The 57,089-nt window shown below is 74.5% G+C and carries 47 protein-coding genes and 1 pseudogene (2 of these 48 only partly in view); 29 read left to right on the top strand and 19 right to left on the bottom strand.

The features are described 5' to 3' along the window. Positions 1 to 228 carry the 3' end of a glycerophosphodiester phosphodiesterase family protein gene (locus ABTZ91_RS03465; protein WP_352075436.1) on the top strand. 456 nt of this gene lie to the left of the window's left edge, so only the last 228 of its 684 coding nucleotides appear in the window; its start codon lies beyond the left edge, outside the window; the stop codon is at positions 226 to 228. Positions 229 to 267: 39 nt separating this feature from the next. Here the strand turns inward: ABTZ91_RS03465 and ABTZ91_RS03460 are convergent, their stop codons facing one another. Next, positions 268 to 819 (bottom strand): GNAT family N-acetyltransferase, encoded by a 552-nt coding sequence (locus ABTZ91_RS03460; RefSeq protein ID WP_352075435.1) that lies wholly within the window; start codon positions 817 to 819, stop codon positions 268 to 270. A 170-nt stretch (positions 820 to 989) separates the two neighbouring features. Here ABTZ91_RS03460 and ABTZ91_RS03455 point away from each other — a divergent pair, with 170 nt between their 5' ends. The 4 genes and pseudogenes from ABTZ91_RS03455 to ABTZ91_RS03440 form a co-directional block, all read left to right on the top strand. Continuing rightward, complete coding sequence (locus ABTZ91_RS03455) at positions 990 to 1,616, top strand: DUF5134 domain-containing protein (protein ID WP_352075434.1); 627 nt, start codon at positions 990 to 992, stop codon at positions 1,614 to 1,616. Positions 1,617 to 1,706: 90 nt separating this feature from the next. Continuing rightward, the gene (locus ABTZ91_RS03450; protein ID WP_352075433.1) at positions 1,707 to 2,645 is read left to right on the top strand and encodes a M56 family metallopeptidase; all 939 of its coding nucleotides are present in this window, start codon (positions 1,707 to 1,709) and stop codon (positions 2,643 to 2,645) included. A 134-nt stretch (positions 2,646 to 2,779) separates the two neighbouring features. Next, positions 2,780 to 3,454 carry a phosphatase PAP2 family protein gene (locus ABTZ91_RS03445; RefSeq protein WP_352075432.1) on the top strand — a complete coding sequence of 225 codons (675 nt, stop codon included), beginning with the start codon at positions 2,780 to 2,782 and terminating at the stop codon, positions 3,452 to 3,454. Between the two features lie 129 nt (positions 3,455 to 3,583). Next, positions 3,584 to 4,195: pseudogene (locus ABTZ91_RS03440) on the top strand (TetR/AcrR family transcriptional regulator); the annotation flags it as partial. A gap of 188 nt (positions 4,196 to 4,383) precedes the next feature. Here the strand turns inward: ABTZ91_RS03440 and ABTZ91_RS03435 are convergent. After that, positions 4,384 to 5,922, bottom strand: coding sequence for an LVIVD repeat-containing protein (locus ABTZ91_RS03435; protein ID WP_407077886.1), 1,539 nt, complete (start codon positions 5,920 to 5,922; stop codon positions 4,384 to 4,386). A gap of 232 nt (positions 5,923 to 6,154) precedes the next feature. On the opposite strand from ABTZ91_RS03435, the gene ABTZ91_RS03430 reads away from it, so the two are divergent. The 4 genes from ABTZ91_RS03430 (at position 6,155) to ABTZ91_RS03415 (ending at position 10,669) form a co-directional block, all read left to right on the top strand. Then, positions 6,155 to 6,811, top strand: coding sequence for a DUF305 domain-containing protein (locus ABTZ91_RS03430; RefSeq protein WP_352075430.1), 657 nt, complete (start codon positions 6,155 to 6,157; stop codon positions 6,809 to 6,811). 181 nt (positions 6,812 to 6,992) lie between these two features. Further along, the gene (locus ABTZ91_RS03425; protein ID WP_352075429.1) at positions 6,993 to 8,363 is read left to right on the top strand and encodes an FAD-dependent oxidoreductase; all 1,371 of its coding nucleotides are present in this window, start codon (positions 6,993 to 6,995) and stop codon (positions 8,361 to 8,363) included. A gap of 352 nt (positions 8,364 to 8,715) precedes the next feature. Further along, a complete protein-coding gene (locus tag ABTZ91_RS03420; protein WP_352075428.1) occupies positions 8,716 to 9,345 on the top strand; it encodes an ankyrin repeat domain-containing protein in 630 nt (209 codons plus the stop codon). Between the two features lie 238 nt (positions 9,346 to 9,583). Then, a complete protein-coding gene (locus ABTZ91_RS03415) occupies positions 9,584 to 10,669 on the top strand; it encodes an exo-alpha-sialidase (protein ID WP_352075427.1) in 1,086 nt (361 codons plus the stop codon). 4 nt (positions 10,670 to 10,673) lie between these two features. On the opposite strand, the gene ABTZ91_RS03410 is transcribed toward ABTZ91_RS03415, so the two are convergent. After that, on the bottom strand, positions 10,674 to 11,351 hold the full coding sequence (locus ABTZ91_RS03410; protein WP_352075426.1) for a uracil-DNA glycosylase: 678 nt from the start codon (positions 11,349 to 11,351) through the stop codon (positions 10,674 to 10,676). Between the two features lie 117 nt (positions 11,352 to 11,468). On the opposite strand from ABTZ91_RS03410, the gene ABTZ91_RS03405 reads away from it, so the two are divergent. Together ABTZ91_RS03405 and ABTZ91_RS03400 are read left to right on the top strand one after the other, a co-directional pair. After that, positions 11,469 to 12,548: an N-acetylglucosamine kinase gene (locus tag ABTZ91_RS03405; RefSeq protein WP_407077885.1), complete on the top strand. Its 1,080-nt coding sequence runs from the start codon at positions 11,469 to 11,471 to the stop codon at positions 12,546 to 12,548. 98 nt (positions 12,549 to 12,646) lie between these two features. After that, positions 12,647 to 13,564 (top strand): hypothetical protein, encoded by a 918-nt coding sequence (locus ABTZ91_RS03400; protein WP_352075424.1) that lies wholly within the window; start codon positions 12,647 to 12,649, stop codon positions 13,562 to 13,564. Between the two features lie 154 nt (positions 13,565 to 13,718). On the opposite strand, the gene ABTZ91_RS03395 is transcribed toward ABTZ91_RS03400, so the two are convergent. Then, a complete protein-coding gene (locus ABTZ91_RS03395) occupies positions 13,719 to 14,735 on the bottom strand; it encodes a lactonase family protein (RefSeq protein WP_352075423.1) in 1,017 nt (338 codons plus the stop codon). 1,211 nt (positions 14,736 to 15,946) lie between these two features. Next, entirely contained in the window at positions 15,947 to 17,710 is a 1,764-nt protein-coding gene (locus ABTZ91_RS03390; protein WP_352075422.1) for an FUSC family protein, read from the bottom strand. A 244-nt stretch (positions 17,711 to 17,954) separates the two neighbouring features. Between ABTZ91_RS03390 and ABTZ91_RS03385 the strand changes: the two genes are divergently transcribed. The 4 genes from ABTZ91_RS03385 to ABTZ91_RS03370 all read left to right on the top strand — a co-directional run bounded on the left by ABTZ91_RS03385 (position 17,955) and on the right by ABTZ91_RS03370 (position 20,542). Then, complete coding sequence (locus tag ABTZ91_RS03385) at positions 17,955 to 18,428, top strand: Lrp/AsnC family transcriptional regulator (protein ID WP_352075421.1); 474 nt, start codon at positions 17,955 to 17,957, stop codon at positions 18,426 to 18,428. Between the two features lie 30 nt (positions 18,429 to 18,458). Then, entirely contained in the window at positions 18,459 to 19,145 is a 687-nt protein-coding gene (locus ABTZ91_RS03380) for an HAD family phosphatase (protein WP_352075420.1), read from the top strand. 247 nt (positions 19,146 to 19,392) lie between these two features. Next, positions 19,393 to 20,019 (top strand): DinB family protein, encoded by a 627-nt coding sequence (locus tag ABTZ91_RS03375; RefSeq protein WP_352075419.1) that lies wholly within the window; start codon positions 19,393 to 19,395, stop codon positions 20,017 to 20,019. A gap of 70 nt (positions 20,020 to 20,089) precedes the next feature. Continuing rightward, positions 20,090 to 20,542 (top strand): SRPBCC family protein, encoded by a 453-nt coding sequence (locus ABTZ91_RS03370; RefSeq protein ID WP_352075418.1) that lies wholly within the window; start codon positions 20,090 to 20,092, stop codon positions 20,540 to 20,542. Positions 20,543 to 20,663: 121 nt separating this feature from the next. Here the strand turns inward: ABTZ91_RS03370 and ABTZ91_RS03365 are convergent, their stop codons facing one another. Then, on the bottom strand, positions 20,664 to 22,742 hold the full coding sequence (locus ABTZ91_RS03365; RefSeq protein WP_352075417.1) for a SpoIIE family protein phosphatase: 2,079 nt from the start codon (positions 22,740 to 22,742) through the stop codon (positions 20,664 to 20,666). A 325-nt stretch (positions 22,743 to 23,067) separates the two neighbouring features. Here ABTZ91_RS03365 and ABTZ91_RS03360 point away from each other — a divergent pair, with 325 nt between their 5' ends. Beyond that, positions 23,068 to 23,721 carry a class I SAM-dependent methyltransferase gene (locus ABTZ91_RS03360; RefSeq protein ID WP_352075416.1) on the top strand — a complete coding sequence of 218 codons (654 nt, stop codon included), beginning with the start codon at positions 23,068 to 23,070 and terminating at the stop codon, positions 23,719 to 23,721. Positions 23,722 to 24,148: 427 nt separating this feature from the next. Then, positions 24,149 to 25,783: a ribosomal protection-like ABC-F family protein gene (abc-f, locus tag ABTZ91_RS03355; protein WP_352075415.1), complete on the top strand. Its 1,635-nt coding sequence runs from the start codon at positions 24,149 to 24,151 to the stop codon at positions 25,781 to 25,783. A 221-nt stretch (positions 25,784 to 26,004) separates the two neighbouring features. Here the strand turns inward: abc-f and ABTZ91_RS03350 are convergent, their stop codons facing one another. Further along, on the bottom strand, positions 26,005 to 27,639 hold the full coding sequence (locus ABTZ91_RS03350; protein WP_352075414.1) for an amidohydrolase: 1,635 nt from the start codon (positions 27,637 to 27,639) through the stop codon (positions 26,005 to 26,007). Positions 27,640 to 27,760: 121 nt separating this feature from the next. Between ABTZ91_RS03350 and ABTZ91_RS03345 the strand changes: the two genes are divergently transcribed. Together ABTZ91_RS03345 and ABTZ91_RS03340 are read left to right on the top strand one after the other, a co-directional pair. Further along, positions 27,761 to 28,471: a TetR/AcrR family transcriptional regulator gene (locus tag ABTZ91_RS03345; RefSeq protein ID WP_352075413.1), complete on the top strand. Its 711-nt coding sequence runs from the start codon at positions 27,761 to 27,763 to the stop codon at positions 28,469 to 28,471. A 192-nt stretch (positions 28,472 to 28,663) separates the two neighbouring features. Next, positions 28,664 to 29,917, top strand: coding sequence for an exo-alpha-sialidase (locus ABTZ91_RS03340; protein WP_407077884.1), 1,254 nt, complete (start codon positions 28,664 to 28,666; stop codon positions 29,915 to 29,917). A 115-nt stretch (positions 29,918 to 30,032) separates the two neighbouring features. Here ABTZ91_RS03340 and ABTZ91_RS03335 read toward each other — a convergent pair whose 3' ends face one another. From ABTZ91_RS03335 to ABTZ91_RS03320, 4 genes are all read right to left on the bottom strand, one after another. Then, a complete protein-coding gene (locus tag ABTZ91_RS03335; protein ID WP_352075411.1) occupies positions 30,033 to 30,239 on the bottom strand; it encodes a cold shock domain-containing protein in 207 nt (68 codons plus the stop codon). A 79-nt stretch (positions 30,240 to 30,318) separates the two neighbouring features. Beyond that, positions 30,319 to 31,368, bottom strand: coding sequence for a M4 family metallopeptidase (locus ABTZ91_RS03330; RefSeq protein WP_352075410.1), 1,050 nt, complete (start codon positions 31,366 to 31,368; stop codon positions 30,319 to 30,321). Between the two features lie 127 nt (positions 31,369 to 31,495). Then, positions 31,496 to 32,821, bottom strand: a complete 1,326-nt coding sequence (locus ABTZ91_RS03325) for a glycoside hydrolase family 6 protein (protein WP_352075409.1) — start codon at positions 32,819 to 32,821, stop codon at positions 31,496 to 31,498. 469 nt (positions 32,822 to 33,290) lie between these two features. Further along, a complete protein-coding gene (locus tag ABTZ91_RS03320) occupies positions 33,291 to 34,178 on the bottom strand; it encodes a glycosyltransferase (RefSeq protein ID WP_352075408.1) in 888 nt (295 codons plus the stop codon). 351 nt (positions 34,179 to 34,529) lie between these two features. On the opposite strand from ABTZ91_RS03320, the gene ABTZ91_RS03315 reads away from it, so the two are divergent. The 8 genes from ABTZ91_RS03315 (at position 34,530) to ABTZ91_RS03280 (ending at position 46,424) form a co-directional block, all read left to right on the top strand. After that, positions 34,530 to 36,002: a sugar transferase gene (locus ABTZ91_RS03315; RefSeq protein WP_352075407.1), complete on the top strand. Its 1,473-nt coding sequence runs from the start codon at positions 34,530 to 34,532 to the stop codon at positions 36,000 to 36,002. 39 nt (positions 36,003 to 36,041) lie between these two features. Continuing rightward, the gene (locus ABTZ91_RS03310; RefSeq protein ID WP_352075406.1) at positions 36,042 to 37,178 is read left to right on the top strand and encodes a Gfo/Idh/MocA family oxidoreductase; all 1,137 of its coding nucleotides are present in this window, start codon (positions 36,042 to 36,044) and stop codon (positions 37,176 to 37,178) included. After that, a complete protein-coding gene (locus tag ABTZ91_RS03305; protein WP_352075405.1) occupies positions 37,175 to 39,532 on the top strand; it encodes an aminotransferase class I/II-fold pyridoxal phosphate-dependent enzyme in 2,358 nt (785 codons plus the stop codon). The genes ABTZ91_RS03310 and ABTZ91_RS03305 overlap by 4 nt, the downstream gene beginning before the upstream one ends. Next, entirely contained in the window at positions 39,529 to 40,233 is a 705-nt protein-coding gene (locus ABTZ91_RS03300; protein WP_352075404.1) for a NeuD/PglB/VioB family sugar acetyltransferase, read from the top strand. Before ABTZ91_RS03305 ends, ABTZ91_RS03300 begins: the two co-directional genes overlap by 4 nt. Further along, entirely contained in the window at positions 40,233 to 41,348 is a 1,116-nt protein-coding gene (locus tag ABTZ91_RS03295) for a DegT/DnrJ/EryC1/StrS family aminotransferase (protein ID WP_352075403.1), read from the top strand. Before ABTZ91_RS03300 ends, ABTZ91_RS03295 begins: the two co-directional genes overlap by 1 nt. 60 nt (positions 41,349 to 41,408) lie before the next feature. Further along, positions 41,409 to 44,666, top strand: a complete 3,258-nt coding sequence (locus ABTZ91_RS03290; RefSeq protein WP_352075402.1) for a DUF4082 domain-containing protein — start codon at positions 41,409 to 41,411, stop codon at positions 44,664 to 44,666. A 28-nt stretch (positions 44,667 to 44,694) separates the two neighbouring features. After that, on the top strand, positions 44,695 to 45,741 hold the full coding sequence (locus ABTZ91_RS03285; protein ID WP_352075401.1) for a glycosyltransferase: 1,047 nt from the start codon (positions 44,695 to 44,697) through the stop codon (positions 45,739 to 45,741). Between the two features lie 74 nt (positions 45,742 to 45,815). Continuing rightward, the gene (locus tag ABTZ91_RS03280) at positions 45,816 to 46,424 is read left to right on the top strand and encodes an acyltransferase (RefSeq protein ID WP_352075400.1); all 609 of its coding nucleotides are present in this window, start codon (positions 45,816 to 45,818) and stop codon (positions 46,422 to 46,424) included. On the opposite strand, the gene ABTZ91_RS03275 is transcribed toward ABTZ91_RS03280, so the two are convergent. Then, positions 46,399 to 47,121: a hypothetical protein gene (locus ABTZ91_RS03275; protein ID WP_352075399.1), complete on the bottom strand. Its 723-nt coding sequence runs from the start codon at positions 47,119 to 47,121 to the stop codon at positions 46,399 to 46,401. The two genes, ABTZ91_RS03280 and ABTZ91_RS03275, sit on opposite strands and share 26 nt — an antisense overlap. Before the next feature lie 44 nt (positions 47,122 to 47,165). Between ABTZ91_RS03275 and ABTZ91_RS03270 the strand changes: the two genes are divergently transcribed. Continuing rightward, complete coding sequence (locus ABTZ91_RS03270; protein WP_352075398.1) at positions 47,166 to 49,214, top strand: O-antigen ligase family protein; 2,049 nt, start codon at positions 47,166 to 47,168, stop codon at positions 49,212 to 49,214. Then, positions 49,214 to 50,158 carry a glycosyltransferase family 2 protein gene (locus tag ABTZ91_RS03265; RefSeq protein ID WP_352075397.1) on the top strand — a complete coding sequence of 315 codons (945 nt, stop codon included), beginning with the start codon at positions 49,214 to 49,216 and terminating at the stop codon, positions 50,156 to 50,158. The genes ABTZ91_RS03270 and ABTZ91_RS03265 overlap by 1 nt, the downstream gene beginning before the upstream one ends. Here the strand turns inward: ABTZ91_RS03265 and ABTZ91_RS03260 are convergent. The 7 genes from ABTZ91_RS03260 to ABTZ91_RS03230 all read right to left on the bottom strand — a co-directional run. Beyond that, the gene (locus tag ABTZ91_RS03260) at positions 50,137 to 50,940 is read right to left on the bottom strand and encodes a glycosyltransferase family 2 protein (RefSeq protein ID WP_352075396.1); all 804 of its coding nucleotides are present in this window, start codon (positions 50,938 to 50,940) and stop codon (positions 50,137 to 50,139) included. The two genes, ABTZ91_RS03265 and ABTZ91_RS03260, sit on opposite strands and share 22 nt — an antisense overlap. After that, positions 50,933 to 51,601 (bottom strand): class I SAM-dependent methyltransferase, encoded by a 669-nt coding sequence (locus ABTZ91_RS03255; RefSeq protein WP_352075395.1) that lies wholly within the window; start codon positions 51,599 to 51,601, stop codon positions 50,933 to 50,935. The genes ABTZ91_RS03260 and ABTZ91_RS03255 overlap by 8 nt, the downstream gene beginning before the upstream one ends. Before the next feature lie 92 nt (positions 51,602 to 51,693). Next, complete coding sequence (locus ABTZ91_RS03250; protein ID WP_352075394.1) at positions 51,694 to 52,737, bottom strand: hypothetical protein; 1,044 nt, start codon at positions 52,735 to 52,737, stop codon at positions 51,694 to 51,696. Between the two features lies 1 nt (position 52,738). Beyond that, positions 52,739 to 54,346, bottom strand: a complete 1,608-nt coding sequence (locus ABTZ91_RS03245) for a lipopolysaccharide biosynthesis protein (RefSeq protein ID WP_352075393.1) — start codon at positions 54,344 to 54,346, stop codon at positions 52,739 to 52,741. A gap of 14 nt (positions 54,347 to 54,360) precedes the next feature. Continuing rightward, entirely contained in the window at positions 54,361 to 55,299 is a 939-nt protein-coding gene (locus ABTZ91_RS03240) for a chain length determinant protein (protein ID WP_352075392.1), read from the bottom strand. Between the two features lie 113 nt (positions 55,300 to 55,412). Beyond that, positions 55,413 to 56,516 (bottom strand): non-hydrolyzing UDP-N-acetylglucosamine 2-epimerase, encoded by a 1,104-nt coding sequence (gene wecB, locus ABTZ91_RS03235; protein WP_352075391.1) that lies wholly within the window; start codon positions 56,514 to 56,516, stop codon positions 55,413 to 55,415. A 4-nt stretch (positions 56,517 to 56,520) separates the two neighbouring features. Next, on the bottom strand, positions 56,521 to 57,089 hold the 3' end of the coding sequence (locus ABTZ91_RS03230; protein WP_352075390.1) for a nucleotide sugar dehydrogenase. The gene runs 688 nt beyond the window's last position; the window shows 569 of its 1,257 coding nt (coding positions 689-1,257); the start codon falls outside the window, past its right edge — the gene reads right to left on this strand; the stop codon is at positions 56,521 to 56,523.

The following is a 57,089-nucleotide window of genomic DNA, read 5'->3' as shown; positions in this document are numbered from 1 at the left end:
CAGTCCGACGTGGTGGAGCGCGCCCTCGCCGTGGGCGCGGGCGCGCTCGTCCTGAACATCCGGCACCTCACCCTGGACACCGTCGAGCGGGCGCACGCGGCGGGCCTGCGGGTGATCGGCTGGGTCGTGAACACCCAGGACGACCTGCGGCTCGCCCGGGCCCTCGGGCTCGACGGCGCCACGACGGACCGGCCGGAGATCCGGCGCACGGGCCGCTTCACCGCCTGAGCGGCCGTCCGGGCCGGGCCGGATCCGGCGCGCCGGAGATCAGACCAGTTCCTTCACCAGGAGCTCGAACTCGAGGTCGTCGCGCTGCGGCACGCCGAAGCGCTCGTCGCCGTACGGGAACGGGCTCGTCCGGCCCGTACGGCGGTACCCCCGGCGCTCGTACCAGGCGATCAGCTCCTCGCGCACCGAGATGACCGTCATGTGCATCTCGCGCACGTCCCACAGCTCCCGCACCCGACGCTCGGCCTCGGCGATGATCCGCCGGCCGAGACCGGCGCCCTGGAGTTCCGGGCGGACCGCGAACATGCCGAAGTAGGCGGCCTCACCGCGGTGTTCCAGCTGGCAGCAGGCGACGATCCCGCCGTCCCGCTCGACCACCATCAGCCGGCTGCCGGGCGTGGTGATGACCGCCTCGACGCCTGCCGGGTCCGTCCGCTGCCCCTGGAGCAGATCCGCCTCGGTGGTCCAGCCGCCCCGGCTGGCGTCGCCGCGGTAGGCGGACTGGACGAGCTCGACGAGCACGGGGACGTCGTCCAGGACGGCGTCGCGATACGTGAGGCGGTCGGTGTGCCGGGGCGCGGCGGTGTCCATGGTGTGCGGGTCTCCCCTCGGGCGCTGACGATCGGCGGACGCGATCGGCCCCGAGCCTAACGCGCGCCCCGCGCTCCCCCTCGTACACCTGTGCGCGTCCGTGCGCCCGCGTGGGTGCGGCGGGGGCCGGGCATGCACTCGACGGGACCGTGAGGAGGGGGGTGTCCGGCGTGCACGGACCGGCTCTGTCCGGCTGGCTGCTGGTGGTGCTGTGCGCGGCGAGCGGCGCGTACTGCCTGTGGCGGACGCGCGGCAGCGCCGGCGAGGAGCGCGCGGCGGCCGTGAGCGAGGCCGTGATGGGCTTCGGCATGGCGGCGATGGCCCTGCCCGCGGCGGTGCTGACCCCTCCGGAGTGGGCCTGGGCGGTGTACGCGGCGGTGTTCGGCGTCGCGGCGCTGCACGGGCTGACCGGGGCGGTGCGGCGGGGGCGTCATCATCTGCACCATCTGGTCGGTTCGCTCGCGATGGTCTACATGGCGGTGGCGATGGCGGGGGCGCCGGGCGGCGGCCACGGGGCGCACGGCGCGGGGCACGGCGGCGCGGCCGCCGGCGCGGGCATACCCCTGCTGACGGGGGCGCTGATCGTCTACTACGGGGTGTACGTGCTGCGTTCGGGCGCGCGACTGGTCCCGGTGACCGCACCGGCCCCGGACGCGTCCGGGGCGGCGGGCGCGGCGGCCGCGCCGGGCGGCGTGGTGGGGTCGGGCGCGGCGGCCGGGCGGGGCGGGGCGGAGCTGACGCTGGTCTGCCGGCTGTCCATGGCGCTCGCGATGCTGGCGATGCTCCTCACGCTCTGAGGTACCGGTGCGGTGCAATCAAACCGTGGCGTACGTCACTTGATCGGCGAGGGCATACCCCTGCCTGGTACCGCCTCATAGGGTGGCGCCATGTTGGTCTCCCTCGCGCTCCTCGCGCTCGGCGTCCTGACCGCCGTCGTCGCCCCGCGGCTGCTGTCGCGGGCCGACTGGGTGGAACGGGAACCCGTGGTGGCGCTGTGGGTGTGGCAGTGCGTCGTGGCGGCGATCCTGCTGAGTTTCGCGCTGTCGATGACCTTCAGTGCGGCCGCCGCCTGGCAGGCGGTGCGGGGCCAGGTCTTCGGGTCCGCGCCGCGCGCGGTGATCGAGGCGTACGAGCTCGGCACCCACGCCCCGTGGTCGGCGACGCTGGCCGTGCTGCTCGCGGCCGGCGGCCTGTGGTCCGGGGCGATGCTGGGCCGGGAGATCGGCCGGGCCCGGGCCCGCCGCAGGCAGCGGCGCTGCGAACTGCTGGTGCGGGCGCCGCTGTTGCCCGGCGAGGAGCCCGCCGACAGCGGGCGCCTGGTCGTCCTGGAGGAGGAACGCCCCGGTGCCTGGTGGCTGCCCGGCGGGACGCCGCGCCTGGTCGTCACCACCGCCGCGCTGCGCCGTCTCAAGGGCCGTCAGCTCGACGCCCTCGTCGCGCACGAGCAGGGACACGCGCGGGCGCGGCACGACTGGCTGCTGCACTGCGCGACCGCCCTCGCGACCGGTTTCCCGGGCGTCCCCGTCTTCGCCGCCTTCCAGGGCCAGATGCACCGGCTGGTGGAGCTGGCGGCGGATGACGTGGCCTCGCGCCGCTTCGGACGGCTGACCATCGCCCTGGCCCTGGTCGAGCTCAACGAGGACCGGGGAGTGTTCGGCCCGGGACCGGCCCCGGACGCCGACCTCCCGCAGCGCGTCAACCGCCTGCTGACGGCCACGCCCCGCCTCACCACGGCCCGCCGGCTGCGCCTGACGGCGGCGGCGACCCTCGTCCCGGCCGTCCCGGTCCTGGTGGCGTTCGTCCCGGCGCTGACGGCGCTCGGGTAGAGAGCCCAGACGGACACCCCGGCCGCCCGCCGGCGGTCCCAGCCGATCCTGGCGAGGGCGAAAACCGGCCGGACGGCGCCGACAGGCCCGCCGCGCGGACACGTGGAAACGCGGCCGTGGGGCAGGATCGGCCCATGCGCATCTCCGCCGTCGTGACCGGGGCCCTGGCCGTACTGCTGCTCGTCCTGGTGGCCGTGGGGTGGTCCCCGCTGCTGTCGTTCGACCGGGACGTGTCCGACGCGCTGCACCGCAGCGCGGTCGCCGAGCCCGGCTTCACCCGGCTCAACCGGGTGCTGTCGGACTGGGTGTGGGACCCGTGGACCATGCGGACGCTCGCCGGCGTGACCGCCCTCGTCCTGTGGTGGCGCCGGGAGCGCCGCCTCGCGCTGTGGGTGGCGGTCACCAGTGTGCTCGCCTGGGCCCTCCAGCACGGCCTGAAGCTCGCGGTGGGGCGGACGAGGCCGAGCTGGCCCGATCCGGTGGACTCGGCGCACTTCCCGGCGTTCCCGTCCGGGCACGCCATGGCGGCGACGGTCAGCTGCGGGCTGCTGCTGTGGGTGCTCGCACTGCGCTGGCGCGAGGGCTGGTGGGGCTGGGGCGCGCTCACCGGCCTCGCGGTGGTGTCGGTGGCCGGGGTCGGCTGGACCCGGGTCTACCTGGGCGTCCACTGGCCGTCGGACGTGCTGGGCGGCTGGCTGCTCGGCTGGTGCTGCGTGGCCGCGGCCATCGTCACCTACCGGCGCCTCGAAGCCCGCAGACCACCGGCGACCGGCCCGGACAAGGGGAGCAGAATGGGAGAAACACGATGAAGCCGCCTGTTCTGGACGATCCCCCGCGTCGCCCAGAACAGACGGCATGCCCCACCGTCGGCCACGAGGGCACGACGGCAGGTCGCGCTGAGTATATTGGCTGCGAGCCAGTCAACGCAGGAGTCCAGCATGTCCCCGCGTAGCGCATCGGTCAATGAAGAGCTCCGGCGGCGCTCGCGCGAGCGGATCCTGGCGGCCACCGTGGAGCTGGTCTCGGAGCGGGGTTACGAGGCCACGACGCTCGGCGACATCGCCGGCCGGGCCGGTTCGGCACGGGGCCTGATCTCGTACTACTTCCCGGGCAAGCGGCAGCTGCTGCAGTCCGCGGTGCACCGGCTGATGCACCTGACCCTGGAGGAGGCGCTGGAGCGCGAGCCGCGCACCGAGGACGGCCGGGAGCTGCTGGCCCGGGCCATCGACGCGATCCTGGGGCTCGCCGAGGACCGGCCCGTGCTCATGCGGACGCACATGGCCGGCATCCTCCAGGCCGAGGGCTTCGTGCAGTGTCCGGAGCAGCAGCGGCTGGCCGCGCTGCTGCGCGACACCGTGGCGCGCTACGGCACCGACGACGTGGACCGGGACTATCCGCTGCTGCGGGCCCTGCTCATGGGCGCCGTGTTCGCGGTGCTGCTGCCGGGCGCGCCGATGCCGAGGGCCCGGCTGCGGGCGGAGCTGTTCCAGCGGTACGGGCTCGACTGGGAGCAGGGCGTGCCGCCGGGCGGAGGCCCGCCCGACGGCACGCCGGTGGCGCACACGGTCTTACGCGGCCGGCCGGCCCGGGTGCCGCTCCAGCTGGGCTCCCGGGGGATCCGGGTGCCGGACCTGCCGGCCGGACCTGTCCGGCCGTCCGGGCCGGAGTGGCCGGCGGAACAGGCCCGGCCGTGCGAGCCGGAATGGCCGGCGGAACAGGCCCGGCCGTCCGGTCCTGATCAGTCGTCCGCGCCGGAGGCCCGCTCGAAGTCGCGGAAGTAGTCCGGCTGCGTCTGGACGTTGAGCTCGTGCATCCGGACCCGCTGCGCCTTGTCGGTGCGCTTGTCCGAGATCTTCAGGACGTCCAAGCCCTTGGCGATGTCGTTCGAGTAGATGTGGCCGTTGTAGTAGTAGGCCGACCAGGAGCCGCCGCCGACGGGGGTGGTCGCCGAGATCGGGCCGCGCTCGAAGTAGGCGATCTCCTTAGGCCGGCGGGAGTCGGTGAAGTCCCAGACGGAGACGCCGCCCTGGTACCAGGACTGGACCATGATGTCCTTGCCCCTGACCGGGATGAGCGAGCCGTTGTGGGCGACGCAGTTCTCGGTGTCGGCCTGGTGGCGCGAGATCTTGAAGTAGCTGCGGAAGACGAGCCGGCGCCCGTCGCCCTTGCCGACGATGTCGTAGATGCCGTTGGCCCCGCGGTTCGGGCCGACCTCCGCGTTGCAGGTGGCCGCGCCGCCGCCGCCGAGCTCGTCGGCGAAGACGACCTTGTCGGCCTTCTGGTTGAAGGTGGCGGAGTGCCAGAAGGCGAAGTTGACGTTGTCCTGGACCTGGTCGATGACCCGGGGCCGCTCGGGGTCCTTGATGTCGAAGAGGATGCCGTCGCCCATGCAGGATCCGGCGGCGAGGTCCTCGGTGGGGAGCACGGTGATGTCGTGGCAGCCGGTGGTCTTGGAGACGCCGGGGTTGGTGGGTGCGCCGGGGTTGCCGCCCCCGTCCGGGCCCTCGCCCGGGAAGAGGACGGGGAACGAGACGACCGCGGCCCGCTCGGGTGCCTCGCGCGGCACCTTGATGACCGAGATGCCGTCGTGCGGCGGCCGGCAGTCCGGGAAGGCCGCGTTCGGCGCGTACGAGGAGACGTACACGTACACGTCGTCCCGCTTCGGCAGCAGCGTGTGGGTGTGCGACCCGCAGGCGGTCTCGACGGAGGCGACGTACCGCGGGTTGGCGATGTCGCTGATGTCGAAGATCTTCATGCCCTCCCACGATTCCTTGACCGTGGCGGGCTGCGAGACGCTGGCGCAGGAGTCGTCGCTGCGGGAGGAGTCGGTGGAGAGGAACAGGAGGTCGCCGGAGACGGAGACGTCGTTCTGGGATCCGGGGCACAGCACCTGGGCGACGGTCTTGGGGGACCTCGGGTTGCTGATGTCGAAGATCCGGAAGCCGTCGTAGTTGCCGGCGAAGGCGTACCTGCCCTGGAAGGCCAGGTCGGAGTTGGTGCCCTTGAGGGCGTCCTTGGGGATGTTGGCGAGGTGTTCGATGTTGGGGGTGTGGACGATCTCGTCCACACCCGGGATCTCACCGCTCGCGATGGCGGCACGGGTGTCCGCCGCCCGCTGCGCGCTGACGGTGTCCGGTACGGGGAGGTCACCCGGCTCGGGTGTGGCGGCCGCGGGTCCTGCGGCGAGCAGGCTGACCAGCAGTCCGGCGGCGGCGGTCGCCACACCCAGGCTTCTGGTCCGTGTGCGCGGGGTACTCGTGGTACGCAACGAAGTCACTCCGTCCTCTCTGGGACTTCCGTTCACAGCTGAACGACGGATGGACCTGGGCAGTATGGTCCTTGGCGTGCACATCTCAACAGATGGCAACACGGACGACCTGAAGTTCCGCCGCACGCTCCGACAGACCGGAGTGATCTGAGTGACCTGCGTGACCTGTGTGATCTGAGTGACCCGCGTGATCCGAGTGACCCGCGTGATCTGAGTTGCCGCCGTTCCTGTGGAGGTCGCCTTGCCGAACCGCCGTGTCCGCCGCACCGTCGCCGTGCTGGTCAGCGCCACCGCCGTACTCGCCCTCGGCGCCTGCGAGTCGGCGCCCGGAACGGAGAAGTCCGCCGCCGGGCCCGGCGGTTCGAGCGGGCCGATGGTGGTGGCGCCGGGCAGGCCGGGCGAGCCCGCCAAGCGCGTCTCCCCGGAGGAGGCGGCCCGGATGCTGCCCGACGGGCGGCCCAACGGCGCCGACTTCCGTTACGTCCAGATGATGATCGAACACCACCGGCAGGCGCTCACCATGACCGCCCTGGCACCGCAGCGGGCCGGATCGCCGCAGGTGAAGAAGGTCGCCGAACGGATCGCCGCCGCGCAGGGCCCGGAGATCGGGGCCATGGAGGGCTGGCTTGCCGCCAACGGCGGCCCCCGGCCGCAGTCCGGCCACGACCACCACACCATGCCCGGCATGGCCACCGAGGCCCAGCTCGCCGCACTGAGAGCCGCCGAAGGGCGCGCCTTCGACACCCTCTTCCTGAAGCTGATGATCACCCACCACGAGGGCGCCGTGACAATGGCGGCGGAGGTCCTCGGACAGGGCAACAACGTCCTGGTGGAGGAGATGGCCAACGACGTGATCGCGCAGCAGACGGTGGAGATCGACCGGATGCGGTCGCTGTAGGCGGAGGGCGGCGCTGCCTCGGACCGGGTGCCACCGCCGGCGTACGGGGGGATCGCGGACCGTACGGGCGCGTGGGGGCGCGTACGGGCGAGTGGTGCGTCGCACCGTCGTCGCGCGCCCACTCCCCCGGCGGCGCTCCCGGTGCCATGCTGGAGGTCTCCCGGCGGGAAGGGGTGCTTCCGTGCTGCGCGTCGCCGTCGTCGGCTCCGGTCCCAGCGGGGTCTACACCGCCCAGGCGCTGGTCGGACAGGACGCCGTGCCCGGGATACGGGTCGACGTCCTCGACCGGCTGCCGTGCCCGTACGGGCTCGTCCGGTACGGGGTGGCCCCCGACCACGAGAAGATCAAGTCGCTCCAGGGCAGCCTGCGCGCGGTCCTGGAGGACGAGCGGATCGCCTTCCTCGGCGACGTGGAGGTCGGCGCGCGCGGGCTGACCCCGGCCCGGCTCCTGGAGCTCTACCACGCGGTCGTCTACTGCGTGGGCGCCTCGCGCGACCGGCGGCTCGGGGTGCCGGGCGAGGAGCTGCGGGGCAGTTTCTCGGCGACCGAGTTCGTCTCCTGGTACAGCGCCCACCCGGACGCGGTCCACGAGGGCTTCGACCTCGACCGGCCCGGCGCCGTGGTCGTCGGGGCGGGGAACGTGGCGGTGGACGTCACCCGGCTGCTCGTCCGGCGGACCGAGGAGCTGGCGCCGACCGACATCCCGCAGGCCGCGCTGGCGGCGCTCGGCGCGAGCGGGGTGCGCGAGGTGCACATGGTGGCGCGGCGCGGTCCCGCGCAGGCGAAGTTCACCACCAAGGAGCTGCGCGAGCTCGGCGCGCTCCCGGACACCCGGGTACTGGTCGACCCGGCGGAGCTCGCGCTCGACCCCGCGTACGCCGACCCGTCCGGGCTGCCGGCCGTCAACAGGCGCAATCTGGACGTCGTACGCGGCTGGGCGACGGCCGCCACGCCCTCCCCGGCCACCGCGCCCACCGGCCGCACGGTCCGGCTGCGCTTCTTCCTGCGGCCGGTGGAGATCCTCGGCGAGGGCGGCCGGGTCGCGGCGGTCCGCTTCGAGCGCACGGAACCGGACGGAGCGGGCGGGATACGGGGCACGGGGCGGTACGAGGAGATCCCGGCCGGCCTGGTGCTGCGGGCGGTCGGATACCAGGGCGCGCCGCTGCCCGGCCTGCCCTTCGACCCGGCACGGGGCACGGTCCCGAACGCCGCGGGCCGGGTGCTCAGGGACGGGGTGCCGTCGCCGGGCGAGTACGTGGCCGGCTGGATCAAGCGCGGCCCCACGGGCGTGATCGGCACCAACCGGCCCTGCGCCAAGGAGACCGCCGCCTCCTTGCTGGCCGACGCGCCCGTCCTCGCCCGCCGGCCCGTGGCACCCGACCCGGTCGCCGCGCTGCGGGCCCTGGGGCACGAGCCGGTGCTCTGGACGGGCTGGCAGGCCATCGAGCGGGCGGAGGCGGCCCTGGGCGGCGCGCTGGGCCGCGGCCCGGTGAAGATCCCCGACTGGGACGGACTGCGGGGCGCGGCGCGGCAGGGTCAGCCGATCGGTTGACCCGGGGGTCGGCCGGGCGGTGCGGGAGGAGGGGCCGCCGGGTGGACGGGGAGGGGGGTGGCGTGGAGCCAGGATGGACGAGGGAGCGGCACGGCACGGTGCGGTGCCTGCGCTATGCCTGGGCTTGCCTACCTGTTGACCATCCCGCCGGGCCACCCGGCGGGCCGTCCGCCCTTGGCGGGCGATCTCGGCGGGCCGTCCATCGCCGGCGCCCCACCTGGTGACCTGGACGTCTGCTGACCTGGCGTCGGCCTGGACCGGCCTTCGTCCGGGCCGCGGGGCCGTGCCCGAGCGACCCGCCTGCCGGCAGGCCCCGCCGCGCCCCGTTCCGTACCGTCCCGAGGAGCCGTCCATGCCCGCCCCCGCCGATCTGCGGCTGCTCGCCGCCGCCCGTCAGGGCGACGCCGCGGCGGTGCGCGCCGCGCTCGCCGAAGGTGCCCGCACCGAGGTCCGCGACGAGGAGCTGCGCTCGCCGCTGCTGCTGGCCGCGCTCGGCGACCACGTGGAGGCGGCGCGGGCCCTGGTCGCCGCGGGCGCCGACGTGAACGCGCGGGACGCGCGGCACGACAGCCCGTGGCTGGTGACGGGCGCGACCGGGAGCGTGGCGATGATGCGGGTGCTCCTCACAGCGGACCCGGCGCCCGACGTGACGCTGCGGAACCGGTTCGGCGGCGTCAGCCTCATTCCCGCCGCCGAGCGGGGCCACGCGGCCTATGTGAAGGCCGTCCTCCAGGAGACGGCGATCGATGTCGACCACGTCAACGACCTGGGGTGGACGGCCCTGTTGGAGGCGGTCATCCTCGGCGACGGCGGCCGCGCCCACCAGAAGGTCGTGGCCCTGCTCCTCGCGGCCGGTGCGGACCGTGACCTGCCCGACGCCCACGGCACCACCGCCCTGGAACACGCGGAGCGCCGCGGCTTCGACACGATCGCGGCGCTGCTGCGGGACGCTGCCGGAGCCCCGGCCGAAGCTCCCGCCTGAGCGGGCCCTGAGCCCGCCCCGGACGGACAGGAGGGCACGGAGCCGGTTCCACCCGGGCTCCCTGTCGATCCCCGGGCGCAGTCCGGGCGCCGGTCGGGGCGGCCGGCCGGGGATCGGCCGTGCTCAGGGCGCCGCAACACGCCTCTCACCTGGGGCGGAGGCGTCTCCGACGGTCGTTGTCAGTGGTCGGGTGCAGACTGGCCCGTATCCGCGACAACGGCGTCATGGAGGTGTCGGCATGACCGACGTGCTACTGACCGTAGGCACCCGCAAGGGTCTGTTCATCGGCCGCGGGCGAGACGGCCGATGGGAGTTCGACGACCCGCACTTCAACGCGCAGGCGATCTATTCGATCGGAATCGACACGCGCCGCGCCACTCCCAGGATCCTCGTCGGCGGGGACAGTTCGCACTGGGGGCCGTCCGTCTTCCACTCCGACGACCTGGGCGCGAGCTGGACCGAGCCGGCCCGGCCGGCGGTCAAGTTCCCGCAGGACACCGGCGCTTCACTGGAGCGGGTCTGGCAGCTGCACCCCGCGCCCGGCCACTCCCCCGACGTCGTGTACGCGGGGACGGAGCCGGCCGCGCTGTTCAGATCCGCCGACGGCGGCGAGTCCTTCGAGCTCGTGCGCCCGCTGTGGGAGCACCCCACCCGTGACCGGTGGGTGCCGGGCGGGGGCGGCGAGGCGGTGCACACGGTGGTCACCGACCCGCGCGACCCCGACGCGGTGACGGTGGCGGTGTCGACCGCGGGCGTCTTCAGGTCCACGGACGGCGGCGCCCGCTGGGCACCCGCGAACAAGGGGGTGTCGGCGGTGTTCCTGCCCGACCCGAACCCGGAGTTCGGCCAGTGCGTCCACAAGATCGCCCAGGACGCGGGCGACCCCGACCGGCTCTACCTCCAGAATCACTGGGGGGTGTTCCGCAGCGACGACGGCGGTGGCCGGTGGACGGACATCGGCGGCGGCCTGCCCTCCGACTTCGGCTTCGCCGTCGCCGCCCACCCCCACCGGCCGGACACCGCTTATGTCTTCCCCATCAACGCGGACGCCGACCGCGTCCCCGCCGGCCGGCGCTGCCGCGTCTACCGCACGACCGACGCCGGCACGACCTGGGAACCCCTCACCAAGGGGCTTCCGGACGGCGACCATTACGGCACGGTGCTGCGCGACGCCCTGTGCACGGACGACGGCGACCCGGCGGGCGTGTACTTCGGCAACCGCAACGGGGAGGTGTACGCGAGCGCGGACGACGGCGACAGCTGGCAGCTGCTCGCCGACCACCTGCCGGACGTGCTGTGCGTACGGGCGGCGGTGATCGGCTGACCGGCTAGGGAAGGCTCCAGTCGACCGGCTGGGCGCCCTGGCGCACCAGGAGTTCGTTGGTACGGCTGAAGGGACGGGAGCCGAAGAAGCCGCGGTCCGCCGACATCGGGGACGGGTGGGCCGATTCGACCGCCGGCAGGTCGCCGAGCAGCGGGCGCGCGTTGCGGGCGTCGCGGCCCCAGAGGATCGACACCAGCGGCTTTCCGCGCGCCGCCAGCGCGCGGATGGCCTGCTCGGTGACGGCTTCCCAGCCCGCGCCACGGTGCGCGCCCGGCTTGCGGGGCGCGGTGGTCAGGGCCCGGTTGAGGAGCAGCACGCCCTGGCGGGTCCAGGGAGTCAGATCGCCGTTGGAGGGGCGCGGAAGGCCGAGGTCCGTGTTCAGCTCGCGGAAGATGTTCTCCAGGCTGCCGGGCAGGGAGCGGACCTCGGGGGCGACGGCGAAGCTGAGGCCGATGGCCATGCCGGGCGTGGGGTAGGGGTCCTGTCCCACGATCAGCACCCGTACGTCGTCGAACGGCTGCTGGAAGGCGCGCAGGACGTGCTGCCCCGCCGGAAGGTAGGTCCGGCCCGCGGCGATCTCCGCGCGCAGGAAGTCGCCCATCTGGGCGATGCGCCCCGCCACGGGCGCCAGGGCCTGGGCCCAGCCGGGCTCTACGAGTTCACTCAACGGTCGTGCTGTCACGGGCAGTCACCCTACCGGCCCACACCGACAATCCGATCGTCGCGAGCCCGGCATGACCCGCGAGGGACCCCCTAGGCTTCCGGCCGACGTCCGTCGCCGTGTGAGAGGGAGTCGACCATGAGGTCATCCAGCGCGTCAGCGTCCCCGTCCGTGTCTGCGTCCGCCTCCGTGTCCGCGTCCGCGTCCGTCGCCGGTCTCGTCGTCGGGGTGGACTCCGGCGGCTCCGGGCTGCGGATCGCGCTCGCGCGGGCGGGCGCCGGGGAGGCGGAGCCGGGTGGGCAGGTGCTGGAGACGGTCGCGTCGAGCGAACCGGTGCGCACGGGCGCGGGCGGGATCGACGCGGGACATCTGCTGGCCCAGGTGCTTCCGGCGGTCGACGCGATGGTGGCGCGGGCCACCGGGGCCGGCAGGAACGGGAAGGACGGGCGGATCGCCGCGGTCGCCGTCGGGGCGGCCGGCATGGCCACGCTCGGCGACCGGCTGCGGGCCGAGCTGCCGGGTGCGCTCGAACGGGCGTGGGGCGTGCGGCGCCTCGCGCTCGCGGCCGATGCCGTCACCGCGTACGCCGGGGCGCTCGGCCAGCGTCCGGGCGCGGTCGTCGCGGGCGGCACGGGCCTGATCGCCCTCGGCACCGATCTGTCCGGCTGGCGCCGGGCGGACGGCTGGGGCCATCTCCTGGGCGACTGCGGCAGCGGGGCCTGGATCGGCCGGGCGGGCCTCGACGCGGCGATGCGGGCGTACGACGGGCGGCGCGGTGGCTCGGCCGCGCTCCTCGCACGCGCCGAGGAGCGGTTCGGACCGGCGGCCGGTCTGCCGGCGGCTCTCTATCTCCGTACCGACCGGCCGGCCGTCCTCGCGTCGTTCGCACCGGACGTGGCCGGCTGCGCCGTCGACGGCGACCCGGTGGCCGCGGGCATCCTGGAGCGCGCCGCCGGCCATGTCGCTGAGGCCGCCGCGGCCGTGTGTCCCGCCGGTCCGGCGGGCGTGGGCGAAGTGGCCCTGACCGGTGGGCTGTTCCGGCTGGGAGAGCCGTTGCTCGGTCCGCTGCGCGCCGAACTGGGCGTACTGCTGCCCGAGGCGCGCGTGGTCGCCGCGGCGGGCGATCCGCTGTCCGGGGCCGTGACGGTCGCCGCCGCGCTGGCGCGGAACGAGCTCCGGCTGCCGGAGGACCCGCACCTCCTGCAAGTCACCCGATAACCGACCCTATCCAGCCACTTCAGACATAGACGGGCAGAACTCGCGGGGCCGCACCTCAGCGAACCGGGCGGTGGGCAAAACCAGTAGCATGCGGCGCCATGAGCTCCCCCACTGGGCCCACTCCCGGGCTGCCTGTACGAATGCCGCGACCCCGCCAGTCCGGGCGGCACCGTCGCCCTGAACCCGTGGCGGCGCCCGAGGGCGCTCCCGCGCTGGTTCTCGCCGTCCCCGGTGTGCCGTCGGCCGCCATACGCTCACTCGCCGACGAGGTCGTGAGCATCGCCCGCTCGGAGCTGCCCGGCCTCGAGGCCGTGATCGGTTACCTGGACGGCGACGACGCCGAGTACCCGACGCTCGCGACCGTGCTGACCCGGGTCGCCGCCCTGCGCACGGAGCGGTACGAGATCGCCGTGGCCGCCGGCCGCGAGGTCGCCGCTCCCGAGGGCCCCGCGGCGGTCGTGGTGCCGCTGCTCGCGGGCCCCGACAGCGCCCTGACCCGGCGGATCCGCCAGGCCGTGATGGACGCCGGCAACAACGCCGAGCTGACCGATGTGCTCGGCCCGCACCCGCTGCTCGCCGAGGCCCTGCACGTGCGGCTGTCCGAGGCCGGCCTGGCCCGCGCCGACCGCGCCCGGCTGTTCACGGTCGCCACGGCCGCCGACGGCATCATCCTGGCCACGGTCGGCGGCGAGGAGGCCGTACAGGCCGCCGGGATCACCGGCATGCTGCTCGCGGCCCGCCTCGCGGTGCCGGTGATGGCGGCCGCCCTCGACCAGGAGGGTTCGATCGCGTCGATCGCCGAGCAGCTGCGCGCCGCCGGTTCGGAGCAGCTCGCGCTCGCCCCGTACCTGATCGGCCCCGAGCTGGCCGAGGGGCTGCTCGACGCGGCGGCGAAGGAGGCGGGCTGCGCGGCGGCCGAGGCGCTGGGCGCGTACCCGGCGATCGGGCGGCTGGTGCTCTCGCAGTACATGGCGACGCTGGGGATCCCGCCGCAGCAGGCCTCACCGGTCCACTGACACCGGTGCGCTGACGCCGGTGCACTGACACCGGTTCGCCGAGGTCGTCCGCCGACTCGTTCGCCGACCGTGACGGGAGGGGCCCGCACCGGATGCTTCCGGCGCGGGCCCCTCCCGTATCCGTATCCCGTGTTCGGTGTCCCGTCCGGCGCCCTCAGCCGAAGACGACGCAGGAGGCGGCGGGGGCCGGGAGCGACCCGGCCCGTGCGGGGACGCCGGTCTGCGGGTCCAGGGTGAACCAGGTGACGTCGCCGGAGCGCTCGTTCGCCGCGTACAGGTGCCGTCCTGAGGGCCCGAGGGCCAGGTCGCGGGGCCAGTGGCCGCCGCACGGGACGGAGGCGACCGGCCGGGCGGCGGCGCCGTCCGCGTCGAGGGCGAGGACGGCGAGGGTGTCGGTGCCGCGTACGGCGACCCAGAGGAAGCGGCCGTCGGGGGCGGCGACGACCTCCGAGGGATAGGCGGGCGCGGTGTCCTCCGGGATGAGGCGGGTCTCGCCGAGGGGGGTGAGCACGCCCGTCTCGGCGTCCCAGCGGCAGACGGTGAGGGTCGGTTCGAGCTCGTTCAGGACGTAGGCGTGGGTGCCCGCCGGATGGAAGGCGAGGTGTCGGGGGCCGGTTCCGGGGCGCAGGGCGCTGCGGCCGTGCGGGGTCAGCGCGCCGGTGGCCGGGTCGAGGACCGTGACCATGACGGAGTCGGTGCCCAGGTCCACGGCCAGCACCCAGCGCCCGCTCGGATCGGGCAGCACCTGATGCGCGTGCGGTCCGCCCTGCCGGTCGGCGACCGGACCCGAGCCCTCGTGCCGCACCAGCCCGGCGACCGGCCCGAGGGTGCCGTCGGCGGCGCGCGGCAGGGAGGTGACGCTCCCGGAGGTGTAGTTCGCGGTGAGGACGTGCCCGGCCGCGAGGGCGAGGTGGGTGGGCCCGGAGGCGTTCACGGGCACGGGCGCGCCGAGCGGCCGGGGCGCGGGCCCGGTGACGTCGAAGGCCGCGACGGCGCCGGCGTCGGTCTCGGACACGGCGTACAGCACGTCTCCGTCGAGGGCGAGGAACGACGGATCGGCGACGGCGTCGCTCGCCCCGGTGACGGTCAGCGCGCCACTCGCCTCGTCCACCTCCACGGCGAGCACCCCTCGCCCGCCGGCCGCGGTGAACGACCCGACGAACCCCCGCACCGGGCGCTCCCCGCCATCCCGTCCCACCTGTGTGCCGCCCACGGCGCCTCCCTTGCCAGGGGCCGGCCCTGACGGACCGGCCGTCGTCGTCTCGTCGTCGGGGCGACGGTAGCAGCCGGTCTAGACCAAGAGGGGCGGGTACGGGGCGCGGGGAGGGGACGGGCGCTCCGACGGAGGCGTGTCGGCGGGGCGCGGGCCGGCGGTGGCAGGCAGGCAGGGCATGTGACCGGGCGTTCGGCGCCACGGCGGCGGGCGGGTCTGCCCAGAACCACCACCAAGGACCCGAGGACGCCTCGCGGGGCTCGCGCGATCACGGCGCGCCGACGGGCAAGGAGCGGCACCGGCGCCCCCGAGGGCCTGCGGGCAGGCTCGCCCCGGCAGGTGCGGGGCGGCGCTCGGCCCAGGGGCTCGGCTGCGCCGGCGTCGGGCCCGGCGGCGGTGGGTGACCCGAGGCCCGCGCGTTCGCGCAGCGCCGGGACCACCCACCCACGGCCGAGCCGGCCGGGCGGGTTCATGTCTGCCGACGGGCGCACGGCGTTCTGGAGGTGCGGCGCGCGGACCGCCTGAAACCCGGCCCGGCGCCGCCCCGGCAGCGGCAAGGCAGCACGGAACCACTGCCGGAGGAGCCCGACGGCGCCCACCGCGCAGCTCGTGTGATCACCGGGCACCGGCAGCTGATGGCCGGCGCCGGAGCCACCGAGAGCCCGCGCGGCCGCGCGCGGCCCGGCAGGCGCGGGGTGCGACGGCGAAGACCGCCCCCGAGACCCGCGCGTCGGCGCGGCGCCCGGGACCACCCACGGCTCCGCACGTCCACCCTCACCGCCGACAGGCGCAGGGTGGCGTGGCGCGCACCCACCGCCACGCCGACGGACACGGGCGGCGCCGGGACCGCCCGGCACCGGACAGCGCACCACCCGCCGAAGGAGCCCAACTGCGCCCGCCCAGAAGCCCGCGCGATCATGGCGCGCCGGCAGGCAGCCACAGCGCCGGAACCGCCCTGAGGCCGCCCACCAGTGGTGCCCAGCAGGCGCCGGGCGGCGCTCGGCCCGGGTCGCCTCCGGCGGCGGCCGCAGCGGGCTCTCAGCTGCCTGCGCCCTGACGGCGAGGGTGAACGCGCGCCGCCGCGAGCGGTACCCGGCGCCGCGCGGCGCCCGGTGGTCACTGCCCGGTCACGTGGTGGCGCACCCTCAGAGCTCCCGTGAGGGAGCCGGTCAGGCCGCCGGGGCCAGAGGCGAGCGGGGGGAGGTGCGGAGGGGGGTGGCCAGGGCCATGAGGGCGCGTTCGAGGCCGTGGAGGTGGGCCAGCGCGGCCTCGGCGCCCGGGTGGTGGGGAGGCAGGTCGGAGGCGGCGGGGCGGGCCGTGGTCGTGTTGGTGGGGTCGGTCGGGGCCAGGGCGGGGACGGCGGCCTCGGCGCTCCGGTCGGAAGCCGCGGTCGTGGTGGCCGGGCCCGCCGGGACCGAGGCGTGGACGGCAGCCTCCACGCCCGGGTCGGAGGCCGCGGTCGTGGTGGCGGGGCCGGTCGGGGCCAGCGGGAGGACGGCGGCCTCCACGCCCGGGTCGGGAGCCGCGGTCGTGGTCGTGGGGCCCGCCGGGACCAGGGCGTGGACGGCCGCCTCGACGCGCCAGGCCGCCGCCGCGAGGCGGGCGTCGTGGGAGGCGTCGGGGTCGGCGGCGACTGCGGCGAGGCCGCGGATCTCGCGGGCGCAGTCGTCGAGCAGGGCGAGGACCCGGCGGGCGCGGGCCTTGCGGGCGCGCAGCGGGCTCATCGGGTGGACGAGGGGCGCGAGGGTGAGGCGGGCACGGGCGAGGAGCAGGTCGAGTTCGGCGGCGTGTGCCGCCGGGTCGGCGTCCGGGTCGCCCGCGAGGCGGCGGGCGGCGGCGGTGGTGCAGGCGTGCACGCAGGTCACGGCCCGCTGGATCCACGCGTTGGTGGCCGCGTGGGTGGTGACCGGCAGCAGCACGACGCCGACGGCCGCGCCGAGGGCGCCGACCGCGGTCTCCTCGAAGCGGAGCAGCAGCAGCCCGGGGTGCAGGACGCCGAGGAGCCCGTAGAGGAGGCCCGCCATGACGGTGACGAAGAACATCATCCAGCTGTACGAGAGAGGCGCGGTGTAGAAGATGCCGAAGACGCAGACGGCGACCAGGGCGGCCGTGGGAGCCGGGGCGCCGCCCAGCGGGATGGCGACGAGCAGCCCCGCGGCGATGCCGGTGACGGTGCCGACGACCCGGCGGAAGCCCCGTACCAGCGTCTCGCCGCGCGAGGCGGTGTTGACGAAGATCCACCAGGCGGTGCCGACGGCCCAGTACCAGCGCTCCTGCGAGAGGAGCTGGCCGGCGGCCAGCGCGATGGCGCAGGCCGCCGTGGCCTGGAACGCCTGCCGGGTGGTGGGCCGGTGCAGGCCGGTGCCGGGCAGCGGCGCGGGCGCGGCGGGCGGCGGCACCCGCCGCTCGATGCACCAGGCGACGAAGCGCACCGCGCCGACCGCCGCGAGCGCGAGCAGCACGGCGGCGTACAGCTCGGGCAGTTGCGCCGGCATGGCGTGCAGGAACTGGGTCACGAAGAACTGCATGAAGGCGAAGATGCCGAGCGCGTGCCCGCGCGGTCCCCAGCGGCGCGCGTACACGCCGGCGAAGACGACGAGGAGCCACACGGTGTCGCGCAGCAGCGGTACGCCGTGCAGGGCGGTGGCGAGCGCGAGCACGGGGAGGCCGACGAGCGGCAGCAGGGCGGTGGTGACCGCCTGGCGGCGCACGGTCGGGTCGCCGACGGTGAACAGGGCGAGCAGCGCGGCGAGGCCCGCCGTGATGGAGGCGGTCAGGGAGAGTCCGGCGAGCTCGGCCGCGGCGGCGGCGAGAACGACGCCGAGGACGGCGCGGCTCGCGACGCGCAGCCGTACCTTGCCCGGATCGGGCGCCACGCACGTCCTGCGCAGCACCCTGCCCACGACCACCAGGCCCTGCTTCCCCTTCTTCATGACGGTCGTCCCGCCCCCGCTTCCGTACACACACCCTCTTCACACGTACGCACGTACACATGACGAAGGCGCCGCGGGTCCGGGGCCGGCCACCTCGCCGGTCCGGCGCGTGCGCGGCGCCATCTGTCCAACTCTTGTGAAAGGAAAGCACCCGCCCGCCCACTGGCTCAACCGGCGGGTCGGCAGCTGAGCCATTGGTACAGTGGAATCAGGGGAAGTACGGCCAGAAGGGAGCCAACGGACCATGGCGGTGGACGAGCTCGACACCCGTATCCTCCGGCTGCTCATCGAGCAGCCGCGCACCAGCGTGCGGGAGTACGCGCGGATCCTCGGGGTCGCCCGCGGGACGGTGCAGGCCCGGATCGACCGGCTGGAGCGGGACGGCGTGATCACCGCCACCGGCCCGGTCCTGTCCCCCGCCGCGCTCGGTCACCCGGTGCTCGCCTTCGTCAACATCGAGGTGACCCAGGGGCATCTGGACGAGGTGGGGGACGCGCTCGCCTCCGTCCCGGAGATCGTGGAGGCGTTCTCGATCACGGGCGGCGGGGACCTGCTGACCCGGGTGGTGGCGCGCGACGCGGGACACCTGGAGGACGTCATCCAGCGGCTGATCCAGCTGCCCGGCGTGGTCCGCACCCGCACCGAGATCGCCCTGCGTGAGCGGGTGCCGCACCGGCTGCTGCCGCTGGTCGAGGCCATGGGCCGAAAGGCCCTCTGATCCGGCCGCCTCCTCTGGAAGGCTGGGCGCATGGACACCGCGCGCACTTCGGTCATCTTCGACCTCGACGGCACGCTCGTGGACAGCGAGCCCAACTACTACGAGGCGACCCTCCGCACGCTCGGCGCGTACGGCGTGACCCGCGAGGACTTCGGCTGGGAGCACCACACCCGGTTCATCGGGATCGGCACCCGCGAGTCCCTGGAGATCCTCGCCGGGCGCTATGGCGTCGACGCCCCGCTCGACGGGCTCCTCGCGGCCACCAACGGCCACTATCTGGAGCTGGCGCGCGCCTCGACACCCGTCTTCCCGGAGATGCGGAAGTTCGTGGAGCGGCTGTACGCGGACGGGGTGCCGATGGCGGTGGCCTCGGGTTCCTCGCGCCCGGCCATCGAAGCGGTGCTCGCCGGAACCGGTCTCGACGCGTATCTGACCACCCTGGTGTCGGCCGAGGAGGTGCCGCGCGGCAAGCCGGCGCCGGACGTGTTCCTGGAGGCGGCCCGCCGGCTCGGGGCCGTACCGGAGCGGTGCGTGGTCCTGGAGGACGCGCCGCCGGGCGCGGCGGCCGCGCGAGCGGCGGGCATGCGGTGCCTGGCCCTGCCGTACGTGGCGGGGACGGCGGACGATCCCGCGTTCGCCGGCGCCGACCGGGTCTTCCGCCGTGGCCAGGCTGATTTCACGGCACAGGCGGCGCTGCGGTGGCTGGCGGGAGGCTGAGAGGGGCGGCGCTCGCCGGCCGGGGGGAGGCAGAAGGGGCGGCGCTCGCCGGCCGGCGGGAGGCAGAGGGGGCGGCGCTCGGTGGCTGGGGCGGGAGGCTGAGGGGGCGGCGCTCGCTGGCTCCCTCCGCGCCGGCTCCCTCAGCGCCGCCGACCGCCGGACGGCGTCGCGCCGAAAAGGTGTGGCCGGGGTGGGCCTTCTGTGTCAGGGTGCGGGGCGCAGATGCCCCTCTCCCCTGGAGCGTTCGATGACGATCCCGCCCCGCCTCGTCCCCCTCCTGGAGCAGTTCGACTTCGCCCGCGAGCGGCTCGTCGCCCGGCTCACGGGCCCGGTGATGGACAGCGGCAACGGGACGGACGTCACCGTGGGGCCGATCACCGACGACGAGTACCTGTGGGAGCCGGTCGCGGGCTGCTGGTCGGTGCGCCGCCGCGCGGACGGTCCGGGGCCGCGCGCCACCGAGCTGGCGGGCACGGGGGCGTGGGGCCGGGACACCGCCCCGGCACCCCACCCCGAGCCGGCGCCCTTCACCACGCTCGCGTGGCGGCTCAGCCACCTCACCGAGATGTTCGCGCTGCGCACCGACCACACGATCGGCAGCCACAGCCTGACCAGGGACGACTTCCGCAGTCGCGGCGACGCGGCCGCGGCCGTCGCCGACTTCGAGGCGGCCACCGAGGGCTGGCGGAAGGCGCTGCTCTCGGCGACCGACGCCGACCTGGACAGGATCGGGCACAGCACCTATCCGCACGGTAGCGACGCCGAGGACCCGTTCCTGGACATCGTCTGGTGGATGAACCAGGAACTCCTGCATCACGGCGCGGAGATCGCCCTGCTCCGGGATCTGTACCGGGCAGGCGGCGGCGGTCGCTGAGCCTGTGCCGCGCCGGTGACGCGTGGGACGATGGGAACAGATCCGTTCCTCGCGCAGGCAAGGAGGCGACATGTCCAGGATCAACGCCTCCGTCGACATCTCCCGTCCCCCCGAAGAGGTGTTCGCGTACGTGACCGACCCCTCGCACCTGCCCGAGTGGCAGGAGAGCGCGGTACGGGTACGCCAGGCCGGCGGCGTGCCCGGCAGGCCCGGCCGGCAGGTCACCGTCACCCGGCACATGGGCCGCCGTGACGTCGACATGAACGTGGAACTCACCGAGCTGGATCCGCCGCGCAGTTGGCACGTCCACGGCGTGGACGGCCCGGTGCGTCCCGACGTCCGGGGCACCGTCGAGCCGCTCGACCAGGGGCGGCGCTCACGGGTGACGCTCTCCGTCGACTTCGAGGGCCACGGCATCGGCAAGGCCCTCGTCCCGCTCGTCGTGAAGCGGCAGGTCCGCAAGGAGATGCCGCGGGACGAGCGGAAGCTGAAGGAGATCCTGGAGCGCGGCGCCCGGGCCTGACGTCCCGCCGCCTGTTGCGCCGCGCGGTCGGTGTGTCCCACCGCGCGGCTCAGCGCCGCGCCGCCGGTCGGTCCCGCCGCGTGGTGCAGCCCGGCGTCGTAGGCAGGTCCCGCCGCGTGGTTCAGCCCCGCGTCGCCGGCCGGCCCCGCTTCGTACGGGCGATCAGCATCGCCACGTCGTCCTGTGCCGGCCCCTCGGGCAGGCCGGCCAGCACCTCGTCGCACAGCTCGTCCAGGGGCCGGTCCATGTGCCGCAGCGACCGGGCGAGCCGGGTCATGCCCTGGTCCAGGTCCCGGTCACGGGCCTCGATGAGGCCGTCCGTGTAGAGGACGAGCAGGCTGCCCGCGGGCAGGGCGACCTCCTCGGTGCCGACCTCGTGGGCGCCCGTGCCGAGCGGGGTGCCGGGCGGGCCGTTCAGGAAGGTGACGGCGCCGTCCGGGGTGACCACGGCGGGCGGCGGGTGGCCGGCCCGCGCGATGGTCCACACGGCGCTGGCCGGGTCGTGGACCGCGTACACACAGGTGGCCATCTCGTCCTCGCCCAGGTCGGCGATGACGGCGTCCAGGGAGGTCAGCATGCGCGCGGGCGGGATGTCGTGGCGGGCCAGGGTGCGTACGGCGGTGCGCAGCTGGCCCATGACGGCGGCCGCGTGGATCCCGTGGCCCATGACGTCGCCGATGACGAGGCCGGTGCGGCCGTCGGGCAGGGCGACCACGTCGAACCAGTCGCCGCCGACGTCGTGGTCGCTGGCCGGGAGGTAGCGGCCGGTGAGCTCCAGGTCGGGCACGTCGGGCAGGGCGTTGTTGGTCAGGCTGCGCTGGAGGGTGAGGGCGGCCTGGCGCTGGGTGGTGTAGAGGCGGGCGTTGTCGATGTTGAGGGCGGCGCGGGCCACCACCTCGTCCATGAGGACCCGGTCCTCGTCGTCGAAGGGTTCACGGGTGCGGAGCCGGGTCACGGACACGGTGCCGAGCACCTTGCCGCGCGCGACCAGCGGAATCAGCCGGGCGGAACCGATGCGGGTGGCGAGATAGCGGCGCAGGGCTTCGAGCCGCGGGTCCTTGATGAGGGCGGGGATGTCGGCGTGGGTGAGGTCCATGGCGCGGGCCGCGGTGATGACCTCCTCGTAGACGGAGTCGAGCGGGATCTGGAAGGTCTGGCCGACGGCGAGGAGGGCGGTGGGCGCGGTCGGGTCGGGGAAACCGGCGGCGAGCCGGCGCAGGACCCCGCGGGTGGCGGCGGTGGACTCGTCGGGGTCGAGGACGGCTTCGAGGAGCTGGACGTCGGCGGAGTCGGCCAGCTGGGGGACGAGGAAGGAGACGACCTCCTCCGCGGTCTGCCGCAGGTCGAGGGTGGTGCCGATGCGTTCCCCGGCCTCGGCGAGCAGGGCGAAGCGGTGGCGGGCGCGTTCGACCTCGATGTGGGCCTGCTGGCTCTCGGTGATGTCGATGAGGGAGGCGATGATGCCGAGGGGGCGGCCGGCGTGGTCGAGGAGCGGGGCGTAGGAGTTGGACCAGATGTGGTCGTGGTCGGGGTCGGCCGGGGTGCGGCCGGCTCTGCGGGCGTCCACGACGGCGGTGCCGGTGTCGAGGACCCGACGCATCAGCGCTTCGAGCGCGCCGGCGTTGACGCCGGGCACGACCTCGGTGAGCCGGCGGCCGACGTGGTCGGCGGGCGGGACGCCGTTCATCCGGGCGAGGGCGTCGTTGACGCGGACGAACCGCAGGTCGGGGCCGAGGGTGGCGAGGCCGATGGGCGACTGGGTGAACAGCGATTCGAGGGCGGCGAGGGAGTCGCGCATCTTGAGGACCTGGGAGGTCTCGAAGGCGATCAGCATGGCGCCGGGCCGTCCGTCCGGGTCGGCGGCGGGCACGATCCACATCTCCATGGCGACCTGGTGGCCGTCACGGTGCCGTACGGGGAGGGTGCCGACGACGGTCTCGCCGGCCTGGACCTGGCGGGTCAGCCGGTCGGCGAGCTCGCGGTTGCCGTCGGGCACGAGGAGCGGGGTGGCGAGCCGGCCGATGACGTCCTCGGGGCCGTAGCCGAGCAGGTCCTGCGCGGCCAGTGACCACTCGACGATCCGGCCGCGCGCGTCCTCGCGCCACAGCGCGATGGGCAGCAGGTCGTTGAGCACGCCCGCGTAACCGACGGCCGCCCGCGGCGGCCGCGGAACCCCGCTCGGCGACTGGTGAGTGTCCAACGCATCGACCTACGCATCGGCCGGGCCCCATGGGGCGTCATCCCGCGATCTCTACCGAATCACCCTATCCGAGACACCAGAGGCAGGCGCTGTACGGATCGGCCGGGCGCGCGGGCTCGGGGCCGGCCGCGCGGGCTCGGGGGCGGCCGCGACATGGTTCGCGCCGGCGCGCGCGGGCTCCGGGCCGGCCGCGTGAGCTCCGGGCCGGCCGCGACAAGGGCTGCGCCGGCCACGACAGGGGCCGCGCCCTGTCCGGCTGCGCTCGCCCGTCGGCGGGCCGGTTAACCTGCCGGTCGGATCACGGACGGCGGGAGGGCCACCGGTCATGGCCGAGGACGAGCAGCGCGAGCACTGGGAGCGCACGTACCAGGAGCACCCGGAGATGTACGGGGCCGAGCCCTCGGCCCCGGCACGGTACGCCGCGGACGTCTTCGCGCGGGCCGGGGTGCGGGACGTGGTGGAGCTGGGGGCGGGGCACGGACGGGACGCGCTGTGGTTCGCCCGCCGCGGCTTCTCGGTGCTGGCCACCGACTTCAGTGCGGAGGGCCTCGGCCGACTCGCCGAGAACGCCGAGACCGAGGGGCTCGCGGCGAGGGTCGGCACGGCCGTGGTGGACGTACGGGAGCCGCTGCCCTTCCGGGCCGGGTCCGCGGACGCGGTGTTCGCGCACATGCTGCTGTGCATGGACCTGTCGACGGGGCGGATCGAAGAGCTCGTCACCGAGGTCCGCCGGACGCTGCGTCCGGGCGGCACCTTCGTCTACACGGTGCGCCACACCGGCGACGCCCACTACGGGGCGGGCCTCGCGCACGGCGACGACATCTACGAGCACGGCGGCTTCGCGGTCCACTTCTTCCCGCGCGCCCTGGTCGACCGCCTCGCCGAGGACTGGGAGCTGCGGGAGGTCCACGCCTTCGAGGAGGGCGCCCTGCCGCGGCGGCTGTGGCGGGTGACGATGACGGTCCCCGCGGCGCGCTGAGGGGTCGCGGCCGGCAGCCGTGCAGCTCCCCCACCTCCCCGCGAGCCGCACCGGCGCCGACGGCGCCGCCAGAACGCCACGAGCTCCGGTGCGGCAGGCCCACTCCCCCGGCGCGCGGCCAGGGCACGGAAACGCCGCGGGCACGGCCCGCGGCACCTGCGCCCAGGTGACCGTGACCCACGCCCCCGAGCCGCGAGTCCCGATCCCCCAGCCCCCCGCGCGCCTCGAAAAATCCCCGGCACCGCGTGCCGTCCCTTGTTACAGTCAGACGTATGGGTTCGTACTACTTCTTTCTCTGATTCCGGCCCCGGACAGGGCCTGAGCCGCTGACGCGCGTCCGCGCCTCGGCAGGTCGGCGTTGTCCGTCCGCGCGCCCGTCGCGGCGCATCGACCGGATCAGACGAACCCACCTCCAGGGGACCCCACCATGCGCGACCGCGCCCAGCTCACGCTGCACCATGTTTCCAAATCCTACGGCGACCGTCAGGTCCTCGACCGGGTCTCCTTCACCGTCCGGCCCGGGGAGCGGGCCGCCGTCGTCGGGGAGAACGGCTCCGGGAAGTCCACGCTGCTGCGGCTGATCGCGGGAGTGGAGGCACCGGACGGCGGTGAGATCACCGTCCGGTTCCCCGGGGCCGTCGCCAGGCTCGCCCAGACGCTCGCCGACACCTTCGCCGTCGGTCCGGAGGACACCGTCCAGGACACCGTGGACGCCGCGCTTGCGGAACTCCGCGCCATGGAGGTGGAGTTGCGCGCCGCGGAGGAGCGGCTGGCCGAGGCCGGGCCCGAGGAGCTGGCCGCGTACGGGGCGCTGCTCGAACGCTTCGAGGAGCGGGGCGGCTACCGGGCCGATGCCGAGGTGGCGGCCGCGCTCCACGGGCTCGGCCTGGCGCATGTGGCGTACGACCGGCGCATCGGCAGTCTCTCAGGAGGCGAGCAGTCCCGGCTGGCGCTGGCCTGCGTCCTCGCCTCCGGCGCCGAGCTGTTGCTGCTCGACGAGCCGACCAACCACCTCGACCGCGAGGCCGTCCGCTGGCTCCGGGAGCGGCTGCGCGCCCACCGCGGCACCGTCGTCGCGGTCACCCACGACCGGGACTTCCTGGAGGCGACGGCCACCACCATCCTGGAGGTGGACCGGGACACCCGCGGTGTCGCCCGTTACGGCGACGGCTGGGCCGGATACCGTACGGCCAAGGCCGCGGCGCGCCGCCGGCAGGCGCAGGAGCACCAGGAGTGGCGGGACGAACTGGCCCGCACCGAGGAGCTGGTGGCCAGGGCCGGGCAGCGGCTCGCCGCCACCGGGCGGGACCCGCGACAGGGCTTCGGCAAGCACCGGCGCTCCAGCGAGAACAAGCTCTCCGGGCAGGTCAGGGCGGCCCGCACCCGGCTGGAGGAGCTGCGGGACCGTCCCGTACCGCCACCGCCCGAACCCCTGTGCTTCCAGGCCCGGTTCGCCGGGGACGCGGAGCCGGACCCCGCCCTCGCTGCCGCCGAGCTCAGCGGGATCACGGTCGGCGACCGGCTGGCCGTGGACGGGCTGAGCCTCGGCCCCGGCGACCGTCTTCTCGTCTCCGGGCCCAACGGCGCGGGGAAGACCACGCTGCTGAGGGTGCTCGCCGGTGAGCTCGCCCCCGACACCGGTACGGTCCGGCTGCCGGCCCGGGTCGGGCATCTGGCCCAGGAGCTGCCCGCCGTGGCCGCGCCCGAGCCGCTGCTCACCGCCTACGCCCAGGGCCGGCCCGGACCGCCCGAGGAGCACGCGGAAGAGCTGCTCGCCCTCGGGCTGTTCCGCGAGGAGGACCTCACCGTCCCGGTGCGCGCCCTCTCGGTGGGGCAGCGCCGGCGACTGGAGCTGGCCCGTCTGGTGACCCGTCCGGTCGACCTGCTGGTCCTCGACGAGCCGACCAACCATCTGGCGCTGTCCCTGGTCGAGGAACTGGAGGCGGCACTGGCCGGCTTCGCGGGCGCGGTGGTCGCGGTCTCCCACGACGAGCGCTTCCGCGCGTCTTTCGGCGGCAGGCGCCTGGAGCTCCGCGCGGGCCGTCCGGTGGCGGCCCGCTGACCGGGCAGCGCTCACCGCGCACATGGTGCCCCCCGGCCGGCCAGGACCCGGCGGACGCGAGCCCGGCGGGCGCGGGCCCGGTGGACGTGGACCCACGGACGCGAGACCGGCGGACGCGGGCCCGGTGGACGTGGACCCACGGACGCGAGACCGGCGGACGCTCGGCGGGCTCAAACCCGGCCGACACGAGCCGGGCCGACACGAGCCCGGCCGACGCGCGCTCAGGCGCCGTACACGCGCGTGCCGCCGACGAAGGTCTGTTCCACGCGGGCCTCGGCGATCTGCTCCGGCGGGGCGGTGAGGATGTCCCGGTCCAGGACCACGAGGTCCGCGAGGTGGCCGGGGCGCAGGCTGCCCGCGTCGTCGTGGCCGTTCGCGTGGGCGGAGCCGGCCGTGTAGGCGGCGAGGGCGGTGGTGAGGTCGAGGCGCTGTTCGGGGAGGAAGATCCGCCCGTCGGTGGCGCCCGGCTCGGCGCGGTTGACGGCGACGTGGAGGCCGGCGAGGGGGTCGGGGCTGCTGACCGGCCAGTCGCTGCCGGCGACAAGGGTGGCCCCGGCCCGTACGAGGTCGCCGAACGGGTACTGCCAGGCGGCCCGTTCGGGTCCGAGGAAGGGGATGGTGAGCTCGTCCATCTGAGGTTCGTGCGCGGCCCACAGGGGTTGGATGTTGGCGAGCGCCCCGAGCCGGGCGAAGCGGGGGATGTCGTCGGGGTGCACGACCTGGAGGTGGGCGAGGTGGTGGCGGTTGCCGCGGTGGCCGTTGGCGGCGACGGCCGCCTCGACGGCGTCCAGGGCCTCCCGTACCGCCCGGTCGCCGAGCGCGTGGAAGTGCACCTGGAAGTCGAGGGCGTCGAGCGCGGTGACGTGGCCGCGCAGGGCGACGGGGTCGACGAAGCTCATGCCGGTGTTGGTGGTGGCGCAGCCGCAGCCGTCGAGGTAGGGGCTGGTCATGGCGGCGGTGAAGTTCTCGGCGATGCCGTCCTGCATGATCTTCACCGAGCCGGCGCGGAACCGGCCGTGGGTCGACGACTCCCGCCGCGCGAGGAGTTCGGGGATCTGTTCGGCGCCGCGTGCCCGGTCCCACCACAGCGCGCCGGTCACGCGGGCGGTGAGGCTGCCGTCGCGGGCCGCGGCCAGATAGGCGTCGGACGGGTCGGGCCGGCCGCTGAACGCGCCGAGCAGGGCGTCCTGCCAGCCGGTGATGCCCAGCGAGTGCAGCAGGGCCTGGGCGCGCAGCAGGCCGTCGAGCCGGTCGGCGGCGCTGCTGGGCGGGACGAGCCGGAAGACGAGGTCCGACGCTCCCTCCTGGAGGACACCGGTGGGGACGCCGTCAGCGTCCCGCTCGATCCGCCCGTCGGAGGGGTCGGGGGTGTCGGCGGTGACCCCGGCGAGTTCCAGGGCGAGGGAGTTGGCCCAGGAGCCGTGGTGGTCGCGGTTGACCAGGAGGACGGGCCGGTCGGCGACGACCGAGTCGAGCAACTGCCGGGTCGGCAGGCCGCCTTCGAAGCTCTCCATGGACCAGCCGCCGCCGGTGATCCACGCGTGCTCGGGGTGGGCGGCGGCGAACTCCCCGACGGCCCGGAGGCAGTCGTCTGCCCCGGTGGTGCCGCTCAGATCGCACTCGGCGAGCTCCATCCCGCCGAACACCGCGTGCACATGGGCGTCCTGGAAGCCGGGGATCAGCAACCTGCCCGCGAGGTCCACGACTTCCGTGCGGGGGCCGATGAGGTCGCGGATCTCGTCGTGGCCGACGGCCGCGATCCGCTCGCCGACGACGGCGAGCGAGGTGGCCCGGGTGCGGGCGGAGTCGCCGGTGAAGACGGGGCCACCGGTGAAGACCAGGTCGGCCGTGCTCATGTCCGTACTCCTGGAGGGTGAGGGACCGGCGCGGAGCCGGTACGAGGGCGCCATGCAATCCGGCGGTCCGACAACACGTCAATGGTGTTGTCATAAGGAGGGGGGCGGATAGGGTCCGGCCATGGCCGAACGAGTGGTTCCGGAGGACCGGCGACGGCGCCGTCGCCCCACCAAGCAGGGCGTCGTGCTCTCCGAGCGGATGATCGTCGAGACCGCGCTCCGCCTCGTCGCCCGGCACGGCGCCGACGCGCTGTCCGTACGGCGGCTGGGGGCCGCCCTGGGCGCCGACCCCAGCGCGGTCTACCGCTACTTCCGCAACACCGACGACCTGCTGCTCGCCCTCGCCGACGAGATGGTCGGCCGGGCGCAGGCGGGCTGGCGGGCCACCGGGGACTGGCGGGCCGACCTCCGGGAGATCGCTCGGCGCATCCACGCCGCCTACCTCGCGCACCCGCAGGTGGCGGCGCTCGCGGCGCACCGTACGACGGGCCGGGCCCACGAGACCCGGGCGGTCGAGGCGATCCTCGGGGTGCTGCGCGGCGCGGGGTTCCCGGACCGGGAGGCGGTCCGGATCTACCACGCGCTCGCGGACCAGGCCCTGGCCTTCGCCGCCCTGGACGCCGCCGCGCTCGCCCTTCCCGAGCCGGCCCGGGAGCACGACGAGCGGGTCTGGCACGCCTCGTACGGCAGGCCCTCGGCCGACACCCACCCGAACGTGGCGGCGACGTATCCGCTGCTCGCCGCCGACATGCGGGACAGCGGCCACCCCTTCGCGCTGGAGCTGCTGCTCGACGCGGTGGGGGCACGGCTGGCGGCGTACGGGCGACGCTAGCGTCCCTGCTCCGGTGCTCCAGTCCTCGAGTGCTCCGACGCTCCGGCGCTCCCCGCCGTCCGCCGGCCGGCCGAACTGAGCCCCCCGCGCTACCCCACCTGCCAGTCGGTTCATCCTGGCTTCACCCGTCGACTCCCGCCCCGTGATGCCCTATTGAGCCGCGTGTCACGGCCGCGGTGTGCGGTAGGCGGCATGCGGAGGGGACGGCGGGCCGGGTGGGGGCGACGGGGGTGTGCGGCGGCGGTGGCCGGTCTGGTCCTGGCCGCCGTGGCGGCGGACGGGCCACGGGGAGCCGGGCGCGGCCACGGCGGGAGCCCGGCCCACGGCGGGGACTGCCGGTCCTCCGTGCCGTACGTGTCCGGCACCGGCGGCTACGCGGCCTATCGCATCCCCGCCGTGGTCCGCACCCCGGCCGGCACCCTGCTGGCCTTCGCCGAGGGGCGGGTGCACGGCACCGGGGACGCGGGGGCCGTGGACATCGTGCTGCGGCGATCGGCCGACGGCGGCTGCACCTGGGGGCCGCGGCGGGTCGTCGCTGCCGGGGGCGGGGACACCCGCGGCAACCCCGCGCCGGTGGTCGATCCGCGCAGCGGCGACGTGGTCCTGGTGAGCGCGGGCAACGACGGGGCCGTGACGGAGGGCATGGTGCTGCGCGGCCGGGCCTCGGCCGCCCGGGGCCGGCGGGTGTACGTGCAGCGCAGCACGGACGACGGACGGAGCTTCTCCGCGCCCCGGGACATCACCTCCTCGGTGACGAAGGACGGCTGGCGCTGGTACGCGACGGGGCCGGGCCACGCCCTCGCGCTCGCCCACGGCCGCTACGCCGGCCGGCTCGTCGTCCCCGCCGACCACTCGGCCGCTCCCCCGCCGGGCTCCCCCGACTCCGGCCGCGAGCCGCGCTACTACGGGGCGCACGCGCTGCTGAGCGACGACGGCGGCCACAGCTGGCGGCTCGGCTACACCGACGAGGCGTACGAGGGCACGGTCAACGCCAACGAGTCGACGGCCGCCGAACTCCCCGACGGCACGCTCTACGTCAGCACCCGTGACCAGCACGGCACCGGCCCCGGCCACCGCGCCGACAGTCGTTCCCGCGACGGCGGCGCCACCCTGGAGCGCCCCTTCGCGCCGCACCCCGGCCTGGGCGAGGTGCCGGTCGTCCAGGGCAGTGTGCTGTACGTGGCGGGGCCGCCCGACCTGCTGGTCTTCTCCGCCCCCTCGGTCCCGACCGCCCGCACCGCCCCGGCCCTGTGGACCAGCCCGGACGGCGGCCGCACCATGGTCCGCGCGCTCACCCTCTCGCGCCGCCCGGCGGCCTACTCGGACCTGGTGCGGGTGGACGGGCGGACGATCGGCGTGCTGTACGAGACGGGGGCGCGCGGCCCGTACGAGACCGTCGTCTTCCGCCGCGTACCGCTCACCGCGCTCACGCCTCCGGCGCGGTGACGACGGGCTCGCGCGTGCCTCCGGCACGGTGGACGGTGGCCGTCTGGTGCGGGTCGACCAGGGTGCGTACGGCGGGCGGCAGCCGGAGGGTAGGGGGCCGCCCGGCCCTCTCCGCTCAGGGGCGCAGGTCCTTCGCCTCGAAGCGGCCCTCGCCGAGGACCAGGACGAAGGAGACCTGCTGGCCTTCCGAGAGGGGGTGACCGTCCTCGACGTCCTCCACGCGGAAGTAGACCGGTTCCTCCGAGTTCAGGGGGAGGACGAAGCCGTAGCCGGCCGTGCGGTCGAAGGACGTGACGAAGCCGACGCTCCTGCCTGTCTCCATGGGGAGGGCTCCCTTCCGTCGCGGGAGGTACCTGATGTCGATACCCCCCGCGACGTCGGGGATCCCACGCGTTCGGCCACTAGATGCCGGGGATCTGCCGGGCCTGGAACGCGGCGCGTACGGCGTCCGCCGCGCTCGTGCCGTACATGCGCCGGGCCGTGTCGATCGTCTTCGTGGCCGCGGCCGAGAAGGAGGTGTCGGGCGCGAAGCCGAACTGGGCGTTGACGATGATCCGGTCGGCGGTCCGGGCGCCCAGCGCGCCGCGGATGTCCCACAGCGCGCGGGACCAGATCTGGCCGTCCGCGTGCACCTGGCCCGTGCGGTCGGCGTAGGTCTTGTCGCCGTCGATCCGGCGCAGGCAGTGCGGGGCGGGGCTGTAGGACGCGGCGTCCCAGTCGGCCACGCAGGCGAGGTCGGCCTTGACCGGCCAGCCGTACCGCTCGGCGGCGTGCGCGCCGACGGTGACGGCCAGGTAGTCGCCGAAGGCCTCGCCGATCGCGCCGGCCTCCGGGGAGGTGCCGAAGCCGGGCACCTGGGCGTGGTGCACGGCGTGCCCGTACTCGTGGACGATCACCTCGGCGTCCTCGGCGTCGTCGACGCCGCCCTTGCCGAAGCGGATCTCGGCCTTCTTGTCGGTGAAGAAGGAGTTGTCCGAGCCCCACTGGTTGATGCGCACGGGCTGCTGCCGGGCGTTGGCGCCGGGCAGTTCGCCGCCGAAGCCGAGGCCCTGGAGGTACTCCTGGGCCTCGTTCACCCAGAAGTACGCCATGACCTGCTCGAACCGGTCGTCGTCGCGGCCGTACGAGGCGGCGTCGGCGGTCTTCGCGGAGGCGCCCGTGTCGGAGCGGACGGTCACCCAGCGGCCGGAGAGTCCGCCGCTGCCGTCCAGGCCGCGCAGGGCGGCGGTGGTGTAGGCGGAGGCGGGGACCGCGTCGGCGGCGTCCTTCGCGTCGGTGAGCGTCTGGTCTCCCGAGGACTGCACGGGGTTGACCATGAAGACGCGGGCCTGCGGTCCGGTGGTGCCGGGGGCCGGTCCGGGGGCCGAGGCCGAGGCGGTGCCGGCCGGGGCGATCAGCGCCACGGTGGCGGTGGCCGCGGCTATCAGGCCGCGGGATGTGCGGCGAGCCATCAACGTCCTCCCGTTGGGGGATGCGAGGTGAGGGGGTGGTGTGGTGCGGGCGTGATCATGGCGCAAGGCCCGGCTCCGCGTCGAGGGTCTGCGCACAGGGTCTTCGCGCCGACGGTCTGTCAGTGGCTCACGGCCGCAGGGCCGGCTGGGCGTTGCGGGCGAGGGTGTGGGCCAGGTCCGGCCACCAGGCGCCGGCGGGCGGGTCGACGATCCCGTACACCGGGTCGACCGTGCCGCCGGTGCCACGGGTGCAGGAGCCGTCGGACTCGCCGATCGTCTTCACGTAGAGGTACGCGTCGACGAGCGGGACGCCGGTGTCGGCGGTCGGGCGCTCGCCCATGCCACGGCCGGGCGGGTTGCACCAGGTCTCGGCGTCCTTGTACGTGCCGGCGGCGGGCTTCCAGGGGCCGAGGCCGTTGCGGCTGGTGTCGACGACGAAGTGGAGCAGCTCGTCGGCGGCCGGGCTGCCGACGTTCCGGTCGTACCAGGCGTCGGTCCAGTGCCAGGTGGTCGGGTCCTCGGCGGAGACCGCGTTGCCGGGCCGGCCGTCGTTGGGGGCGGCCGAGGAGTAGTACTGGTCGGCGCACCAGTCGGTGTGGCCGCGCGCCCAGTTGGGTCCCTTGGTGGCGAACCAGACGCACTTGGCCACCCAGGTGCCGTACTGGGCGCTCTGGTCGGTGGGCTGGAAGTTCGACACGTTCAGGGCGAAGCCGTCGGCGCGGGCCGCGCCCGCGTCGACGAGCCGCTGGGCGATGTCGCCGACGGCCTTCCACTGGCTGTTGCCGGCATCGAGGTAGACGGCGGTGGCGGGCCGGTTCTTGAGCGTGGAGACGGCGAAGCCGAGGTCGGCGAGGCGTTCGGCGGTGAGGGTGCCGTTCGGGTCGACCGAGCCGGCGCAGTCCTTCGGGAGGGCGGCGAGGCCGTCGGGCTCCAGGATCACCACGGCGGGGCCGTCGCCGATGCCCTCGGCGAATGCGGTGATCCACGCGCGGTACGCGGCGGAGGACGCGGCGCCGCCGCTGGAGTAGAGGCCGCAGTCGCGTCCCGGCACGTTGTACGCGACGGCCACGGGCACCTGTCCGGCGGCCCTGGCCGCGGCGACCAGTTCGGCGGCGTCCGCGCGGACCTCGGCGGGGGTGCCGCCGGTGAACCAGGCGGCCTGCGGCAGGGCGGCGAGCGCCCTCATGTCGGCCGCGTTCTCCGTGTCACCGGCGGAGGCGTCGACGACGGCCTGCCGGGCGGCGCCGTTGTCCGGGTCCACGTAGAAGCGGGTGGTGGCCGTGAGCGGCCCCGCCGCCGGTGCCGGTTCGGTGGCGGCGGATTCCGTGGCGGCCGGTTCCGTGGCCGCCGGTTCCCCGGCGCGGGCCGCCGGGGTGACGGCGAGCCAGGCGGCGCAGACGGCGGCCGCCGTCGCCAGGACGGCTGAGCGCCGCCCTCGCATCCGGTACGTCATGACAGGACCTCCCTTGACTTGATCATGTGCAGCGTAGGCCGCGTGATCATCCGCCGGGCGGGAACGGGCCGATCCACCGGCGCACACGGCGCATGGACGCGCCGGAGCGCGCGCTGGGCGGACGAAGGGTGCACGACGGCGTGCGACGGCGCGTGCCTCGGGCAACGGGAGGACGACCCACGGCGGCGCGCGCCCCGACGCGCGGATCGGCGGCGCGCGGGGAAGGGCACCCGCCTTTGGGAACGGGACGGTGGCCCACGGCGGCCTGCGGCGGCACGCGGCCCGGGCGCGGATCGGCGCGGGGCAGCCCCACACTGGACGCACTCCGGACGGGAACGAGTCCACGCACCGGCCGCGCACGCTCCGGCGCCCGCGCCCCGCGCCCCCGGCGCCTCGCGCCCGCGCCACCGGCGTCCGTACGCCCGCGCAGGCCGCGCGGGGCGCCCCCGCACTCTGAGGCCCGGCGCTCTCAGTCCCGGCGGCTGCTCTCGTCCCTGAGCCAGGTCGCGAAGTCGCCCGACCTGACGGCCTTGCGCGCACCCCGGCGGGCCACGAGCGCCGCCGCGAGGAAGACCAGGAGGTCGGGCAGCAGGGTGGGGTCGGCACGGAGCAGGGAGCGCAGGTCGGCGAGGCCGGTGCGGGCGGAGGGGGGAGCCGGGGCGCCGGTGGGGGCGGCGCGGTCCTGGTGGGCCTCCAGCTGGGCCGTGGAGGTGGCGGCGCGGATCCGGCGGCGGATCAGGTCCGGCCAGGTACGGGGCGGGCGGACGACGACCCGGGCGGCGGGCACCACTGCGCGTTCGGCCGGGGCGAAGGCGAGGGAGGCGGCCAGGTCGTCGGCCATCAGGGGCGGCAGGGCGGCGAGCCGGGCGTGGCCCTCGCCGGACACGGCGATCACCCCGCGCCCGAACAGGCCCTCGCGTACGGCGGGCAGCCGCTGCCAGACGCGGTAGTAGGCGCGGACCGGCCAGGAGCAGCCGGTCATCGGGAGCTCCCGTTCGGGCGCGGCGGCGAGGACGGCGCCGGGGCCGGAGAGTGCCGCGGTCAGGGCGCGGGCGTCGGCGGCGCGCAGTTCGACGTCGGCGTCCACGTAGATCCGGGGGAAGCCGTGGGCGTGGGCGTCCCCGAGCCGCAGGGCCTCGTGTTTGGAGGGGACGGGGGTCTCGACGACGCGGACGCGCGGGCCGTAGGCGGCGGCGACGCGTGCGGTGTCGTCCGTACAGCCGTTGCACACGACCACGAGGTCGAACTCCCCTTCGAGCGGGCCGTCCTGGAGGTCCGCGAGGAGGCCGTCCAGGAGCCGGCCGAGGGTGCGCTCCTCGTTGTGCGCGGGGATCACGATGCTGGGACCGTCGGGCATGCGGTCAGTATGACCATCCCGTCCCACTCTTACAGTTCCTTCGACTATCGGTAGGAGTTTCACACAACTCCTGGATGGCCTGCCCCAGTTGGTCTAGATTGAGCGCTGCCGGATCCGCCTCGGTCACGAAGAACTCGTCCCGGGCGGATTCTGCGTCCTGTGCGGACCCGGCCGTGGCTGGGGAGACTTGCGACCTCGGTCCGCACCGTTCGGTCAGGCGGAAGAGCCGCGTACCCTCGTCGACCGTCGCCGCCCTTCCCCTGCCCGTGTGCCGTCGTGCTCGCGGGCGAACCGGGGGAAGGCCGCGAGGGTTCGGGTGGGGTGCGCGCGAAGCGCCCTTGGGGGGAATGGATGACCGTCCTGCCGGTCACGCATGAGCGGCATCGTGTCGAATCCACACATTTCGACGTCCATCGCCTGTGGTGGCGAAGGAGACACCAGATCGTCCTGATCACCGCGGACACCGCCGCGGCGGTCCTGGCCGCGCTGCTCGTGCTGCGGGCGGGCGGCCACTGGCCGGTCGTTCTCGGCCTGCCACCGGCCTGGGTGGCGGTGCTGGCCGCGCACCGGGCCCATGCGCGGGGCTCCCTCGGTTCCGGGAGCGAGGTCTACCGGCGCGTGCTGCGCGGCGCGCTGGTCCTGCCGGCCCTGGCGGCGCTCCTCGGCTGGGGCGTCGCGGGCGACCTGGACCTGGCGCACGGGATGATGCTCGCGGCCCCGCCCGCCGCCGCGCTGTCGCTGGCCGCCCGGTACGCGGTCCGGCGCCGGCTGCGCCGTGGCTGGGCGCGGGGCCGGAACCGTACGACCGCCGTCCTGGTGGGCCCCGCCGCCGCCGTCGCCGAACTGCTCACCGCGCTGCTGCGCGACGGGCGGGCCGGTGCCCCCGTGGGGTCGGTGCTCCCGGGCATGGACATCGCCGGGGTGTGCCTGACGGATCCGCACGGTGCCCAGGCGCTCGACGCGTTCGGGGTGCCGGTGCTCGGCGGGGTGGGCGAAGTGCCGGGCGCGATCCGGGCGTTCGGCGGCGGGACCGCCGTGGTGGTGCTGCCGGCGCCGGAGATCGACGCGGCGCTGCTGCGCCGGCTGGCGTGGAGCACGGCCGCCGCCGGGGGCGACTTCCTGCTGGCGCCGGCGCTCGGTGACGTGGCGGCCGCCCGCCTGGAGGTCCGGCCGGTCGGCGGCGTCCCGCTGCTGCACGTCCGGGCGCCCCGGCTCTCCCGGCTGGCCCGGCTCCCGAAGGAGGTGACCGAGCGGCTGATCGCCGCCGTGCTGCTCCTGCTGCTGTCCCCGCTGATGTGCGCGGTCGCGCTGACCGTACGGCTCGGCAGCCGCGGCCCGGCGCTCTTCCGACAGGTGCGGGTGGGGCTGCACGGGAGGCAGTTCACCATGCTGAAGTTCCGTACGATGCGGCCCGACGCGGAGGCCCGCAGGGCGGAGCTCGCGCACGCCAACCACAACAGCGACGGGCTGCTGTTCAAGGTCCGCGACGATCCGCGGGTGACCCGGGTCGGCGCCACGCTCCGCCGCTACTCGCTGGACGAACTGCCCCAGCTGATCAACGTGCTGGGCGGCCACATGTCACTGATCGGGCCGCGCCCGCCGCTGCCCGAGGAGGTCGCCGGCTACAGCCACGAGGTCCGGCGCCGGCTGCTCGTCAAACCGGGGCTCACGGGCCTGTGGCAGGTCAGCGGCCGCTCCGACCTGCCGTGGGAGGAGGCCGTGCGGCTGGACCTGGCGTACGTGGACAACTGGTCGCTCGGCCTCGACGCGGTGATCCTGCTGCGCACCGGCCCCGCGGTCCTGCGCGGAACGGGCGCGTACTGAGGTGCGCGCCGCCATCACACCGACCTGGGGGGACACACGTTGAACGATGCCGACCGCGCCGAGGAGCGGCCAGAGCGGGCCCCGACGAGACAGCCCCTGGGCGTCGCCGTCATCGGCGCCGGCTACTGGGGCCCGAACCTGGTGCGCAACTTCCAGGCCGGCGACCGGTTCCGGCTGCGCTGGCTGTGCGACCTCGACGTCACGCGCGCCCAGCGGGTCCTCGGCGGCTACTCCACGGTCCAGGCGACCGCCGACTACGCGGAGGTGCTGGCCGACCCGGCCGTGGACGCGGTCGCCGTCGCCACCCCGGCCGGCACCCACCTGGACGTGGCGCTCGCCGCCCTGCGCGCGGGCAAGCACGTCCTCGTCGAGAAGCCGCTCGCCACCACCTACGCCGACGGGGCGCGCCTGGTCGCCGAGGCGGAGGAGCGCGGGCTGACCCTGATGTGCGACCACACCTACTGCTACACCCCGGCCGTGGCGAAGATCCGGGAGCTGGTGCACGAGGGGGCGCTAGGGGACGTCCACTACGTGGACTCGGTGCGGATCAACCTGGGTCTGGTGCAGAAGGACATCGACGTGCTGTGGGACCTTGCCCCGCACGACCTGTCCATCCTCGACTTCATCCTGCCCGAGCACGTGGAGCCGGTCGCGGTCGCCGCGCACGGCGCGGATCCGATCGGTGCGGGCCGGGACTGCATCACGTACCTCACGCTCCAGCTCAGCACGGGGGCCATCGCCCACGTACACGTGAACTGGCTCTCGCCCACCAAGGTCCGCACCACCATGGTCGGCGGCTCGAAGCGCACCCTGATCTGGGACGACCTCAACCCGGCCCAGCGGGTGGCGGTGTTCGACCGCGGGGTGGACCTGGCGACCCCCCAGGACCTGGGGGCGGACGAGCGCCGGGAGGCCCTGATCTCGTACCGGAGCGGCGACATGATCGCGCCGGCGCTCGGGGAGCGGGAGGCGCTGCGCGCCATGGTCGACGAGTTCGCCGCGGCGATCTCGGAGCGGCGGGCGCCGCTGACCGACGGGCGGGCGGGCCTGAGGGTCCTGGACATTCTGGAGGCGGCCTCGCGGAGCCTTGCGTTCCGTGGTGCGGTCGTCGGCCTGCGGACCGGCGGCGACCGGTCGCCGAGGAACGCGAACGAAGCGGCGGGAGAACGGCGTTGAGCGACATTCGGGGCAAGCGGATCCTGGTCACCGGCGGTGCCGGCACCATCGGCTCCCATGTGACGGACCTGCTGGTCGAGGGTGGGGCGCGCGAGGTGGTCGTGCTCGACAACCTGGTGCGCGGCCGACGTGCCAACCTGGCGGGGGCGCTGGGCAGCGGGGTCGTGGAGCTCGTCGAGGGCGACATCCGGGACGTGGCGACCGTGCGGAGGGTGACCGCGGGCGCGGACCTGGTCTTCCATCTGGCGGCGATCCGCATCACCCAGTGCGCGGAGGAGCCGCGGCTCGCCAACGAGGTGATGGTCGACGGCACGTTCAACGTGCTGGAGGCCGCGGCGGCGGCCGGCGTGGAGAAGGTGATCGCCTCGTCCTCGGCCTCCGTCTACGGGCTCGCCGAGTCCTTTCCGACCGGCGAGCGCCACCACCCGTACAACAACGACACGTTCTACGGGGCGGCCAAGGCCTTCAACGAGGGCATGCTGCGCAGCTTCCACGCCATGTACGGCCTGGACTACGTGGCCCTGCGCTACTTCAACGTGTACGGGCCGAGGATGGACATCCACGGCCTGTACACCGAGGTGCTGATCCGCTGGATGGAGCGGATCGAGGCGGGCGAGCCGCCGCTGATCCTCGGGGACGGGACGCAGACGATGGACTTCGTCGACGTCCGGGACATCGCGCGCGCCAACGTCCTGGCCGCCCGCGCGGACGTCACCGACGAGGTGTTCAACGTGGCGAGCGCCACCGAGACGTCGTTGCGCGAGCTGGCCGACACGCTGCTGGAGGTGATGGGCTCCGGTCTGGAGCCGGTGCACGGTCCGGCGCGCGCGGTCAACGGGGTGACCCGGCGGCTCGCCGACACCCGGCTCGCCGAGGAGCGGCTCGGTTTCAAGGCGGAGATCGACCTGCGGACCGGCCTCGAGGACCTGGTGGCCTGGTGGCGGGCCGAAAAGGGCGCGACGGCGACGGACGCCGAGCGGGCGGCCTCGCGGAAGGCGGACGCGGACAAGGCGGACGCGGAGAAGGCGGCCGACGGGCCCGCGCGGATCCCCGTGATGGTGCCCTGGCTGGGCGAGGAGGAGGCGAAGGCGGCCTCCGACACGGTGCTGTCCGGCTGGGTGGCGCAGGGCCCGCGGGTCGCCGCCTTCGAGCGGGCCTTCGCGGAGCGGGTCGGCGCCCGGCACGGGGTGGCCGTCAGCTCCTGCACGACGGCGCTGCACCTGGCGCTGCTCGCCCTCGGGCTCGGCCCCGGCGACGAGGTGGTGGTCCCGTCGCTGTCCTTCATCGCCACCGCCAACGCCGTACGGTACGTGGGCGCGGTGCCGGTCTTCGCGGACGTGGACCTCGCCACGGGCAATCTGACAGCGGTCGGTGTGGACGCCGTGCGCACCGGCCGTACGAAGGCGGTGCTCCTGGTCCACCAGGGCGGGGTGCCCGCCGATGTGTCCGCGCTGCGGGCCGCCTGCGCGGACTGGGGCCTTCCGCTGGTGGAGGACGCGGCCTGCGCGATCGGCTCCACCGTCGACGGTGTCTCGGTCGGCACGGGCGCGCTGCTCGCGGCCTGGTCGTTCCATCCGCGCAAGCTGCTGACCACCGGCGAGGGCGGCATGGTCACCACCGACGACGCGGAGTGGGCGGCGCGGCTGCGGCGGCTGCGCGAGCACGGGATGAACGTGTCGGCGGCCGAGCGGCACGCGAGCGGCACACCGGTCCTGGAGAGCTATCTGGAGACCGGGTTCAACTACCGGATGACCGACATCCAGGCCGCGGTGGGCCTCGCCCAGCTGGAGAAGCTGGACGCGATGGTGGCGCGGCGCCGGGAACTCGCGGCACGGTACGGGGAGTTGCTGGCGGACGTGCCGGGTCTGGAGCCGGTGCGGGACCCGGCGTACGGGCGGGGCAACTTCCAGTCGTACTGGGTGCTGCTCGCGGAGGACTTCCCGGTGGGCCGTGACGCGCTGCTCGGGATCCTCGCGGAGGCGAGGATCTCGGCCCGCCGGGGCATCATGGCGAGCCATCTCGAACCGGCCTACGCCGGACACCCGGCCGGGCCGCTGCCGGTGACCGAGCGGATCAGCCGTGACTCGCTGATCCTGCCGCTGTTCCACACGATGACCGAGGCGCAGCAGGACCGGGTGGTCGCGGTGCTGCGGGAGGTGGCCGGGCGGGAAGCGGCGGCGCGGGGCCGGGCCGAGCGGGAAGCGGCCGGGCCGGAAGCGGCGGCGCGGGGCGAGGCCGGACGGGAAGCCGCCGGGCCGGAAGCGGCGGCGCGGGGCGAGGCCGAGCGGGAAGCCGCCGGGCCGGAAGCGGCGGCTCCGGACGTGAACGGGCCGGACGCGGCGGCGCGTCCGTGAGCGGCCGGCTGGTGATCATCGGCGCGGGTGGCTTCGCGCGGGAGACCGCGCAGGCCGCCCTCGCCGCCGGCCTGCCGCTCGCGGGCCATCTGGACGACGATCCGGCGCTGCACGGTGTCGTCCTGGACGGGGTGCCCGTGCTCGGCGGTACGGAGCGGGTGCCCCAGCTGAAGGACGCGTCCTTCGTGGTCTGCGTGGGCAATCCGCGCGACCACGCCTCCCGCGCCCGTCTGGTGCGGCGGCTCGGCCTGCCCGAGCACCGCTACACCACGGTGGTGCACCCGACGGCCGTGGTGTCGGCGAGCTCGTCGGTCGGCCGGGGCACGGTGCTGCTCGCGCACACCGTGCTGACGGCGTCCGTGCGGGTGGGCCGCCATGTGGCGGTCATGCCGCAGACGGTCCTCACCCATGACGACGAGGTCGGGGACCTGGCCACCCTCGCCTCAGGGGTACGGCTCGGCGGCGGCGCCCGGATCGGCCGGGGCGCCTACGTCGGCGCGGGCGCGCTGGTCCGGGAGGGCGTGGCGGTCGGGGACTGGTCCCTGGTCGGCATGGGCTCCGTGGTCCTCGCCGACGTGCCGCCGGGCGAGGTGTGGGCCGGTTCCCCGGCCCGCCGGCTGCGCGCGGCGGCCGCCCCGGCGCTCGAACAGCTCACGGCGGACGACGCCGCCAGGATCCCGGTACGAGGAGTGAACGGCTGATGGACCAGATACCCCTGGTGGACCTGCGGGCCGCCCACGCGGAGGTCGCCGACGAGATACGCGCCGGCTTCGACCGGGTCCTCGCGGACACCGCGTTCATCGGCGGCGAGGAGGTCGGGGAGTTCGAGCGGGAGTACGCGCGCTTCGGCGGCGTCGGCCACTGCGTGGGCGTCGCCAACGGCACCGACGCCCTGGAGCTGGCCCTGCGGGCGAGCGGGGTCGGAGCGGGCGACGAGGTCGTGCTGCCCGCGAACACCTTCATCGCCACCGCGGGCGCCGTCGCCCGGACCGGGGCGCGGCCGGTCCTGGTCGACTGCGAGCCCGACACCCTGCTGATCGACCCCCGGGCCGCCCGGGGCGCCATCGGGGCGGCCACCCGCGCGGTGGTGCCGGTCCACCTGTACGGGCAGTGCGCGGATGTCGCCGCGCTCGCCGAGGGCCTGCCCGGGCACGTGCGGATCGTGGAGGACGCGGCCCAGAGCCAGGGCGCGAGCCGGCACGGCCGTACCCCGGGCAGCGGGGGGATCGCCGCCACCAGCTTCTACCCGGGCAAGAACCTGGGCGCCTACGGGGACGCGGGCGCGGTCCTCACCGACGACGCCGAGGCCGCCGCCCTGGTGCGGGCGGTCGCCAACCACGGCGGGGTGCACAAGTACCGGCACGACGTGCCCGGTTTCAACAGCCGCCTGGACGGCCTCCAGGCCGTGGTGCTGCGGGCGAAGCTGCGCCGGCTCGCCGCCGGCAACGAGGCCCGGCGGGCGGCGGCGGCCCGCTACGACGCACTGCTCGGCCCGCTCGCCGAGGCCGGCCGGGTGGTCCGCCCCGCCACGGCCGACGGCAACGTCCACGTGTGGCACCTGTACGTGGTGCGGGTGCCCGGGACGGACCGCGACGAGGTGGTCGGCAAGCTGAACGCGAGCGGCATCGGGGCGGGCGTGCACTATCCGTCCCCGGTGCATCTGACGCCCGCGTACCGCGATCTCGGCTACCGCCGCGGTGACTTCCCGCACGCCGAGCGCGCCGCCGAGGAGATCCTGTCGCTGCCGCTCTTCCCGCAGATCACCCACGACCAGCAGCGCCGGGTCGTGGACGCGCTGGTGAACGCCCTCGCCTGAGGGCCCGCTCCCCCACCCGGCCGCGGGCCGGGTCCTGTACTGCCCGTGAAAGGTCCAGCGATGCCCCACCACCACCGTCGCCGGGTCAGAGGCGCCGTGTTCGCCCTGGCCGCGGCGCTGGCCGCGATATTCCTGCCGCCCGCCGGGAACGCGACCGCGCTCGCCGATCCCTGCGGCCCGGGCGGCAACCCGATCGTCTGCGAGAACTCCAAGCCGGGCACGCCCATGCACGACTGGTTCGCCGGCAGCTCCTGGGGCGACATCGCGGGATTCCCCACCAAGATGAGCCTCCAGGCCGGCGAGACCCTGTCGTTCAAGGTGCAGTCACCGGCCCCGTACCACGTGAAGATCTACCGGCTCGGCTGGTACGGCGGTGACGGCGCCCGGCTGATGTCGACCCCGGCGCAGGCCGCGCAGACCTATCCGGCCACCTACGGCACGCAGCGGCCCGCCTGTCTCAAGGACCAGCCGACGGGCCTGATGGACTGCGGCAACTGGCCGACCACAGCGAGCTGGACGGTGCCCGCCGACGCGGTCTCGGGCCTGTACATCGCCAACTTCGACCAGGCCGACGGCAACGGGCTCATGCCGTACCCGTTCGTGGTGCGCGACGACACCAGCCGCTCCGACATCGTGGTGCAGACCTCCGACCAGACCTGGCAGGCGTACAACGACTGGGGCGGCACCAACCTGTACGACGGGCAGGGCCCCGCGCCGGACGGGCGGGCGTACAAGGTCAGTTACAACCGGCCGATGGACATCGGCGGCGAGAACGGCATCTACGGCTCCGAGTACATGATGATCGCCTGGCTGGAGCGCAACGGCTACGACCTGAGTTACATATCCGGCCTGGACACCGCCACCCGGGGCGCCACGCTGCTCGCGAACCACAAGATGTTCATGTCCCAGGGGCACGACGAGTACTGGACGCAGGAGCAGTTCACCGACGTCCTGGGCGCCCGCAAGGCCGGGCAGCACCAGACGTTCTTCGCGGGCAACGAGATCTTCTGGAAGACCCGCCTGGAGCCGAGCATCGACGGCAGCAACACGGCGAACCGGACCCTGGTCTGCTACAAGGAGACCAAGCTCAAGTTCCCGACGCCGAACGGGATTCCGGATCCGAGCAACGTGTGGACGGGCACGTGGATGGACCCGGACAGCACCAAGGAGGGCGAGCCCTACCGCCCGCAGAACATGCTCACCGGCTCGCTGTTCCAGGTGAACGGGCCGCGCAACGACTCCATCACCGTGCCGGCGGCGTTCGCGCGGATGCGGCTGTGGCGGAACACGTCGGTCGCGAGCCTGACGGGCCATCAGGTCGCCACCTTCCCGGCCGGGACGCTCGGCTACGAGTGGAACAGCGACATCGAGAACGCGAGCCGTCCGGCGGGCCAGATCCGGCTGTCGTCGACCACGCTCGACATCACCGACGGGAACTACCTGCTCGACTGGGGCAACAACTACGGCAACGGCACCGCCACCCACAGCCTGGTCGCCTTCCGCGACCAGACGTCGAAGGCGCTGGTCTTCGGCACCGGCACCGTGCAGTGGTCGTGGGGTCTGACGAACGTGCCGACGGCCGACCCGGCCGGCGGGGTCGTCACCGAGGACAAGCGGATGCAGCAGGCCACCGTGAACATCCTCGCCGACATGGGGCTCCAGCCGAAGACCCTGCAGTCCGGTCTGGTTCCGGCCTCGGCCTCCACCGACACCACCGGCCCGGCCGTCACCGTCACCAGCCCCGCCCCGAACGCCTCCGTCCCGGCGCAGCGGCAGATCACCGTCACCGGCACCGCCGCCGACACCGGCGGCGGAGTGGTGGCCCGGGTGGAGGTCTCCACCGACGGCGGCACCACCTGGCGGGCGGCCGAGGGCACCGGCTCCTGGAGCCACACCTGGACGCCGATGACCCAGGGCCCGGTGCAGCTGAAGGTCCGCGCGGTCGACGACAGCGTCAACATCGGTGCCGTGACCACCGTGCCGCTGACCGTGGCCGAGCAGGAATGCCCGTGCACGGTGTGGCCCGCCTCGGCGGCGCCCGCCAAGCCCAACGGCGGCGACGGCAGCTCCGTCGAGCTGGGCGTGAAGATCCGCAGCTCGGTTCCCGGCACGATCACCGGCGTCCGCTTCTACAAGAGCGCCGCCAACACCGGGACGCACACGGGCAGTCTGTGGTCCGCCTCCGGCCGGCTCCTGGCCACCGGCACCTTCACCGACGAGACCGCGTCCGGCTGGCAGCAGCTGACGTTCGCGAACCCGGTCCCGGTGAAGGCGAACACCACGTACATCGCCTCCTACTTCGCACCCCGCGGCGGATACGCCTTCGACGCGGGCTACTTCACCGACAAGAGCGCGGGCCTGGCCCCGCTGACGGCGCTGCAGTCGGGCACCGACGGCGGCAACGGCGTCTACAAGTACGGTGCGACCAGCGGCTTCCCGTCACAGGCCTCATCCGGCAGCAACTACTGGGTGGACGCCGTCCTGGAGACCGGGTCGGCGAGCACCACACCGCCCGTCGTGACCGCCCGCACCCCGGCCCCGGGTGCGACCGGGGTGTCGATCACCGCCCCGCTGTCCGCGACCTTCGACCGGGCCGTCGACAGCGGCACCCTGGTGTTCACAGTGAAGGGCCCCGGCGGCACCGCCGTCCCGGGCCGGGCCACCCTCGACGGCGACGGCAGGACCGCCGCCTTCACCCTCAACAGCCAGCTCGCCCTCGACACCCCGTACACGGTGTCCGTGCAGGCCGCCGACCTGTGGGGGAACGCGATGGCCGACCCGGTGACCTGGACGTTCACCACGAGCGCGACACCGCCACCGGCCGCGTGCCCCTGCACCCTGTGGAACGCGCAGACGGTGCCGGCGAAGGCGGCCGAGACCGGCGACGCCAACTCCCTGGAGCTGGGCACCCGGTTCCGGTCCTCGCTGCCCGGCAAGGTCACCGGCGTCACCTTCTACAAGGGCGCCACCAACACCGGCACCCACACGGGCAGCCTGTGGACCGAGGACGGCACCCTGCTGGCGACCGGCACCTTCACCGACGAGACCGCCACCGGCTGGCAGAAACTGACCTTCGCCACCCCCGTCGCCATCACCGCCGGGACCACCTATGTGGTGTCGTACCACGCTCCGAACGGCAACTACGCGGCCGACAGCGGCTACTTCGCGGGAGCCCACCTCACCTACCCGCTGTCCGCCCCGGCCGACGCGACGGGCAGCCGCAACGGCCTGTACCGGTACGGCGCTTCGACCGTCTTCCCCAGCAGCTCCTACAACTCGACGAACTACTGGGTCGGCCCGGTCTTCACGACCGGCTGACCCCGACCGGAACCGGGGACCGCAGCACATGAGCTCAGTCAGCGTCGTCATCCCCTGCTACAAGTACGGCCACTTCCTGGCCGACTGCGTGCGCAGCGTGCTCGACGAACAGCCCGGCCTCGACGTGCGGGTGCTGATCATCGACGACGCCTCGCCCGACGACTCGGCGGAGGTGGCCGCGAAGCTGGCCGCCGCCGACCCGAGGATCGAGGTGCGGGTCCACGCGACCAACAAGGGCCACATCGCCACGTACAACGAGGGCCTGCTGGAGTGGGCGGACGGCGACTACGTCGTCCTGCTGTCCGCCGACGACCGGCTGGTCCCGGGGGCGCTGGTACGGGCCGTCGCCCTGCTCGACGCCCATCCGGAGGCGGGCTTCTGCTACGGCAGGCCGCTGCGCTTCCGGCACGGCGGGCCGCTCCCGGCGGCCCGCACCCGGAGCACCGGCTCCGTGGTCTACCCGGGCCACTGGTGGCTGGAGCGGCGCTTCCGCGAGGGCACGGGCTGCATCACCTCACCCGAGGTGGTGGTCCGCACCAGCCTGCAGAAGAAGGTGGGCGGCTACGACCCGGAGCTGCCGCACGCCGGCGACATCGAGATGTGGATGCGGCTCGCCGCCCACGCCGACGTCGGCTATGTGCGCGGGGCGGACCAGGCGTTCTACCGCGTGCACGGCGACAACATGTCCACCACCGACTTCGGCGGGCAGCTCGACGACATCCGGCAGCGGCGGGCGGCGTTCGCCTCGGTCCTCGACAAGTGCGCCGACCGGCTCCCGCAGGCCGACCGGCTGGCCGCCCTGGTGAACACCCGCCTGGCCCGCCACGCGCTGCGGCGGGCGTACCGGGCGTACGACCGGGGGCGCACGGACGTGGTGCCGGTCGACGAGCTCGTGGCCTTCGCCCGCGCGTGCCGGCCCGACGCCGAGTCGCTGCCGGAGTACCGGGCGCTGCGGCTGCGGCGGCGGATCGGCGCGCGGACCATGCCGTACCTCCAGCCGCTGGTGCTCTCGGCGGTGGCGGACCGGGCCCGCGAGTGGCTGTGGTGGCAGTCGTGGAAGCGCCGTGGGATCTAGTCCGGGTCCGGGTCCGGGCCGGGGGCGGGCCGCCGGCGATCGACTTCGTTTCTCTCCGTAAGAAAGGCACATCAGTGAACTACCGGGTCCAGCCCACCGCCCAGGTCGACGAGAAGGCCGTCGTCGGTGCCGGCAGCAGCGTGTGGGAGCTCGCCCAGATCCGCGAGGACGCGCGCCTGGGCGAGAACTGTGTGGTGGGCCGGGGCGCCTACGTCGGCCCCGGCGTGGTCATCGGCGACAACTGCAAGCTGCAGAACCACGCCCTGGTGTACGAGCCGGCGGAGCTCGGCGACGGCGTGTTCATCGGCCCCTCGGTGGTCCTCACCAACGACCACAACCCGCGGGCCGTTTCCCCCGACGGCAGGCTGAAGCGGGGCGGCGACTGGGAGCCGGTGGCCGTGCGGATCGGGGACGGGGCCGCGGTCGGCGCCCGCGCGGTGTGCGTGGCGCCGGTGACCATCGGCCGCTGGGCGCTGGTCGCGGCCGGCGCGGTGGTGACCGCCGACGTGCCCGACTTCGCCCTGGTGGCGGGGGTACCGGCCCGACAGGTCGGCTGGGTCGGCAGGGCGGGCGTCCGGCTGACCGCGCACGCCGAGCGGCCCGGCGTGTGGGAGTGCCCGGAGACCGGCGAACTGTACGAGGAGCGGGACGGCCGTCTCACGGAGTACGGTGCGGCGCACTGACCTCGGGGCCGGGGACGGAGCCGGGGCCGGGGCCGGGGCCGGGGCGACGACGGCGGCGCGCCGTCGCGTACCGCTCCGTCCACAGTGCCGCCATCACGCCCGTGAGCGTGCCGAGCAGCCCCACCCCGGCGAGCGCCCGGGTCCGGTTGGGGGGCAGGGCGACGGTGCCGGGGCGGTTGACCAGGTCGACGGTGAGGAGGTGCGTGGCCGGCACGCCCTGTTCGCGCTGGAGGGCGTCCAGATGGCGGCCGTAGACCGCGATGATCGTCTGCACCACGCGGTCGGCGTCCTCGGGCGCGGGCTGCTCCGCCTCGACCTGGAGGGTGGGGATGGAGTAGTACGGGGTGGCGCTGGTGCCGCTGTTGCGGGGGGTGAGCCGGTAGGTGCCGTGCACGCCGGCCGCGCGCAGCTCGGCGCGTCCCGCCGGGGACCGGAGCCGCTGGACGACCGCGTAGGACACCATGGCGAGCGAGGGCTGGAGGTTGGTCAGCTGGTTGGGCTGGTTGTCGGTGCGCGGCGGCTTCACCACGAGCACCGCCGAGCTCTGGTAGCGCGGCGCGGGCCGCAGCGCCGGATAGCAGGCGGCCGCGGTGACGAGGGCGGCGAGGACCAGGACGTACCAGCGGCGCAGCAGCACGCGGGCGAGTCCCTCGGGGGTCTGCGCGGCGTGGTCGGTGGTGGCGGGCAGCGGTGGCATCGGCACCGATACTGGCAGCTCCGAGGGGAACCGGGGGAGGGTTCGTGAGCATCGCCGAGATCTTCCGTGTGCTGGCCAGGCGTTGGTACGTGATGGTGCCGCTGACCCTGATCGGTCTGGTCGCGGGCGGCTACCTCTACCGGACCGTCCCCGTGACGTACGAGTCGCAGAGCCAGCTGGCGCTGCTCAACTCCAGCCGGGTGGCCCGGCCGGCGCCCGGTTACGGCAACCCGCTGGCGTACGCGAGCGGTTCGCTGATCGGCACGGCCGATGTGCTGATCCGGGCGTTGCAGTCGCCGGAGACGGTGGTGGTGCTGCGCGGCCACGGTGTCACCGACGAGTACACGGTCGACTTCGCCGCCCACGCGGAGGGGCCGCTGCTGACCCTGACGGTCAAGGGCGAGGACCGGGCGAAGGTCCTTCAGGAGACCCGCAGGATCACGGAGTACGCCGAGGAGCAGTTGCGGGCGCTGCAGGAGCAGGCCCGGGTGCCGGACGGGTACTACGTGCGGTCGGCGCACATCGTGCCGCCGCAGAAGCCGGTCGCGCAGCCCAAGTCCCGCTACCAGAAGGTCGCGGCCGTGATCGTCTTCGGGGTGACCGCCGCCTTTCTGCTGTCCTTCGTGGTGGAGGCGTGGTCGGGGGCCCGTCGCCGGGCCCGGGGCCTGCCGGGGCGGCACGCCACTCCTCCGGTGCCGCGGCCAGGGGCGGGCCGGGTGCGCCGGCTGCTGACGAGGCCGCTGGACGCCACGGCGGTGCTCACCGGCTATCTGGCGCTCGCCCTGTTCCTGCCGTCGAACCTGGCGCTGCCCGCGCTCGGCGGTGCCGGCACCCCGGCCAACGTGTTCGCGCTCCTCGGCCTGTTCTGGTACCTGGCGACCTGGTGCACGGGCCGGATCGCCCCGGCGCCCGGCACCCGCACGATGCGGAACGTGGTCCTGGTGCTCGCCCTCGTCGTCCTGATGTCGTACGTCGCGAACCAGGACCGGATCAGCTCGCAGAAGGAGATCCTGGCGGCCGACCGGGGGCTGATCGTGCTGCTGGTGTGGGTGTCGCTGATCGTGCTGACGACCGCCGGGATCCAGGACCGGGGGCGCCTGGACGTGCTGCTGCGCCGCCTGGTCGTGATGGGCTCGGTGGTGGCGGCGCTCGGCCTGTACGACTTCGTCACCGGGACCAACATCGCCGACTCGCTGCGCGTCCCGGGCCTCAACTCCAGCGTGGCGAGCGTCGCGGTCCTCGACCGCGGCTCCTTCACCCGGCCCCGTTCGCTCACCGCCCATCCGCTGGAGTTCAGCGGCATGCTGGCGATCCTGCTGCCGTTCGCGATCTGGTACGCCTTCGACCCGGCGCGCAGGCATCTGGGGAGGTTCCGGCGCTGGGCGCCGGTGGTGCTGCTCGGGGGCGGGCTGCCGCTGACGGTGTCGCGGACCTCGATCATCGGTGTCCTGATCGTCGTCCTGGTGATGCTGCCCCGCTGGAAGCCCGAGCGGCGGTGGGCGGCCATCGGGATCCTGTGCGGGGCGGTGGCCTTGTTCAAGGTCCTGGTGCCGGGACTGATCGGGACGATCACGGGGCTCTTCTCGGGCAGTCTCGGCAACGCCGACAGCAGCACCCAGGCCAGGACCGTCAAGTACCCCAAGATCTACGAGTACTTCGTGCAGGATCCGCTCTTCGGGCGGGGCTTCGGCACCTTCACCCCGGAGCGCTACTTCTTCACCGACAACCAGTATCTGCTCACCCTCGCCGAGCTGGGCGCGCTCGGCGCCGCCTGTCTGCTGCTGCTCGGGCTCTCCGGAGTCCACAACGGGGGCGCGATCCGGCGGCTCGCCCGCTCGGAGTCGGACCGGGAGCTCGGGCAGGCCTTCTTCGCCTCGGCGATGGTGGCACTCGTGGTCGGCGCCACCTTCGACACCCTGAGCTTCCCGATGTTCGCCGGGGTGTTCTTCCTGCTGCTCGGGGCGGGCGGCAGCTGTCTCGGCTTCGTACGGCGGGAGGCGTCCGGGAAGCCGGCGGGCGACGGGCCCGTGCCCGCCGCGCCCGCGCCACCACCCGCCCGTACGCCCGACGCCCCTCGTCTCGTGGAGATCTGATGTCCTGTCAAGCAACGGAGTCGACCGGTCCGGTCGTCGTCCTCGTCGTCACCTGGAACAGCGCCCGGGTGCTGCCGGGCTTCCTCGACTCCCTCCCGGCGGGGATGAAAGGGCTGGACTGGCGGCTCGTCGTCGCCGACAACGACTCCTCGGACGAGACCGTCGCCGTGGTCCGCGCGCACGCCCCCGACGCCACCGTCGTGGAGACCGGCCGCAACGGCGGCTACGCCTTCGGCGTCAACGCGGCCCTGCGCGCCGCGGCCCGGGAGGAGGACGGCTACCGGGCCGTGCTGATCTGCAACCCGGACATCCGGATGGGCGAGGGTTGCGCGGCGGCGCTGGTGGAGGCCCTCGGCACACCGCTGCCGGACGGCGGCCGGGTCGGGATCTCGGTGCCGCTGCTCCACGAGGAGGACGGCACCCTCGTTCACTCCCTGCGCCGCGAGTCGAGCCTCACCCGGGCTCTGGGCGAGGCGGTCCTCGGCAACCGCAGGGCGGGCCGGTTCCCGCGCTGGAGCGAGCTGGTCACCACCCCGGCCGCCTACACCGGGCGGACCTGCGCCGACTGGGCCACCGGGGCGCTGATGGCGCTGTCCCGGGAGTGCGTGGCGGCCTGCGGGCCATGGGACGAGTCCTTCTTCCTCTACTCGGAGGAGACGGAGTACTGCCTGCGCGCCCGCGACCTCGGCCTGCGGACCCGGCTGGAGCCCTCCGCGCGGGCGACCCACCTCGGCGGCGACTCGCGGATCTCGCCGCGCCTGTGGTCGCTGCTCGTCGCCAACCGGGTGCGGCTCTACCGGCGCCGCCACGGCCTGGCCGCCACCGCGGCCTTCCGCGGCGCGGTGCTGCTGCGGGAGCTGTCCCGGGCGGCGCTCGGCCGCGAGCCGGCGCGGGCCGCGGTCGCGGCCCTGCTGCGCGGGCCTCAGTCGCCCCACGAGGTGTAGAAGCTCCCCGGGTTCACCAGATAGCGCACGGTGGGCCGGGGCAGGTGGATCACGCGGTGCCTGCGGGCGTAGCGGCGGATCAGCTCCCAGTCCTCCCGGGGCAGCACCTCGGGGGTGCGCCGCAGCCTGCTGAAGCGCAGGGCGGGGACGCGCCGCGCGACGAAGGCGTTGGTGTCGAGGAAGGCCTCGTGGGCGGCCCTGCGCCGGTCGAAGGGCACCGACAGGACGTCGAGCTCGGTGCCGTCCGGCCGCAGGCGCCGCAGGGCCGTGTAGACGCCGTCGGGGCCGCCGGGGGCCTCCAGGACGGCGAGCGCCTCCTGGAGGTGGGTCGGCTCCCAGAGGTTGTCGTCGTCGAGGAAGGCGACGTACGCCGACGAGGTCAGCCGGATGCCGACGTTGCGCACCACACCCGCCACGCCGGTGTTGCGGCCGAGGGACACCGCGAACAGGCGGGAATCGGCGGGGAGTTCGGGAAGACCGGCGCCGTCGTCGACGACGAGGACGACCTGGTCGCGGACGGTCTGCTCCAGGGCGGAGCGCACGGCCCGCAGCAGCGCCTCGGGCCGCCGGTGGGTGGCGATGACGGTCGCGACCCTGGCCGAGGGACGGCGGCCGAGCTCGCCGGCGAGCTCACGGGCGAGCCGGGCGGTCTCGGCGTCCTCGAAGCGGCGCAGCCGCCGGGCGGTGGGCGCGAGCAGGAGCTTGTTGCGCAGCTCGTACAGCACGAGCCAGCCGAAGAGCCGCTTCAGCAGCTCCCAGGGGCCCCTGAGCAGGCTACGCACGCGCCGTGGCGCGCACGGCCGTGAGCGACTTGGTGAGTCCGGCGACCCGCTCGCTGAGGATGACGGAGTGCGGGAAGAGGTAGCGCATCTCGGCGCGGGTGAGCAGTTCGATGTTGAGGACCGCGTCCATGCCCTCCTCCGGGGTGGCGGGGCGGCTGTGGGTGAGCGGCCAGTGCCGGACCAGCTTGGCCTGGGCGGCCAGCGGGAGGAACTGGAAGCCGGGCGCGAGGAAGTGCGGCTCCACCGGGAAGTAGCGGTAGGGCGTCTGCACCCAGTGCAGCGGGGCGAGACGCTCGATGGCGGCGACGAAGCGGCGCCGCTGGCTGGGTCCGCCCACGTGCTCGATGGTGGAGTTGGAGACGACCAGGTCGAACTCGCCCAGCTTCCCGGGGATGCCCGGGTCGGTGACGTCGGCGGTCTCGGCGGTGATCCAGTCGGGCAGCTCGGCCGGGTGCGCCTCCAGGTTCACCAGGTGGAGGTGCTTGGGCCGCAGCGGGGAGCGGAGCCAGTTCTCGGCCGTGCCGCCGAGGTCCACCACCCGCATGCCGTCGATGTGGGGGAAGCAGGACCGGAACCGCTCCCAGCGGGCCGCGCGGAACCGTTCGCCGAGGGAGTCGGGCGCGTCGACGAAACGATCGCGGAGGGCACGGAGGCCGGACATCGCATCAACCACCTGGGGTCAAGGGAGGCAGGGTGGGTCGGTCGCGGTCAACCGTAGCCGTGCGGAGGGGATTTATCAGCCGATCTCATGAATCACGGCTGGGTGGGGACCACCGGTGTTCCGTCCGCCATCCGGTTGCCGCGCCAGACGTTGCCCTGGCCCGTGGGGTTCCAGTAGGCGACGGCCCCGTACTTGCCGCCGGCCGGGTAGTACTGCGGCGAGAAGACGTTGTCGGTGACCTCGATGCCGGCCGAGTCCTTGCCGCCGGCGTAGAGCGTGTAGGCGCCGCCCGCCAGCCAGTTGTCGTCGACGACGGTGTGCGTGACGGGCGCGCTGTCGGCGAAGAGGCCGATGGCGGCGGAGGCGCCCTTCTCGACCGGGGTGGGGTTGAGCAGCGTGTTGTGACGGATGATCAGCTTGCCCTTGCCGCCGCCGTTGCTGATGACGGCGTTGGTGTGCTGCCACTCGCCGTCGAGGTTCTTGTACGGGGTGATGTCGTGGACGTAGTTGTCGTGCAGGTTGCCCTGCCCCATCGACAGGGCGTCGCCGAAGACGGAGATGTCGCAGTGGCCGACCTCGACCGAGCTGGTGCTCATGTTGGAGACCGCGTAGTCCGAACCTCCGTTGTTCGGGCCCTTGCCGGGCACGGCGGTGATGGTGGTGTGGAGCACGCGCAGGCCGGAGTAGCCGGGGCGCAGGTTGATGCCCCACCAGTTGGTGGAGGTGATGCGGCTGTCGATGACGGTGACGTCGTTGGCGTAGATGTCGAGGGAGCCGGTGATGTCCCAGCCGCGGATGACGGTGCCGTCGGTACGGATGGCGGCGTTGCCGGTGTTCTGCGGGGTGAGGGTGGCGATCCGCGGGCCGGTGGTGGTCTCGTCCGGGTAGCCGCAGTCGCGGGGGCTCGCGCAGCCCTTCGGCGCGCGCGGCTTGCCGTCCGCGCCGCCGCTCCGGGAGGGGGGCGGGGCGGTGGCGCCGGGCGCGGTGATGGCGCGCGAGTCGCACAGCGCGGCGCCGCCGAGGCAGAGCGCCTTCTGGCCGAGTCCGGTGAAGGTGAACAGGGAGAAGAGCAGGACGGCGCTCAGCAGTGCCGCTCCGAGGACCTTGCGGCGGCCGGGTCGGGCCAGGGGACTCACCTCATCGCTCGTGGGCCGGGCCGGCCGGCCGCTTCTGCGCCGGTACGGGGGGAAGGGTGGGCGCGCCGTCCGTCGCGGGCGCCCGGTGCGCCGCGGGCGGTCGGTCCGCGGCCGGCGCGTCCGTCCGGCTCCGGCTCCGCCGGGCGAGTGCGCCGCGCACCAGTCTGCGGCCGGGCAGCACGCACAGGCCGTAGCACACGAGCCCGGTGACACTGGTGGCGCACAGGGCGGCGGGCCCCTCCCCCAGACGCTGCCGCAGCAGCACGACGGCGGCCGCCATGAGCAGGCCGCCGAGCACCGGCCGCAGACAGACCCGGGCGAGCGCCCGGACCGCGATGCCGCCGCGCCGCAGGGCCAGGAGGAAGGCGGGCAGGACGACCGCACCGGCGACGGCGACATGGCCGGCGCCGACGGTCGCGATGCCCCCGGCGCGGGCCGCGAGGATCAGCACCGGGACGAGGGTGACCAGCCACAGGCCCTGGATGAGCAGGAGCGAGCGGCGCCTGCCGACGGCGACGAGACAGTCGTACGTGAGCTCGGCGGCGATCCGGGCGAGGCCGAGGGCCATCAGCCAGGGCAGAGCCTCGGCGGCGGGCCGCCATTTCGCCCCGTAGACGAGCTCCACGAGGGGTCCGGCGAGCCCGCCGAGCAGCACGCAGGCCGGGACGGTGGCGGTCATGAGGACGCCGAGCGCCCGCGCGAAGCCCTCGGAGAGGGCCTTCGGGGTGTCGGCGAGGCGGGAGAAACCGGCGAAGGCGACCCGGCGGGCGGTCTCGGAGATGACGCGGACCGGCCAGCCGGCCATGTTGAAGGCGAGCATGTAGTAGCCGAGGGCGACGTTGCCGAGGACCGCGCCGACGATCATCGCGTCCGCGTTGACGACGGCGAGGGACAGCAGGCTGGCGCCGGCGAGCGGCAGCCCGAACCGGAGCAGGGCCCTGGCCTGTGCGGTGTCCCAGCCGAAGCGCAGCATGCCGGGGGCGGCGAGCGCGCACCCCGCGAGGGCCACCACGTTGCCGGCGACGGCACCGCAGGCGAAGCTCATGGCGCCCCAGCCCTGGAGGGCGAGGACCAGGGTGACGGTGGTGCTGACGACGAAGTTGAGGGCGTCGACGACCATCCGGCGGCCCTGGCGGAACTCGCGGGTGAGGACGCCGGCGGGCACCTGGGAGAGCCCGTCCAGCACCAGGCACAGGCACATCACGCGCAGTACGGCGGTGGCCTCGGAGGAGCCGAGGAGGGCGGCGACGGCCGGGGCGGAGGCGAACAGGGCGAGGTAGAGCAGGCCGCTGGAGAGGGCGCCGAGGGTGAGGACGGTGGGCGCGAACCGCCGTACGTCCCCTTCCCAGCGGACGATGGCGAGGGTGACGCCGAGCTCGTTGGCGGAGAGCAGCACCATGAGGACGGTCTGGGCGACGCCGTACACGCCCCAGGCGGCCGGGTCGAGGACGTAGCGGACCAGGACGATGCCGGTGGCGAAGTTGCCGAGCCGCATCACCATGGTGTTGATCAGGCTCCACCGGGTGGCCGAGCGGACCTTGGTCCCCAGGGACGCCGGGCCGTCGTCCGCCGCGGGAGCGGCGGCGGGCGCGGGGGCGCTGGTCTCCACAGGTGGGCTCCTCGTCACTTCACCCAGGAGGGCGGGCGCTTGGCGGGGCGCCGCTCGGCGACGGGCAGGACGGGGAGCTGCACGGTGGGCTGGTCGGGCTGCCGCCGGTCCCCCTCGCCGGCGGGCGGGGCGTCGGGCGCGTCGCCGCGCGCGTCCCCGACCGGATCGACGGCCGGATCGACGACCGGGTCGACGACCGGGTCGACGGCCGGGTGGCCGGCCTGCCCGTCCGTGCCCGTCAGGAGCCCGTCCGCGAGGTCTCCGCCCAGGTCGGCGGGCCGGGCGGGTGCGCTCGCCCCGGGAGCCGGCTCCGCGTCCGGCGTGCGGGCGGGCTCCTGGCGGTGCTTCGCCGGGGTCCGGCCCCGGCGGCGCGCCTCCGCGAAGAAGGTGGCCACCAGGCTCAGGACGATGCCGAGGCCGGCGGCCATGACCAGGTTCTGGATCTTGGACTTGAGCTGGGCCTCGGGGTTCTGCGGCGGGACGATCGTGGTGATCCGGATCATGGCGTCCGCGGGCACCGCCTGCTCCGCCTGGAGGTCGTTCAGGCGCTGGGCGGTGAAGGCCATCAGCGTCCTGTTGCCCTTCAGGACCGCCGGCCGGTCCTCACCGGTCACGGTGAGCCAGAGCAGCGGCCCCTGGGCGTTGTCCGCGATCTTGGCCTCGTACTTCAGACTGAGACCCCGCTCCTTCAACTCGGCCTTGGAGGCGTCGGAGTTGACGTTGCGGGCGAGGCTGTCGGCCATGCCGGTGAGCGAGGGCTCCATGCTGAGGAAGGGGTTGCCGTCCGCCGCCGCGCCCTTGCGGGAGTTGAGCATGGCGACGGTGCTCTGCGACTCGTACGAGACGGGCACGAGCAGCCATGCCCCCACCGTGAGTCCGGCGGTGAGCAGCAGTCCGGGCACGAGGACGTACCACCGCCGGCACATGACCCGGAAGATCTCTGCGAGGTCCATGGCGTTCCCCCCCTGCTGGCCCCGTGGGGCGGCTGCTCAACTGCCGTCCCGCAGATGAGGATAGGTGGGATCGCGCCGGGTTGTGAGCCCTTCGCGATCACCACGTGTGCGGTTCAGCGGTGGTCGGTGGGCCTGGGGCGGTTGGCCGCGGTTCCTCCCTCCAGCAGGACCTCCGCGATGCGTTCGCCCGCCCTGCCGTCCCAGAGTTCGGGCCGGCGCGGCTCCGGCGGGTCGTCGAGGAGCCGGACGGCGGTGGCGAGGATACGGTCGGGGTCGCGGCCGGCGAGGACGTTGGTGCCCTGCTCGACGGTGATCGGGCGTTCGGTGTTGTCCCGGAGGGTGACGCAGGGGACGCCGAGGGCGGTGGTCTCCTCCTGGACGCCGCCCGAGTCGGTGAGCACGATCCGCGCGCCGGCCTGGAGGGCGATGAAGTCGAGGTAGCCGGCGGGCGGGACGAGCCGGATGCCGCCGGGGACGCCGAGCGCGCGCAGTTTCTCCGCGGCGCGGGGGTGCACGGGCAGGACGAGGGGGCAGTGGGCGGCGACCTCGCCGAGGCCCTTGAGGAGGCCGGTGAGGATGTCGGGGTCGTCGACGTTGGCGGGGCGGTGCAGGGTGACGAGGCCGTACTCCCCTTCCGCGAGACCGAGTTCGTCGAGGGCGCCAGACCGCCTGGCCCGGTCCCGGTTGGCGTACAGCGTGTCGATCATGACGTTGCCGACGACGTGGATCTGGTCGTCCCGGTAGCCCTCGGCGCGCAGGTTGTCGGCGGCGTCGTGGGAGGGGGCGAGGAGGTAGTCGCTGACCCGGTCGGTGGCGACGCGGTTGACCTCCTCGGGCATGGACCAGTCGCGGCTGCGCAGCCCGGCCTCGACGTGGGCGAGCAGCGGGCCGGCCTTGGCCGTGACGAGGGCGCAGGCGAGGGTGGAGTTGACGTCGCCGACCACGACGACGAGGTCGGGGGCGAGCTCCTCGACGAGTGGTTCGAAGGCGGTCATGACCCGGCCGGTCTGGGTGGCGTGGCTGCCGGAGCCCACGCCGAGGAAGTGGTCGGGCGGGCGCAGGCCGAGGTCGTGGAAGAAGACGTCGTTCATGGCCGGGTCGTAGTGCTGTCCGGTGTGGACGAGGACGACCTCGGCGCCCCGGGCCTCCAGGGCGTCCATCACCGGTTTGATCTTCATGTAGTTGGGCCGCGCGCCCGCGACGCAGATGATCCGCATGGGGTCAGAGCACCTCGATCCTGGGACCGCTCAGCCGGCGCCGGCAGTCGAGTACGTAGTCGGCGTGGGCCTCGACGAGTGCGTAGTCGAAGGCGTCGTGGTCGGTGAGCAGCACGACGGCGTCGGCCGCGGTGAGTTCCTCCTCGGTGAGGTCGACGCGTACGAGCCGCTGGTCGACCCGGTGGCCCTCGACCACGTGCGGGTCGGCGGCCCGGACCTCGGCGCCCATGTCCAGGAGGAGTTGGGAGATGCGCAGGGCGGGCGACTCGCGGGCGTCGCCGGTGTTCTTCTTGTAGGCGAGGCCGAGGAGGAGGATCCGGGAGCCGTTGACGGCCCGCTTGCGGGTGTTGAAGGCGTTGACCAGGCGGCGGGTGACGTAGTCGGGCATGTGGTTGTTGATGTCGTTGGCGAGCTCGACGAAGCGGAAACTCTGGCCGAGTTCGCGCTGGACGCGCCAGGAGAGGTACGAGGGGTCGATGGGCAGGCAGTGCCCGCCGACGCCCGGTCCGGGGGTGAAGCGCATGAAGCCGAAGGGCTTGCTGGAGGCGGCGTCGATGGCCTGCCACACGTCGA

This window comes from Streptomyces sp. NPDC126499, from assembly GCF_040302485.1.
Lineage (GTDB): Bacteria > Actinomycetota > Actinomycetes > Streptomycetales > Streptomycetaceae > Streptomyces.
Note: the sequence above shows the minus strand (reverse complement) of the source record. Positions and strands in the feature narration are given on the sequence as shown.

What these genes read in the sequence shown, in the direction of transcription:
- ABTZ91_RS03460 (WP_352075435.1), bottom strand. Translation starts at nt 819, where the DNA reads ATGGACACCGCCGCGCCCCGGCACACCGACCGCCTCACGTATCGCGAC.
- ABTZ91_RS03450 (WP_352075433.1), top strand. Translation starts at nt 1,707, where the DNA reads ATGTTGGTCTCCCTCGCGCTCCTCGCGCTCGGCGTCCTGACCGCCGTC.
- ABTZ91_RS03445 (WP_352075432.1), top strand. Translation starts at nt 2,780, where the DNA reads ATGCGCATCTCCGCCGTCGTGACCGGGGCCCTGGCCGTACTGCTGCTC.
- ABTZ91_RS03420 (WP_352075428.1), top strand. Translation starts at nt 8,716, where the DNA reads ATGCCCGCCCCCGCCGATCTGCGGCTGCTCGCCGCCGCCCGTCAGGGC.
- ABTZ91_RS03415 (WP_352075427.1), top strand. Translation starts at nt 9,584, where the DNA reads ATGACCGACGTGCTACTGACCGTAGGCACCCGCAAGGGTCTGTTCATC.
- ABTZ91_RS03405 (WP_407077885.1), top strand. Translation starts at nt 11,469, where the DNA reads ATGAGGTCATCCAGCGCGTCAGCGTCCCCGTCCGTGTCTGCGTCCGCC.
- ABTZ91_RS03400 (WP_352075424.1), top strand. Translation starts at nt 12,647, where the DNA reads ATGAGCTCCCCCACTGGGCCCACTCCCGGGCTGCCTGTACGAATGCCG.
- ABTZ91_RS03390 (WP_352075422.1), bottom strand. Translation starts at nt 17,710, where the DNA reads ATGAAGAAGGGGAAGCAGGGCCTGGTGGTCGTGGGCAGGGTGCTGCGC.
- ABTZ91_RS03385 (WP_352075421.1), top strand. Translation starts at nt 17,955, where the DNA reads ATGGCGGTGGACGAGCTCGACACCCGTATCCTCCGGCTGCTCATCGAG.
- ABTZ91_RS03380 (WP_352075420.1), top strand. Translation starts at nt 18,459, where the DNA reads ATGGACACCGCGCGCACTTCGGTCATCTTCGACCTCGACGGCACGCTC.
- ABTZ91_RS03375 (WP_352075419.1), top strand. Translation starts at nt 19,393, where the DNA reads ATGACGATCCCGCCCCGCCTCGTCCCCCTCCTGGAGCAGTTCGACTTC.
- ABTZ91_RS03370 (WP_352075418.1), top strand. Translation starts at nt 20,090, where the DNA reads ATGTCCAGGATCAACGCCTCCGTCGACATCTCCCGTCCCCCCGAAGAG.
- ABTZ91_RS03360 (WP_352075416.1), top strand. Translation starts at nt 23,068, where the DNA reads ATGGCCGAGGACGAGCAGCGCGAGCACTGGGAGCGCACGTACCAGGAG.
- abc-f (WP_352075415.1), top strand. Translation starts at nt 24,149, where the DNA reads ATGCGCGACCGCGCCCAGCTCACGCTGCACCATGTTTCCAAATCCTAC.
- ABTZ91_RS03350 (WP_352075414.1), bottom strand. Translation starts at nt 27,639, where the DNA reads ATGAGCACGGCCGACCTGGTCTTCACCGGTGGCCCCGTCTTCACCGGC.
- ABTZ91_RS03345 (WP_352075413.1), top strand. Translation starts at nt 27,761, where the DNA reads ATGGCCGAACGAGTGGTTCCGGAGGACCGGCGACGGCGCCGTCGCCCC.
- ABTZ91_RS03340 (WP_407077884.1), top strand. Translation starts at nt 28,664, where the DNA reads ATGCGGAGGGGACGGCGGGCCGGGTGGGGGCGACGGGGGTGTGCGGCG.
- ABTZ91_RS03335 (WP_352075411.1), bottom strand. Translation starts at nt 30,239, where the DNA reads ATGGAGACAGGCAGGAGCGTCGGCTTCGTCACGTCCTTCGACCGCACG.
- ABTZ91_RS03330 (WP_352075410.1), bottom strand. Translation starts at nt 31,368, where the DNA reads ATGGCTCGCCGCACATCCCGCGGCCTGATAGCCGCGGCCACCGCCACC.
- ABTZ91_RS03325 (WP_352075409.1), bottom strand. Translation starts at nt 32,821, where the DNA reads ATGACGTACCGGATGCGAGGGCGGCGCTCAGCCGTCCTGGCGACGGCG.
- ABTZ91_RS03320 (WP_352075408.1), bottom strand. Translation starts at nt 34,178, where the DNA reads ATGCCCGACGGTCCCAGCATCGTGATCCCCGCGCACAACGAGGAGCGC.
- ABTZ91_RS03315 (WP_352075407.1), top strand. Translation starts at nt 34,530, where the DNA reads ATGACCGTCCTGCCGGTCACGCATGAGCGGCATCGTGTCGAATCCACA.
- ABTZ91_RS03295 (WP_352075403.1), top strand. Translation starts at nt 40,233, where the DNA reads ATGGACCAGATACCCCTGGTGGACCTGCGGGCCGCCCACGCGGAGGTC.
- ABTZ91_RS03290 (WP_352075402.1), top strand. Translation starts at nt 41,409, where the DNA reads ATGCCCCACCACCACCGTCGCCGGGTCAGAGGCGCCGTGTTCGCCCTG.
- ABTZ91_RS03285 (WP_352075401.1), top strand. Translation starts at nt 44,695, where the DNA reads ATGAGCTCAGTCAGCGTCGTCATCCCCTGCTACAAGTACGGCCACTTC.
- ABTZ91_RS03275 (WP_352075399.1), bottom strand. Translation starts at nt 47,121, where the DNA reads ATGCCACCGCTGCCCGCCACCACCGACCACGCCGCGCAGACCCCCGAG.
- ABTZ91_RS03265 (WP_352075397.1), top strand. Translation starts at nt 49,214, where the DNA reads ATGTCCTGTCAAGCAACGGAGTCGACCGGTCCGGTCGTCGTCCTCGTC.
- ABTZ91_RS03255 (WP_352075395.1), bottom strand. Translation starts at nt 51,601, where the DNA reads ATGTCCGGCCTCCGTGCCCTCCGCGATCGTTTCGTCGACGCGCCCGAC.
- ABTZ91_RS03240 (WP_352075392.1), bottom strand. Translation starts at nt 55,299, where the DNA reads ATGGACCTCGCAGAGATCTTCCGGGTCATGTGCCGGCGGTGGTACGTC.
- wecB (WP_352075391.1), bottom strand. Translation starts at nt 56,516, where the DNA reads ATGCGGATCATCTGCGTCGCGGGCGCGCGGCCCAACTACATGAAGATC.